At 67.5% G+C, this 54,766-nt stretch carries 54 protein-coding genes (2 of these 54 running past the window's edge); 34 read left to right on the forward strand and 20 right to left on the reverse strand.

The window, feature by feature from the left end:
• A protein-coding gene (locus ACSQ9I_RS30170; RefSeq protein ID WP_436315629.1) for an MFS transporter crosses the window boundary here: on the forward strand, positions 1-272 show its end. It extends 940 nt beyond the left edge of the window; 272 of the gene's 1,212 nt are visible here — the last part of the coding sequence; its start codon lies off the left edge, out of view; the stop codon is at positions 270-272.
• A 109-nt stretch (positions 273-381) separates the two neighbouring features.
• Positions 382-609 (forward strand): hypothetical protein, encoded by a 228-nt coding sequence (locus ACSQ9I_RS30175; RefSeq protein ID WP_093107207.1) that lies wholly within the window; start codon positions 382-384, stop codon positions 607-609.
• A gap of 10 nt (positions 610-619) precedes the next feature.
• Here the strand turns inward: ACSQ9I_RS30175 and soxR are convergent, their stop codons facing one another.
• On the reverse strand, positions 620-1,099 hold the full coding sequence (gene soxR / locus ACSQ9I_RS30180) for a redox-sensitive transcriptional activator SoxR (protein ID WP_436315630.1): 480 nt from the start codon (positions 1,097-1,099) through the stop codon (positions 620-622).
• A 99-nt stretch (positions 1,100-1,198) separates the two neighbouring features.
• On the opposite strand from soxR, the gene ACSQ9I_RS30185 reads away from it, so the two are divergent.
• Positions 1,199-1,615 carry a DUF3037 domain-containing protein gene (locus ACSQ9I_RS30185; protein WP_436315631.1) on the forward strand — a complete coding sequence of 139 codons (417 nt, stop codon included), beginning with the start codon at positions 1,199-1,201 and terminating at the stop codon, positions 1,613-1,615.
• A 104-nt stretch (positions 1,616-1,719) separates the two neighbouring features.
• On the opposite strand, the gene ACSQ9I_RS30190 is transcribed toward ACSQ9I_RS30185, so the two are convergent.
• The gene (locus ACSQ9I_RS30190; protein ID WP_436315632.1) at positions 1,720-3,225 is read right to left on the reverse strand and encodes a tripartite tricarboxylate transporter permease; all 1,506 of its coding nucleotides are present in this window, start codon (positions 3,223-3,225) and stop codon (positions 1,720-1,722) included.
• Positions 3,225-3,647, reverse strand: a complete 423-nt coding sequence (locus ACSQ9I_RS30195) for a tripartite tricarboxylate transporter TctB family protein (RefSeq protein ID WP_170855599.1) — start codon at positions 3,645-3,647, stop codon at positions 3,225-3,227. Before ACSQ9I_RS30195 ends, ACSQ9I_RS30190 begins: the two co-directional genes overlap by 1 nt.
• Before the next feature lie 223 nt (positions 3,648-3,870).
• Between ACSQ9I_RS30195 and ACSQ9I_RS30200 the strand changes: the two genes are divergently transcribed.
• From ACSQ9I_RS30200 to ACSQ9I_RS30220, 5 genes are all read left to right on the forward strand, one after another.
• Complete coding sequence (locus ACSQ9I_RS30200; protein ID WP_436315633.1) at positions 3,871-4,392, forward strand: winged helix-turn-helix domain-containing protein; 522 nt, start codon at positions 3,871-3,873, stop codon at positions 4,390-4,392.
• Positions 4,393-4,574: 182 nt separating this feature from the next.
• The gene (locus ACSQ9I_RS30205) at positions 4,575-6,812 is read left to right on the forward strand and encodes an NADP-dependent isocitrate dehydrogenase (protein ID WP_436315634.1); all 2,238 of its coding nucleotides are present in this window, start codon (positions 4,575-4,577) and stop codon (positions 6,810-6,812) included.
• Positions 6,813-6,946: 134 nt separating this feature from the next.
• Positions 6,947-7,474 carry a DedA family protein gene (locus ACSQ9I_RS30210; RefSeq protein WP_436315635.1) on the forward strand — a complete coding sequence of 176 codons (528 nt, stop codon included), beginning with the start codon at positions 6,947-6,949 and terminating at the stop codon, positions 7,472-7,474.
• Positions 7,475-7,570: 96 nt separating this feature from the next.
• A complete protein-coding gene (locus ACSQ9I_RS30215) occupies positions 7,571-8,266 on the forward strand; it encodes a Crp/Fnr family transcriptional regulator (RefSeq protein ID WP_093107193.1) in 696 nt (231 codons plus the stop codon).
• An 83-nt stretch (positions 8,267-8,349) separates the two neighbouring features.
• On the forward strand, positions 8,350-9,234 hold the full coding sequence (locus tag ACSQ9I_RS30220; protein WP_436315636.1) for a hypothetical protein: 885 nt from the start codon (positions 8,350-8,352) through the stop codon (positions 9,232-9,234).
• Between the two features lie 94 nt (positions 9,235-9,328).
• On the opposite strand, the gene ACSQ9I_RS30225 is transcribed toward ACSQ9I_RS30220, so the two are convergent.
• Positions 9,329-10,237, reverse strand: coding sequence for a LysR substrate-binding domain-containing protein (locus ACSQ9I_RS30225; protein ID WP_093107189.1), 909 nt, complete (start codon positions 10,235-10,237; stop codon positions 9,329-9,331).
• A 107-nt stretch (positions 10,238-10,344) separates the two neighbouring features.
• On the opposite strand from ACSQ9I_RS30225, the gene ACSQ9I_RS30230 reads away from it, so the two are divergent.
• The 9 genes from ACSQ9I_RS30230 to ACSQ9I_RS30270 are packed head-to-tail and all read left to right on the forward strand — an operon-like array spanning position 10,345 to position 19,822.
• Positions 10,345-11,232, forward strand: coding sequence for a dioxygenase (locus ACSQ9I_RS30230; RefSeq protein ID WP_436315637.1), 888 nt, complete (start codon positions 10,345-10,347; stop codon positions 11,230-11,232).
• Between the two features lie 34 nt (positions 11,233-11,266).
• On the forward strand, positions 11,267-12,073 hold the full coding sequence (locus ACSQ9I_RS30235) for a citryl-CoA lyase (RefSeq protein ID WP_436315638.1): 807 nt from the start codon (positions 11,267-11,269) through the stop codon (positions 12,071-12,073).
• Positions 12,070-13,206, forward strand: a complete 1,137-nt coding sequence (locus ACSQ9I_RS30240) for a CaiB/BaiF CoA transferase family protein (RefSeq protein ID WP_093107183.1) — start codon at positions 12,070-12,072, stop codon at positions 13,204-13,206. The genes ACSQ9I_RS30235 and ACSQ9I_RS30240 overlap by 4 nt, the downstream gene beginning before the upstream one ends.
• A 26-nt stretch (positions 13,207-13,232) precedes the next feature.
• Positions 13,233-14,198, forward strand: a complete 966-nt coding sequence (locus tag ACSQ9I_RS30245; RefSeq protein WP_436315639.1) for a Bug family tripartite tricarboxylate transporter substrate binding protein — start codon at positions 13,233-13,235, stop codon at positions 14,196-14,198.
• A gap of 47 nt (positions 14,199-14,245) precedes the next feature.
• Positions 14,246-15,460 carry an amino acid ABC transporter substrate-binding protein gene (locus ACSQ9I_RS30250; protein WP_436310195.1) on the forward strand — a complete coding sequence of 405 codons (1,215 nt, stop codon included), beginning with the start codon at positions 14,246-14,248 and terminating at the stop codon, positions 15,458-15,460.
• A gap of 1 nt (position 15,461) precedes the next feature.
• A complete protein-coding gene (locus ACSQ9I_RS30255) occupies positions 15,462-16,328 on the forward strand; it encodes a branched-chain amino acid ABC transporter permease (RefSeq protein WP_436315640.1) in 867 nt (288 codons plus the stop codon).
• Positions 16,328-18,076, forward strand: a complete 1,749-nt coding sequence (locus ACSQ9I_RS30260; RefSeq protein WP_436315641.1) for a branched-chain amino acid ABC transporter ATP-binding protein/permease — start codon at positions 16,328-16,330, stop codon at positions 18,074-18,076. The genes ACSQ9I_RS30255 and ACSQ9I_RS30260 overlap by 1 nt, the downstream gene beginning before the upstream one ends.
• Positions 18,069-18,773: an ABC transporter ATP-binding protein gene (locus tag ACSQ9I_RS30265; RefSeq protein ID WP_436294152.1), complete on the forward strand. Its 705-nt coding sequence runs from the start codon at positions 18,069-18,071 to the stop codon at positions 18,771-18,773. The genes ACSQ9I_RS30260 and ACSQ9I_RS30265 overlap by 8 nt, the downstream gene beginning before the upstream one ends.
• A 23-nt stretch (positions 18,774-18,796) precedes the next feature.
• Positions 18,797-19,822, forward strand: coding sequence for a uroporphyrinogen decarboxylase family protein (locus ACSQ9I_RS30270; RefSeq protein WP_436315642.1), 1,026 nt, complete (start codon positions 18,797-18,799; stop codon positions 19,820-19,822).
• A gap of 378 nt (positions 19,823-20,200) precedes the next feature.
• Here ACSQ9I_RS30270 and ACSQ9I_RS30275 read toward each other — a convergent pair whose 3' ends face one another.
• From ACSQ9I_RS30275 to ACSQ9I_RS30285, 3 genes are read right to left on the reverse strand one after another with little or no spacing between them, the layout of a single operon-like run.
• Positions 20,201-20,779 (reverse strand): molybdopterin-dependent oxidoreductase, encoded by a 579-nt coding sequence (locus tag ACSQ9I_RS30275; protein ID WP_436315643.1) that lies wholly within the window; start codon positions 20,777-20,779, stop codon positions 20,201-20,203.
• Positions 20,780-20,828: 49 nt separating this feature from the next.
• A complete protein-coding gene (locus tag ACSQ9I_RS30280) occupies positions 20,829-21,488 on the reverse strand; it encodes an NUDIX hydrolase (protein WP_436315644.1) in 660 nt (219 codons plus the stop codon).
• A gap of 3 nt (positions 21,489-21,491) precedes the next feature.
• Complete coding sequence (locus ACSQ9I_RS30285; protein WP_436315645.1) at positions 21,492-22,004, reverse strand: MarR family winged helix-turn-helix transcriptional regulator; 513 nt, start codon at positions 22,002-22,004, stop codon at positions 21,492-21,494.
• A gap of 74 nt (positions 22,005-22,078) precedes the next feature.
• Between ACSQ9I_RS30285 and ACSQ9I_RS30290 the strand changes: the two genes are divergently transcribed.
• Both ACSQ9I_RS30290 and ACSQ9I_RS30295 read left to right on the forward strand, forming a co-directional pair.
• Positions 22,079-22,996 carry an EamA family transporter gene (locus ACSQ9I_RS30290; RefSeq protein ID WP_436315646.1) on the forward strand — a complete coding sequence of 306 codons (918 nt, stop codon included), beginning with the start codon at positions 22,079-22,081 and terminating at the stop codon, positions 22,994-22,996.
• A gap of 182 nt (positions 22,997-23,178) precedes the next feature.
• On the forward strand, positions 23,179-23,553 hold the full coding sequence (locus tag ACSQ9I_RS30295; RefSeq protein WP_436315857.1) for a hypothetical protein: 375 nt from the start codon (positions 23,179-23,181) through the stop codon (positions 23,551-23,553).
• Between the two features lie 9 nt (positions 23,554-23,562).
• On the opposite strand, the gene ACSQ9I_RS30300 is transcribed toward ACSQ9I_RS30295, so the two are convergent.
• Both ACSQ9I_RS30300 and ACSQ9I_RS30305 read right to left on the reverse strand, forming a co-directional pair.
• Positions 23,563-26,607 carry an FAD-binding and (Fe-S)-binding domain-containing protein gene (locus ACSQ9I_RS30300; RefSeq protein ID WP_436315647.1) on the reverse strand — a complete coding sequence of 1,015 codons (3,045 nt, stop codon included), beginning with the start codon at positions 26,605-26,607 and terminating at the stop codon, positions 23,563-23,565.
• 14 nt (positions 26,608-26,621) lie between these two features.
• Positions 26,622-27,320 carry a GntR family transcriptional regulator gene (locus tag ACSQ9I_RS30305; RefSeq protein WP_436315648.1) on the reverse strand — a complete coding sequence of 233 codons (699 nt, stop codon included), beginning with the start codon at positions 27,318-27,320 and terminating at the stop codon, positions 26,622-26,624.
• Between the two features lie 112 nt (positions 27,321-27,432).
• On the opposite strand from ACSQ9I_RS30305, the gene ACSQ9I_RS30310 reads away from it, so the two are divergent.
• The 3 genes from ACSQ9I_RS30310 to ACSQ9I_RS30320 are packed head-to-tail and all read left to right on the forward strand — an operon-like array spanning position 27,433 to position 30,465.
• Positions 27,433-28,674 carry a pyridoxal-phosphate-dependent aminotransferase family protein gene (locus ACSQ9I_RS30310; RefSeq protein WP_436315649.1) on the forward strand — a complete coding sequence of 414 codons (1,242 nt, stop codon included), beginning with the start codon at positions 27,433-27,435 and terminating at the stop codon, positions 28,672-28,674.
• 34 nt (positions 28,675-28,708) lie between these two features.
• A complete protein-coding gene (locus ACSQ9I_RS30315) occupies positions 28,709-29,689 on the forward strand; it encodes a Bug family tripartite tricarboxylate transporter substrate binding protein (RefSeq protein WP_436294143.1) in 981 nt (326 codons plus the stop codon).
• Positions 29,686-30,465, forward strand: coding sequence for a fumarylacetoacetate hydrolase family protein (locus tag ACSQ9I_RS30320; protein ID WP_436315650.1), 780 nt, complete (start codon positions 29,686-29,688; stop codon positions 30,463-30,465). The genes ACSQ9I_RS30315 and ACSQ9I_RS30320 overlap by 4 nt, the downstream gene beginning before the upstream one ends.
• On the opposite strand, the gene ACSQ9I_RS30325 is transcribed toward ACSQ9I_RS30320, so the two are convergent.
• Together ACSQ9I_RS30325 and ACSQ9I_RS30330 are read right to left on the reverse strand one after the other, a co-directional pair.
• A complete protein-coding gene (locus tag ACSQ9I_RS30325) occupies positions 30,443-31,288 on the reverse strand; it encodes a GNAT family N-acetyltransferase (RefSeq protein ID WP_436315651.1) in 846 nt (281 codons plus the stop codon). The genes ACSQ9I_RS30320 and ACSQ9I_RS30325 overlap by 23 nt on opposite strands.
• Positions 31,289-31,305: 17 nt before the next feature.
• Entirely contained in the window at positions 31,306-31,500 is a 195-nt protein-coding gene (locus ACSQ9I_RS30330) for a hypothetical protein (protein ID WP_093107159.1), read from the reverse strand.
• 81 nt (positions 31,501-31,581) lie between these two features.
• Between ACSQ9I_RS30330 and ACSQ9I_RS30335 the strand changes: the two genes are divergently transcribed.
• The 3 genes from ACSQ9I_RS30335 (at position 31,582) to ACSQ9I_RS30345 (ending at position 37,843) form a co-directional block, all read left to right on the forward strand.
• Positions 31,582-31,908, forward strand: a complete 327-nt coding sequence (locus ACSQ9I_RS30335; RefSeq protein ID WP_436315652.1) for a DUF6172 family protein — start codon at positions 31,582-31,584, stop codon at positions 31,906-31,908.
• On the forward strand, positions 31,905-32,444 hold the full coding sequence (locus tag ACSQ9I_RS30340) for a hypothetical protein (RefSeq protein WP_436315653.1): 540 nt from the start codon (positions 31,905-31,907) through the stop codon (positions 32,442-32,444). Before ACSQ9I_RS30335 ends, ACSQ9I_RS30340 begins: the two co-directional genes overlap by 4 nt.
• A 170-nt stretch (positions 32,445-32,614) precedes the next feature.
• Positions 32,615-37,843: an amino acid adenylation domain-containing protein gene (locus tag ACSQ9I_RS30345; protein ID WP_436315654.1), complete on the forward strand. Its 5,229-nt coding sequence runs from the start codon at positions 32,615-32,617 to the stop codon at positions 37,841-37,843.
• Here the strand turns inward: ACSQ9I_RS30345 and ACSQ9I_RS30350 are convergent.
• Both ACSQ9I_RS30350 and ACSQ9I_RS30355 read right to left on the reverse strand, forming a co-directional pair.
• Positions 37,788-38,468: a DNA-3-methyladenine glycosylase gene (locus ACSQ9I_RS30350; RefSeq protein WP_436315655.1), complete on the reverse strand. Its 681-nt coding sequence runs from the start codon at positions 38,466-38,468 to the stop codon at positions 37,788-37,790. The two genes, ACSQ9I_RS30345 and ACSQ9I_RS30350, sit on opposite strands and share 56 nt — an antisense overlap.
• A 5-nt stretch (positions 38,469-38,473) precedes the next feature.
• Complete coding sequence (locus tag ACSQ9I_RS30355) at positions 38,474-39,118, reverse strand: TetR/AcrR family transcriptional regulator (RefSeq protein ID WP_436315656.1); 645 nt, start codon at positions 39,116-39,118, stop codon at positions 38,474-38,476.
• Positions 39,119-39,232: 114 nt separating this feature from the next.
• Here ACSQ9I_RS30355 and ACSQ9I_RS30360 point away from each other — a divergent pair, with 114 nt between their 5' ends.
• Both ACSQ9I_RS30360 and ACSQ9I_RS30365 read left to right on the forward strand, forming a co-directional pair.
• Positions 39,233-39,640, forward strand: coding sequence for a VOC family protein (locus tag ACSQ9I_RS30360; RefSeq protein WP_436310214.1), 408 nt, complete (start codon positions 39,233-39,235; stop codon positions 39,638-39,640).
• Positions 39,641-39,687: 47 nt separating this feature from the next.
• Positions 39,688-40,113 carry a VOC family protein gene (locus tag ACSQ9I_RS30365; RefSeq protein ID WP_436306191.1) on the forward strand — a complete coding sequence of 142 codons (426 nt, stop codon included), beginning with the start codon at positions 39,688-39,690 and terminating at the stop codon, positions 40,111-40,113.
• A gap of 12 nt (positions 40,114-40,125) precedes the next feature.
• On the opposite strand, the gene ACSQ9I_RS30370 is transcribed toward ACSQ9I_RS30365, so the two are convergent.
• Positions 40,126-40,257, reverse strand: coding sequence for a hypothetical protein (locus tag ACSQ9I_RS30370; protein WP_436306192.1), 132 nt, complete (start codon positions 40,255-40,257; stop codon positions 40,126-40,128).
• Positions 40,258-40,405: 148 nt separating this feature from the next.
• On the opposite strand from ACSQ9I_RS30370, the gene ACSQ9I_RS30375 reads away from it, so the two are divergent.
• The 4 genes from ACSQ9I_RS30375 to ACSQ9I_RS30390 all read left to right on the forward strand — a co-directional run bounded on the left by ACSQ9I_RS30375 (position 40,406) and on the right by ACSQ9I_RS30390 (position 43,133).
• Positions 40,406-41,365: a M14 family zinc carboxypeptidase gene (locus ACSQ9I_RS30375; RefSeq protein WP_436315858.1), complete on the forward strand. Its 960-nt coding sequence runs from the start codon at positions 40,406-40,408 to the stop codon at positions 41,363-41,365.
• A complete protein-coding gene (locus ACSQ9I_RS30380) occupies positions 41,362-42,120 on the forward strand; it encodes an alpha/beta fold hydrolase (protein ID WP_436315657.1) in 759 nt (252 codons plus the stop codon). Before ACSQ9I_RS30375 ends, ACSQ9I_RS30380 begins: the two co-directional genes overlap by 4 nt.
• 346 nt (positions 42,121-42,466) lie before the next feature.
• Positions 42,467-42,775 (forward strand): putative quinol monooxygenase, encoded by a 309-nt coding sequence (locus ACSQ9I_RS30385; protein WP_093107141.1) that lies wholly within the window; start codon positions 42,467-42,469, stop codon positions 42,773-42,775.
• A gap of 88 nt (positions 42,776-42,863) precedes the next feature.
• A complete protein-coding gene (locus ACSQ9I_RS30390; RefSeq protein ID WP_436294134.1) occupies positions 42,864-43,133 on the forward strand; it encodes a helix-turn-helix transcriptional regulator in 270 nt (89 codons plus the stop codon).
• A gap of 58 nt (positions 43,134-43,191) precedes the next feature.
• On the opposite strand, the gene gap is transcribed toward ACSQ9I_RS30390, so the two are convergent.
• Together gap and tkt are read right to left on the reverse strand one after the other, a co-directional pair.
• A complete protein-coding gene (gene gap / locus ACSQ9I_RS30395) occupies positions 43,192-44,193 on the reverse strand; it encodes a type I glyceraldehyde-3-phosphate dehydrogenase (RefSeq protein ID WP_093107137.1) in 1,002 nt (333 codons plus the stop codon).
• Between the two features lie 45 nt (positions 44,194-44,238).
• Positions 44,239-46,290 (reverse strand): transketolase, encoded by a 2,052-nt coding sequence (gene tkt, locus ACSQ9I_RS30400; protein WP_436315658.1) that lies wholly within the window; start codon positions 46,288-46,290, stop codon positions 44,239-44,241.
• 104 nt (positions 46,291-46,394) lie between these two features.
• Here tkt and ACSQ9I_RS30405 point away from each other — a divergent pair, with 104 nt between their 5' ends.
• Positions 46,395-46,787, forward strand: coding sequence for an S-adenosylmethionine decarboxylase family protein (locus ACSQ9I_RS30405; RefSeq protein WP_436315659.1), 393 nt, complete (start codon positions 46,395-46,397; stop codon positions 46,785-46,787).
• A gap of 11 nt (positions 46,788-46,798) precedes the next feature.
• Positions 46,799-47,515, forward strand: a complete 717-nt coding sequence (locus ACSQ9I_RS30410) for a nucleotidyltransferase family protein (RefSeq protein WP_436315859.1) — start codon at positions 46,799-46,801, stop codon at positions 47,513-47,515.
• Positions 47,516-47,540: 25 nt separating this feature from the next.
• On the opposite strand, the gene ACSQ9I_RS30415 is transcribed toward ACSQ9I_RS30410, so the two are convergent.
• Positions 47,541-49,922, reverse strand: a complete 2,382-nt coding sequence (locus tag ACSQ9I_RS30415; RefSeq protein ID WP_436315661.1) for a hypothetical protein — start codon at positions 49,920-49,922, stop codon at positions 47,541-47,543.
• A 525-nt stretch (positions 49,923-50,447) separates the two neighbouring features.
• Positions 50,448-52,310 (reverse strand): hypothetical protein, encoded by a 1,863-nt coding sequence (locus ACSQ9I_RS30420; protein WP_436315662.1) that lies wholly within the window; start codon positions 52,308-52,310, stop codon positions 50,448-50,450.
• A gap of 249 nt (positions 52,311-52,559) precedes the next feature.
• Here ACSQ9I_RS30420 and ACSQ9I_RS30425 point away from each other — a divergent pair, with 249 nt between their 5' ends.
• Positions 52,560-53,945: an aminopeptidase P N-terminal domain-containing protein gene (locus ACSQ9I_RS30425; protein WP_436315663.1), complete on the forward strand. Its 1,386-nt coding sequence runs from the start codon at positions 52,560-52,562 to the stop codon at positions 53,943-53,945.
• On the opposite strand, the gene ACSQ9I_RS30430 is transcribed toward ACSQ9I_RS30425, so the two are convergent.
• Both ACSQ9I_RS30430 and ACSQ9I_RS30435 read right to left on the reverse strand, forming a co-directional pair.
• Entirely contained in the window at positions 53,942-54,541 is a 600-nt protein-coding gene (locus ACSQ9I_RS30430; RefSeq protein WP_436315664.1) for a zeta toxin family protein, read from the reverse strand. The two genes, ACSQ9I_RS30425 and ACSQ9I_RS30430, sit on opposite strands and share 4 nt — an antisense overlap.
• Positions 54,541-54,766: the 3' portion of a TA system antitoxin ParD family protein gene (locus ACSQ9I_RS30435; protein ID WP_436306201.1), read on the reverse strand. Its footprint extends 143 nt past the window's final position; the window shows 226 of its 369 coding nt (coding positions 144-369); the start codon falls outside the window, past its right edge; it ends in the stop codon at positions 54,541-54,543. The genes ACSQ9I_RS30430 and ACSQ9I_RS30435 overlap by 1 nt, the downstream gene beginning before the upstream one ends.

Raw genomic sequence — 54,766 nt, forward strand, 5'->3', positions numbered from 1 at the left:
CGCCAACCTTCATCACGGCCTTCGGCCTGGTCGAACGGCTCGTCCCGGCCGCCAAGCTCACCGAAGGCATCACCTGGGTGATGACCGGGATCGGCATCGGCATGGCCATCGGCTCGTTCGCCTCCGGCTGGGTCATCGACGCATTCGGCCCTGGCCAGGGATTCTGGGCTTCAGTCGTGGCCGGTGGCGTCGCATTCCTCGCCGCGCTTCTCGGTCAGCGTGGCCTTACGGTTTCGCACTGCATCGGCGACCGGTGCCCGGCAGCCGCCTGAGCTCGAAGTGCGGCGGCCAGCCACCACGACGTGGCGGGCTCTGTTTTCTTGCCTCCTGATTAAATTTCCGCTTGACCTCAAGTTAGGTTGAGGGATCACAGTGCGGCGCATGAACTGTGATTCCCAACCCTCAGGCCGCGTCGCGCACGCGCTCGAAATCCATCGCAGCATTGCCGCGTGCAGTGACCATCTCACGCGGAACAACGATGTCCACGCGCTGACCGCGGCGTTGATGTTGCCTTGCTACCAGGCCCAGCTCGGCCGGCTGGCGCGCGCGATGAACTCGGTAGAGAAGAGCGAGCTGATGTCGCTGCTGCTCCCCATCGACGCGGGGTGACAGCAGGCCCTCAGCCCTCCGCGCGCTGGATGACCACCAGGCGGCGTGCGCCGGGTCCTTGCGATGCCAGCTTGTCGCCAGGGTTGCGCAGCCGGCAGCGGTCGATGGACAGGCAGCCGCAGCCGATGCAGTCGTCCAAGGTGTCGCGCAGCTTCTTGAGCTGAGCCATGCGCTCGTCCAGCTCCGCGCGCCAGCCGCCGGAAAGCCGCGCCCAGTCCGCGCGGCTGGGCGCCGCCGAGGTGGGGAGGGTCGCCAGGGCATCGGAGATGTCGGCCAACGCGATGCCCACCCGCTGCGCGACACGGATGAACGCCACACGCCGGAGCACCTCACGCGCATAGCGACGGTGGTTGCTCGGCGCCCGATGGCTCGCGATGAGGCCTTTGGATTCGTAGAAATGAAGGGTGGAGACCGGGACGCCGCTGCGTTGCGCGACCTCGCCGACGGAAAGCGTGGCGGAACGATCTATGGGTTCTGGCTTGGATTTCATCGGGACCTCTCGGCCTCAACTTTAGTTGAGGTTTTGGTCCCGTAGCTTGTCTACGTTATTCGTAGAGCAAACGCATTGGCGCTCGTCCACGATCGAGTGATGGAAGGCCCTTACACCTACAGAGTCCTTCGCTACGTGCACGACGTCGGCACGGCCGAGTTCATCAACGTCGGTGTCGTTGTCGCCTCGTGCGATGCGCCCTGCGTTGCGGCGAAGTTCAACACCGACTACCGCCGCGCCAAGGGTGCCTTTCCGTCTCTGGAAACCGAGATCTTTCTCGCCCGCATGACGCGCCTGCAGGCGTGCCTCGACGCTATCGATGCCGCCCGGTGTTCCGAGGTGCGCGCCCGCGAAGGCATGTCCATCGAGGGATTGATCCGTTGCGTGCTGCCGTTGGAAGACAGCGCACTCCACTGGTCGCCTACTGGCTCAGGCATCGGCGGTCCGCTGGCCGCGACGCTGCAGTTGCTCTACGAGCGCTTCGTCACCAGGCATGACTCTCGACGCGGGCGTTGAGTGAAATGCCTCGTCTTGCGCCTCGTTGTTGATGTGGAGGAAGCAGCAGCACGAAGACGACTGAACGCACGACATGCTTACCAGCTTTCTCGATTCAAAGTCCACTACGCAACCGGCTGCTGGAGCACACCCCGCTTGCGCGCATGGAACACAAACGCCACCACCTGCCACGCGACGAACACGCCGATCAACGCAAGCAAGGTGCCGCTGATGGGCCGGGTGAAGAACATGGTGAAACTCCCGCGGCTCAGGAGCAGCGAGCGGCGGAAGTTCTCTTCCAGCATGGGGCCGAGGATGAAGCCGAGCATGAGCGGGGCGGCATCCAGCTCCAGCCGCATGAACATGTAGCCGACGAAGCCGAACGCAGCCGTGATGAAGATGTCTTCCATGCTGTTGTTCACGCTGTAGGTGCCGATGCAGCAGAAGAACAGGATGGACGGGAACAGCACGCTGTACGGGATCTTGAACACCGACAGCCAGTAGCGCACCAGCGGCACGTTCAGCACGAGCAGGAAGACGTTGCCCACCCACATGCTGGCCACCAGGCCCCAGAACAGGTCGGGGTGGCTGGCGATCATGTTCGGCCCGGGCTGGATGCCCTTGATGACGAAGGCGGCCATCATCAGCGCCATCACCGCGTTCTCGGGGATGCCGATGCTCATCAGCGGGATGAAGCTGGTGCGCGCTGCCGCTTCGTCGGCCGCGGCCTGGCCGGCCACGCCCTCGATGCAGCCGGTGCCGATCTCGTGCTTGTACTTGCTGACCTTCTTGTCGATCGCATACGCGGCAAACTGCGCGATGGTGGGGCCGCCGCCGGGCAGGATGCCCAGGAAGGAGCCGATCGCGCCGCCGCGCAAGGCGCTGGGGATGATCCGCTTGAACTCGGCCCACGTCGGGATCAGGTTGATCTTGCCGTTGAAAGGCGAGCGCTCCTCGCGGGCGTCGAGGTTCTTGGTGATCTCGGCGATGCCGAAGCAGCCGAGCGCGATGCTCACAATGCCGACGCCGTCCATCAGGAAGGGCAGGTCCATGGTGAAGCGCGCGGTGCCGCTATTCACGTCGGTGCCGATCTGGCCGAGCAGCACGCCGATCAGGCACATGGCAAGGCCATTGAGCAGGCTGCCCGTGGTGACGAAGCTCACGCACACGAAGCCGACCATCATCATGGCGCAGTAGTCCGCAGGGCCGAAGAGGAAGGCCACTTCGCCGAGCACGGGCGCCAGCCATGCGAGCACCACGATGGCGATCGTGCCGCCGATGAAGCTGGAGACGCCGGCGGTGAACAGGGCCAGGCCGGTCTTGCCCTTGAGCGTCATCGCGTAGCCGTCGATGCAGGCCACGATGCTGCTGGCGTGCGGGATCTTCATCGTGATGGCGCTCACGCTGTCGCCGTATTGCGCGCCGTAGTAGATGCCGGCCAGCATGATGAGCGCGCCACCCGTGGGGATGGAATAGGTCAGCGGCAGCAGCAGGCTGATGGTGGCCAGCGGGCCCAGGCCGGGCAGCAGGCCGACGAGCGTGCCCACGGTGCAGCCGAGGGCGCAGAACATCAGGTTCTGGAGGGTGAGGGCGTGCGAGAAGCCGAACGCCAGGTTGTGCAGGACGTCCATCAGTAGAGCGGCAGGTTCAGGCCGAGCAGTTTCTGGAGGACCAGGGCCATCGTGACCAGGCCGGCGGCGATCTTGACGTTGCGCACCCATGAGTAGGAGGTGCCGGCCAGGGTGGAGCAGAACACCATGAAGACGATGCCCGCGATCATGTTCACGTACATCGAGATCACGGCCAGTCCGCAGAGGCTCGTGAGGATGATGGCAATGTTCTTGAGGTTGAGGTCCAGGTGCACGCGTTCGACAAAACGCGAACGGATCACCGTCGCCAGGCCGACGAGGAACAGCAGGGAGCTGACCAGGGCAGGGAAGAGGCCCGGCCCCGCGCGGCTGAAATCGCCGATCGGGTAGCGCAGGGACTGGAGCCCGAAGGCCAGCGAGATCGCGATGAGGAAGAGCCCTCGGGCGAGGTTTCGATCAATCATGGGATGTTTGTCTCCGGTGTGGCAGTTGCTGACCGGCGCGAATGGTCCTGCCTTGCCACTGATCGGAATCTGACCAGCCCGTGAGGGGAAATACGTAGCGGGCGGACGTTCGATGCGGTGATGCGAGCGTCCGCTTCGCTTCCACGGCAATGTCCGATGGCTGAGGTTTGATTGCGTTTCTGCCCGTATCAAACGGCGATGCGGGCGTCACGGAGAAACCGAGATGAGCAACGTGAGAATGTGGCCCGTCGAATCGGCCGATGCCCTCAGCCCGCTGCAACGGCGTCACGCGCCCGCCGGCACCTCTTCGGAGGATCTGATCCACTTCGGTCCGTTCAGTCTGTCGCCCACCACACACATCCTCCAGGATGCGGGGCGGCCGGTGCGACTCGGCAGCCGTGCGCTCGAGATCCTGTTGTTGTTGGTAGAGAACGCCGGCAGGTTCGCAAGCAACGCCAAGATTGTTCAAAGAGTCTGGCCGCGAAACGTCGTCGTGGACGGCAATCTCAGAGTTCATATCGCGGATCTGCGCAAGGCACTCGGGGATGGTCAGGAAGGCCGTGACGCCGCAGAATTCACCCAAGACCGGTCGGTCGGTGGCGTGCTCAAGACGAGCTATCCGCAGCGGGCCATCGTTGTTGCTCACCTCTCTGAAGTTGCGGCCGTCCTCTTGACCAAGCACCTTCACGCTATCGCCGCGGGCGCGGTCAGGCGAGTCATGCGCAGGAGTTCTTCACCACCGTGAACCTGGCCTATACACCGGCTTGAACGGCGGCGCCTCAACAGTTGCCCGGCACCGGCGAGCCACGGCCCAAGCCCCCACAATGCCGTGCGCGCCGCGCCTCAAACTTGTTAAAGTTTGGGCCCGTTCGCCACGCAGTCAATCTCGTGGCATTGCGTTGTTGTTCAGCCCGCCCGAAAGCCACCATGACCGCCGGAAACTCCCAGATCATCTACACCCTCACCGACGAGGCGCCGCGCTTGGCCACGGCCTCGCTGCTGCCCATCATCCAAGCTTTCGCCGCGCCGGCGGGCATCGACGTCGCCACCAGCGACATCTCGGTGGCGGCCCGCATCCTGGGGCAGTTTCCTGAGGTGCTGACCGAAACGCAGCGGATGCCGGACAACCTAGCAGAGCTGGGCAAGCTGACGCTGCGGCCCGCAGCGAACATCATCAAGCTGCCCAACATCAGCGCCTCGGTGGCCCAGCTGAAGGCCGCCATCAGGGAACTGCAGGACAAGGGCTACAAGGTTCCCGATTTCCCCGAGAGCCCGAAGACGGACGAGGAGAAAGAGATCCGCGCGCGCTACAACAAGTGCATCGGCAGCGCGGTGAACCCGGTGCTGCGGGAGGGCAACTCCGATCGCCGCGCGCCCAAGGCAGTGAAGGAATTTGCGCGCAAGAACCCGCATCACATGGCCGAGTGGAGTCAGGCGTCGCGCTCGCACGTCTCGCACATGCACCACGGCGACTTCTACCACGGCGAGAAGTCGATGACGCTGCACAAGGCACGCGACGTGAAATTGGAACTGATCACCAAGAGCGGCAAGGCCATCGTGCTCAAGCCGAAGGTTTCGCTGCTCGAGCGCGAGGTGATCGACTCGATGTTCATGAGCAAGAAGGCCCTGCTCGATTTCTACGAGCGGCAGATCCAGGACGCGCACAAGACAGGCGTGATGTTCTCGCTGCACGTGAAGGCCACCATGATGAAGGTGTCGCACCCCATCGTGTTCGGCCACTGCGTCAAGATCTTCTATCGCGACGCCTTCGAAAAGCACGCCAAGCTGTTCGAGGAGTTGGGCGTGAACGTCAACAACGGCATGGTCGACCTGTACAACAAGATCGCCACGCTGCCTGAAAGTACGCAGGATGAGATCAGGCGCGACTTGCACGCCTGCCACGAGCATCGCCCCGAGCTGGCGATGGTGGATTCCGCCAAGGGCATCACCAACTTCCATTCGCCCAACGACGTGATCGTGGACGCCTCCATGCCCGCGATGATCCGCAACGGCGGCAAGATGTACGGTGCCGACGGCCGGCTGAAGGACGTGAAGGCCGTGATGCCCGAGAGCACCTTTGCCCGCATTTACCAGGAGATCATCAACTTCTGCAAGTGGCACGGCGCCTTCGACCCCAAGACCATGGGCACCGTGCCCAACGTCGGCTTGATGGCGCAGCAGGCCGAGGAATACGGCTCACACGACAAGACCTTCGAGATCCCCGAGGACGGCGTGGCCAACATCACCGATCTCGATACGGGTGAGGTGCTGCTCAGCCAGAACGTGGAAGCGGGCGACATCTGGCGCATGTGCCAGGTCAAGGACGCCGCCATCCGCGACTGGGTCAAGCTCGCCGTCACGCGCGCGCGCAACTCGGGTATGCCGGTGGTGTTCTGGCTCGACGCCTACCGCCCACATGAGGCGCAGCTCATCACCAAGGTCAAGATGTACCTGCACGAGCACGACACCGCCGGACTGGACATCCAGATCATGAGCCAGGTGCGCGCCATGCGCTACACGCTGGAGCGCGTGATCCGCGGGCTGGACACCATCAGCGCCACCGGCAACATCCTGCGCGACTACCTGACCGACCTGTTCCCCATCATGGAGCTGGGCACCTCGGCCAAGATGCTGTCCATCGTCCCTCTGATGGCTGGCGGGGGCATGTACGAAACGGGCGCCGGCGGCTCGGCACCCAAGCACGTGCAGCAGCTGGTGGAGGAGAACCACCTGCGCTGGGATTCGCTGGGCGAGTTCCTCGCGCTGGCCGTGAGCCTGGAGGAACTGGGCATCAAGACCGGCAACGCCAAGGCCAAGTTGCTGGCCAAGTCACTCGACACCGCCACCGGCAAGCTGCTGGACAACAACAAGGGCCCCTCGCCCAAGACCGGTCAGCTCGACAATCGCGGCAGCCACTTCTACCTGGCGCTCTACTGGGCCCAGGCCATGACCGAGCAGACCGAAGACAAGGAACTGGCCGCCCATTTCAAGCCGCTCGCCGATGCCCTGGCCGCCAACGAGCAGAAGGTCGTGGACGAGCTCGCCGCCGTGCAAGGCAAGCCGGCCGACATCGGCGGGTACTACCTGCCGGATGTGCGCAAGACCGATGCGGTGATGCGGCCGAGCGCAACGTTCAACGCGGCGCTGGCCGCCGTGTCGGGCTGAAGGCAGGGCGCGGCCAAGACCAGACATTGAGAGGCAGAAGGAAGTCTGAGAATGGCGACGAAGAACGTCAAGCTGCGAAGCGACCAGATTGGCAAGGCATCACCGGTCGAGGTATTCGCGGTGCCGTGCGGCCAATGAGTCTTGACGAAATCACTCAGGCAACCATCGCCTTCATCCGAGTGCATGAGGCCTGGGGCGCTCCTATCGTGCTGGCCCTCGCCTTCGGGGAATCGTTGGCGTTCATTTCCCTGTTGTTGCCGGCGACCGTGATCTTGTTTGGTGTCGGCTGGCTCATCGGGGGGAGCGGCATTGCGTTCTGGCCGCTGTGGTGCGCGGCCGTCGTCGGGGCCGTCCTGGGGGACTGGTTGTCCTTCTGGATCGGCGGACGGCTGAAGAGCAATGTCGGCAACCACTGGCCCCTGTCTCGCCATCCGGACCTGATCCCGCGCGGTCATAGGCTCTTCGAGCGCTGGGGAGTGGTCGGCGTATTTTTCGGGCGCTTCCTCGGCCCCCTTCGCGCGTCTGTGCCATTGGTGGCAGGCATCTGCGAAATGCCCGCGTCTACGTTTCAGATTGCCAACATCGCTTCAGCTATCGTGTGGGCGACCGGCATCCTGGCTCCCGGCGCGTTCGGCCTCAAGTGGCTGCAGCAGTGGGTGTGAAGAGCTCGGGGTGAGTTCGGATTGCAATTGAACGTCCACCAACGCTCAGTTCGTTCATCATCACACCGTCCAGGACCGCACCGAGAGGGAAAGCTCATGTCAACGCTCGCACTGTTCGACACCGCGGTTGCCGGCTTGACCTCGGCCTTGGCCACTCCGTCCGGCATCGTTGCGCTCTGCTCGGCTGGGGCCGCCGGCACGCTGGTGATCGTGAGTTCCTTCGTAAAGACCATGATCCCCCTGCGCTGCCTTGCGATCGGCGGCAACCTGGGCTTTCTGATCTACGGCGCGCTGCATCCGTCGCTGATCCTGGTGCTCCTGCACGGCGCACTGCTGCCGATCAACATTTTCCGCGCAGCCCAGATGGTCCGCCTCACGCGCCGCGTGCAGGTCGCGGCGGCGTCGAGCGACTTTTCCGGCGTCTGGCTGCGCCCCTACATGCGCCGGCGGCGACTGAAGAAAGATGCAATCCTGTTCCGCAAAGGCGATGCGGCAAAGCGCCTGTACTTCCTCGCTGAAGGGCAGATCGAGTTTGTCGAGATCGGGCAGACCATGGAGCCTGGCCGCTTGTTCGGCGAGATTGGGTTCTTTGCGCCTGACAAGCAACGCACGCTGACCGCCCGCTGCGCCACGAACTGCACCGTGCTGCAGATGGACGAGATGACTTTCAAGTCGCTCTATTTCCAGAACCCGGCCTTTGGATTCGAGGTGGTGACCTTGGTGGCTGGACGGCTCCTGGCTGACCGGCAGCGCCTGGAAGACCGGCTCGCGGCCGAATCGCTGGTCACCTGATCATGCGATGACCCAGCGCGAACAACCTATTGCAACTCAACAACTAGCCAGGCTCCCGATGCGGGATGACAATGTGAAACATCATGAAACGCGCGACAACACTTCGCCGCCTGGCGCTGTGGGTCTGGCTCCTGATCCTGCCGGTGCTCGCCCAGGCGCAGGCACAGCTCGGAAGCGCCGCTGCCTTGCGGGCCAAATATGACGCCGTTCAGTCGCAGTTCGACCAGAACGCCTTTGCGCGACCGCTGGTGCTCGAATCGACGGAAGCCGCCGGTCAATTGAGCGGCGATATCTTCGCGGTGTTGAATCACCCGGTCGACCAGGTGAACAGTTCGTTGAGCCAGCCCGGCGTCTGGTGCGATGTGCTGATGCTGCACCTCAACACCAAGTACTGTGTGGTGCGCGGGACAGAAAGTGCCAGGACACTCGTCGTCTCGGTCGGCCGCAAATTCGACCAGCCGCTTTCGGAGGCGCAGCGCGTCAACTTCGTCTGGCAGCCGCCGACCATCACCGACGACTACCTCAGCGTGCGATTGAGCGCCGACAAGGGGCCGCTGTCCACCCGCGACTACCGCATCGAACTCGAGGCGACGCCGCTCGGCAACGGCAAGACCTTCATTCATCTCGGCTACGCCTATGCCTACGGGGTGGCAGCGCGCATCGCGATGCGGGGCTACCTCGCGACCATCGGCGCAGACAAGGTGGGATTCACCGCGATGGGCAAGGACTCGGCGGGCCAGCCGGAATACGTGGGCGGCGTGCGCGGCGTGGTGGAGCGCAACACCATGCGCTACTACCTCGCCATCGACGCCTACATGGACGCCCCCAAACAACTGGCGCCGCGCCTCGCGGCATGGTTCGACAGCACAGAGCGCTATGCGCGGCAACTGCACGAAGTGGAGCGGGACGACTATCTCGCCATGAAGCGCAACGAATACAAGCGCCTTGCAAACCCCTTGCCGGAGTAAGCGCGCCGGGGCGGAATCGCACTAGAGCCTGCCGCACGTCATCCCAATCGAGAAGCAAAGGGATTCCATCCTAGCTCGTCACCGGCAGCCTCCCTTACCCCGGCCCTTCGCGCCTGAGGCTGTTACTCAACGCCGTCTTCCTCAATATCACAGCAAACGACTGCACGGCAGCCGGCTTCGCCTCCTTCAGCCGCCACAAGATCCCTGGCGTGCGTATCGGCGTCGGGCTCTCCAGCGGAATCACCTTCAGCCCCGCCATCGCCTCCGGCACCGCGTTGATCGCCACGATCGAGCCGATCATCGTGCGCGCCACCAGCGCGAGCATCGGCGCCACGGTCGACATCTCGGCCACCACGGTCGGCTCGGCGCCGCAGGCGTGGAAGCACTCGTCGAGCATGGTGCGGGTCGAGAAGGCGGATGAGACGAGCACCAGGTCTTGCCGGTGCAGCTCCACCATACGGATGCGCTTGCGGCCGGCGAGCGGATGGTGAGTGGAGACGACCAGCACCATCTCCTCGTTGTAGAGCGGCTCGAACCACAGGCCGGCCGAGTCCTGCGGTCGGTAGGAGATGCCGAGGTCCATCTCGCCGTCCCTAAGCCGTGCGGCGATCACTTCCGCGGCGAGTTCCTCCACGCTGATGCGCACGGTCGGATGGCGCGCGAGGAACTGCGCCACGCATTCGGGGATGAGGCCGATGTTGAAGGTGTGCGTGGCGCCTATGCGCACCTTGCCCGTGAGGTTGCCGGCGCCGGGCTTGAGCAGCGCCACGCCCTGGTCCACCTCCTTCAATGCGCGCGAGGCGTAGCCGCGCAGCAGCTCGCCGGCCTCGGTGGTCACCACCTTCTTGCCGATGCGCTCGAAGAGCGGCTGGCCCAGCTCGTCCTCGAGCTGCTTGATCTGGTGCGAAAGGGTCGACTGGGTCACGTGCACGCGCTCGGCCGCGCGCGTGAAGCTCAGGCAATCGGCCAGCGCGACGAAGTAGCGCAGATGCCTCATCTCCATACAAACCCCCGCGAATGATCGATGCCATCGATCATATCCATGGAAATTCATCATTTGTCGCGGCCACCTGCGCGGCCTATCGTCCGGCCAGAACCAGGAGACAAGACATGGCGGACTACAACCAGGACAGCATCACGCAGGACGTGCTCGAGGCTTTTGCGGCGACGCCCGACCCGCGCCTGCGCGAGCTGATGAGCGCGCTGGTCAAGCACATCCACGCCTTCGCGCGCGAGGTCGACCTGAAGCCCGACGAGTGGCTGGCGGCGATGAAGTTTCTCGAAGCCACCGGGCAGATCTCGACCGACAAGCGGCCCGAGTTCATCCTGCTCTCCGACACGCTGGGCCTGTCGATGATGGTGGTGGCGCTGGATCAGGCGCGCGCCAGCGGCGGCGCGCAGGGCGCGACCGAGGCGACGGAGGCCACGGTGGAGGGACCGTTCTACTGGCCCGGCGCGCCCGACATGCCGCTGGGCGCCGACATCAGCGGCAGCGCGCGCGGCGAGCCGACCTTCTACATGGGTCGCGTGACTGATGTGCACGGCGCACCGCTGGAAGGCGCCTTGCTCGACGTGTGGTCGGGCGACGGCGAGGGCAAGTACGACGTGCAGCTCAGCAGCGAGCCGACGATGGCCGCGCGCGGGCGCTTTCGCACCGATGCGCAGGGGCGCTACTGGTTCTGGTCGATCCGCCCGGCCTACTACCCGATTCCCGACGACGGCCCGGTGGGCCAGATGATGCATGCCACCGAGCGAAGCATCTACCGCCCCGGCCACATCCACCTGCAGGTCTCGGCGCCGGGCCACGTGACGCTGACGACGCAGGTGTTCGTGGGCGGCAGCCCCTACATCGACCAGGACGCGGTCTTCGGCAAGCGCGACAGCCTGGTGGTCGACTTCGAGACGCATGCGCCGGGCAAGGCCGTGGACGGGCGCGAGATGCGCGTGCCGTACCACTCGGCGAGCTTCGACGTGCGGCTTGCGCCGGTGTCGGCCTGAACTCCACTTCTCTTCTTTTTTTGCAAGGATTCTTATGAAGATCGGCAAGGCCACCGTGCCGCGCACGTCCATCTGCACTTCGGACGCCCACACCATCGTCATTCGCGGCCATGACCTGTCGAAGGAGCTGATCGGCAAGCTCTCCTTCGTCGACCATTTCTTCCTGCTGCTCACCGGGGAGATGCCGACACCGGGCCAGGCCGCGGTGCTCAACGCCACGCTGGTCGCGATCGCCGAGCACGGGCTGGTGCCCAGCGTGCAGGCCGCGCGCATGACCTTCGCCGCGGCGCCCGATGCGATGCAGGGCGCGGTGGCGGCGGGCATCCTCGGCTGCGGCTCGGTGGTCCTGGGCTCGTCGGAGACGGCGGGGCGCATGTACGTCGAGATCGATGAGCAGGTACAGGCCGGCACCGCGCTCGACGAGGCGGCGCTTTCGGTGATGAAGGCCTGGCGCGCGGCGGGCCGTTCGATTCCCGGCTACGGCCATCCGCTGCACAAGGAGCGCGACGCGCGCGTGGGCGCGCTGTTCGACGTGGCCAAGGCGGCGGGCACCGACCTGCGCTTCGTCGAGATCGCGGAAGCATGCGAAAGGCTGCTGCCCGAGGTGCTGGGCAAGCCGCTCAAGCTCAACGTGTCGGGCGCGATCCCCTCGGTGCTGCTGGGCGCTGGCTTTCCGGTCGAAGGGCTCAAGGGCGTGCCGATGCTTGCGCGCACCGCGGGGCTGATCGCGCACATGGTCGAGGAGATCCGCCAGCCGATCGGCTTCGCGCTCTCCTACCAGGCGACGCGCGAGATGGAATACGACGGCGAGCTGCCTCCGGGCTTCGGGAAGCACGAATGATCCCTGTATTGAAAGGCCTCAAGGTCATCGAGCAGGGCACCTTCATCACGGGGCCGGCGGCCGGCATGCTGCTGGGCGACCTGGGGGCCGACGTGATCAAGGTCGAGCAGCCGAAGACGGGCGACCCCTTCCGCGCCTTCAAGAACGGCTTGTACAGCCCGCACTACCAGACCTACAACCGCAACAAGCGCAGCATCACGCTCGATACCAAGGACAGCGCCGATCGTGAAGTGCTCGACGCGCTGATTGCCGATGCCGACGTCTACATCCAGAACTTCCGGCCTGGCGTGGCGGAGAAGCTGGGCGTCGGCGCGGAGCGGCTGCAGGCGCTGAACCCGAAGCTCATCTACGTGGCGATCAGCGGCTTCGGCGCCACCGGGCCTGCGGCCAACCGGCCGGCCTACGACACGGTGGCGCAGGCGGCGAGCGGGTTTCTCAATCTGCTGGTGAACCCCGAGAACCCGCGTGTGGTCGGCCCTGCCATTGCTGATTCGCTGACCGGCTTCTACGCCGCCTACGGCGTGCTGGGCGCCTTGTACGAGCGCAGCCGCACCGGCATCGGCCGCAAGGTCGAGGTGTCGATGCTGGAGGCGATGGCGCATTTCAACCTCGATGCCTTCACGCACTTCTTCCAGGTCGACGAGGTGATGGGGCCGTACAGCCGGCCGAGCGTGTCGCAGTCCTACGTGCTGCGCTGCGCGGACGACAAGTGGATCGCGCTGCACATGTCCTCGCCGGAGAAGTTCTGGCAAGGCCTGGCGGTGGCGATCGAGCAGCCCGACATCTTCCAGGACCCGCGCTTCGCGACCCGCGACGCGCGCATCGACAACCAGGAGGCGCTGATCGCGCTGCTGGGCGAGCGCTTTCGCACGCAGACGCGCGACGAATGGTGCCGCCGCCTGCAGCGCGAGGACGTGCCCAACGCGCCGATGTACGACACCAGCGAGGCGCTGGAAGACCCGCAGGCCAAGCACCTGCAGCTGATGACCTCGGCCGAGCATCCGGTGATGGGGCTGTTTCGCACGGTGCGTTCGCCGGTCAGCTTCGACGGCGAGCGCGCGCTCGAGGTGCGGCCGCCGCCGATGCTGGGCGAGCACAGCGACGAGATACGTGCCGCGCTGAAACGCAAGTAGATAAATAGAGACAACGGAGACAAGCGATGACGATCAAGACAACGATGCGCACCCTGCTCGCCGCGGGCGTGCTGCTCATGCTGGGCACGACTCAGGCGCAAGACAAGGGGCCGATCAAGATGGTCGTTCCCTTCGGCGCCGGCACCACCACCGACACGGTGGCGCGCGTGGTCGGCGAGGGGCTGGGCAAGGCGCTGCAGCAGACGGTGATCGTCGACAACCGCGCGGGCGCGGGCGGCTCGACCGGCAGCGACATGGTCGCCAAGTCGGCGCCCGACGGCCGCACGCTGGTGATGGGCACGGTGGGCACGCACGCCATCAACGCCGCGCTCTTCAGCAAGCTGCCCTACGACCCGATGCGCGACTTCGCGCCGGTGGCCTTCATCGGCTATACGCCCACGCTCTTGGTGGTGGCGGCCGAGTCGCCGCTCAAGTCGCTGAAGGACCTGGCCCAGGCCGCCGCGCGGCCGCAGGGCGTGACCTTCGCCTCGGCCGGCAACGGCACCTCGGGGCACCTCGCGGGCGAGCTGCTGGCGCAGCGCCTGGGCGGCAAGATGCTCCACGTGCCCTTCAAGGAAGGCGCGATGGCGCTGACGGGCGTGATCTCGTCGCAGGTCGACTTCATGTTCTATCACCCGGCCGCGGTGATGCCGCAGATCAAGGCCGGCAAGCTGCGCGCGCTGGGTTCCAGCGGTGCGGTGCGCAGCGCGGCGGCGAGCGATGTGCCGACGCTGATGGAGCAGGGCATCGCCGACTTCGACCTGGTCGCCTGGTTCATGCTCTACGCGCCGGCCGCCACGCCCGCCGCCACGCTGACGCAATTGCGCACGGCCAGCGCCGCCGCGCTCGCGCAACCCGATGTGATGGCGCGCCTGCGTGACCAGGGCATCGAGTCGCGGCCGATGCGCGCCGAGGAGATGCAGCCCTTCAACAAGACCGAGCTCGGCAAATGGGCCGGGCTGGTCAAGCGCTCGGGCGCGCAAGTCGACTGACAGCTTTCGTTCGTTTCGCTCACAAGAACCTAAAGGAGACAGGAACCATGAAGACGCAGAACCTCAGAGGCATCGGGCGGCGCACCGCCGTGGGCGCCATCGCACTGGCCGCGGCCGGCTTCGCGATGGCACAGCAGCCAACGGGTGCGCCGATCCGCATCGGCAGCACGCTGGCGCTGACCGGGCCGCTCTCGGCCACGGCCCAGATCCACAAGGTGGTGGGCGACATCTACATCGAGCAGCTCAACAAGCGCGGCGGCCTGCTGGGCCGGCCGGTGGAGTGGGTGGTGAAGGACGACCAGTCCAAGCCCGACCTGGCGCGCACGCTGTACGAGCAGCTCGTCACCGCCGACAAGGTCGACCTGCTGATGGGGCCCTACGCCACCGGCGCGATCCTCTCGGCGATGGGCGTGGCGCAGCGCTACAACAAGGTGCTGGTGCACCACACGCTGGGCATTCCCTCGCTCGCCAAGTACGACATGCAGTTCCCGGCCTGGTCGATCGGCTCCGACCCCGCGACCACCGTGCCCAACACCTTGTTCGATGCGCTCGCCGCCTCGCCCAAGCCGCCGAAGACGGTGGCGGTGGTGACCAGCAAGTTCCCGTCGATCCAGTTCATGAGCGCGGGTGCGCGCGAGGTGATCAAGAAGCGCGGCCTGACCGAGGTGCTGTTCCTCGAATGGGATTTCGGCAACCGCGACTTCGGCCCGATCGCCAACCGTGTGAAGGACGCCAAGCCCGACTTCGTGTGGGTCGGCGCCATCGGCCTGGAGGGCAACCTGCTGCTCGACGCGATGAAGAAGATCGACTATTCGCCGCCGCAGCACTTCTACCTGTACCCCGCGCCCGGGCCGCTGCTCGCGTCGCCGGATGCGAAGAACGCGCTCTCGGCCACGATCTTCGAGGCGCAGCCGCCTTTCACTTCCAACTTCGGCGCGGCCGAATTCGTCAAGCTCTACGCCGAGCGAGCCGCGAAGGCCGGCTTCACCGACACCTCGGTCGAGACCCAGGCCGCTGCCTCGTACACCGCGTGGCAGATCCTCGAGGCCGGCGTGGTCGCGACCAAGAGCCTGGACGACAAGGCGATCGGCACCTGGCTGAAGGCGAACAAGGTCGACACGCTGCAAGGCAAGCTGCGCTTCGACGGCACCGGCAACTTCGGCGACGACCTGATGCGCATCAAGCAGATCCAGGGCGGCAAGTGGGTGGTGGTGTGGCCCAAGGAGGTCACCTCCGGCGGCGCCAAGCTGATCACGCACTGACATGTCGGGCTTCACGCTGCCCAGCATCTCGCTGCTGTCCCAGTCCATCCTCTCGGGCATCTTCGTCGGCGCGCTGTACGGACTGATGGGCCTGGGCCTCAGCCTGAGCTGGGGCCTGCTGCGGCTCATCAACCTCGCGCACTTCGCCTTTGCCTTCCTCGCCGCCTACCTCTGCTACCAGATGGCGACGATGGGCATGGACCCGCTGCTGACGCTCGCCGTCATCGTGCCCTTCTTCTTCGCGCTCGGCGCCGGCCTGCACTGGGTGATGGTGCGCTTCAAGGTCACGCCCTTCAATTCGCTCTTGCTGACCTTCGGGCTCACCGGCATCGCCGAGAGCGTGATCCAGTCGATCTGGACCGCCGACTTCCGCAAGCTCGAATCGAGTTACGGCGAAGAGAAGTTCAGGATCGGCGGGCTCTTCGTGCCGGTGCCCGAACTCATCACGCTGGTGCTGGCCGTGAGCCTGGCTTTCGCGGTGTGGGCGGTGCTGCGCTTCACCGACCTGGGCCGCGCAATGCGCGCCGCCGCGCAGGACGCGCCGGTGGCCGCCGCTTTCGGCGTCAACCAGAAGGCGCTGGGGCTGGTGCTGGCCGGCACCTGCGCCGCGCTGGCCAGCGTGGCCGGCGTGTGCCTGGCATTGAGCTTCACGCTCGCGCCTTCGCAGATGTACGCGTGGGTCGGCGTGGTGTTCGCGGCCGTGATGCTCGGTGGGCTGGGCAGCGCGCTCGGGCCGCTGGTCGCGGGCACGCTGATCGGCGTGAGCGAGGCCATCACGATGGCGGTGACCGCGCCCTCGTGGGCGCCGATCGTCTCGTTCACCTTGCTGATCGTGATCCTGATCTTCAGGCCGGGGAAGACAGGCTGATGAAACGCACTCCACTGATCATCCTCGCCGCGGGCGTGGCGCTGGCCTTCGTGCCGCAGCTCGGCCTGCCGGCCTTCTACGACTCGCTGCTCTACCTGATGCTGCACTGGATCGTGCTCGCGACCTCGTGGAACATCCTGTCGGGCTACTCGGGTTACTTCTCCTTCGGGCACGGTGCCTTCTTCGGCGCCGGCATCTACACCAGCGCCAACCTGATGGCGCGCTACGACTGGCCCTTTCTGTGGACGCTGCCGGCGGCCGCGCTGGTGGCCGCGGTGCTGGGCGTGGCGCTGGGTGCGGTGGTGTTCCGCGTCAAGGGCGTGCGCGGCGAGCTGTTCGCGCTGCTCACGCTGGCGATCACCTTCGTGATCGGCACCATCGTGGTCAACACGCCGCTGGACGGCGGCAACGGCGTCTCGCTCGCGGCGGTGCCGGTGCCGAAGATCGGGCCGACGCCGTCGTCGACCTTCTACCTGCTCGCGCTTGCTGCAGCGATCGGCACGCTGCTGATCGCGTGGGGCATCCAGGTGTCGAAGTTCGGCGCCGGCCTGTTCGCGATCCACGACGACGAGGACGCGGCCGAGGTGATGGGCGTGCCGACCTACCGCTACAAGCTGATGGCGCTGGCCGTCTCGTGCGCGCTGGCCGGCGTGGCGGGCGGCATCCACGCGCTGTTCCTCTCGTACGTGACGGCGGGCGAGGTGTTCACGATCACGGTGCCGCTGACGGTGGTGCTGATGAGCGTGCTCGGCGGCACGCGCCACTGGGCCGGGCCGGCAATCGGCGCGGTCGCGATCACCGGGCTGCTCTACAGCTTCACGGCCGCCGACCATGCAGTGGCCGGCAAGGCGCTGATCGGCATCATCCTGATCGCGGCGATCCTGTTCATGCCCGAGGGCATCCTGGAACGCGTGCGGCGCATCTTGGGACGCACTTTGCGGCGCGCACCAGCCGCGAAGCCGGCCTTGCCTGCAGCGGCCGAGGTGCCGGTCCGCACTTCAACCGCGGTCGCGCAGGGCGACGTGCTGCTGCGCGTGCAGGGCTTGAGCAAGGCCTTCAAGGGCGTGCGCGCGCTCGGCGGCGTCGACGTCGACGTGCGACGCGGCGAGATCCTCGGCCTGCTGGGGCCCAACGGTTCGGGCAAGTCGACTTTCATCAACGTCGTCAGCGGCCACTACGCGCCCACCGGCGGCGCGATCTGGTTCGAGGGCCGCTGCATGAACGGGCTGCCGGCACACCGCATCGCGGGCAGCGGCATCGCGCGCACCTACCAGATCCCGCGGCCCTTCGGCCACCTGAATGTGCTGCAGAACGTGGCGATCGCGACCATGTTCGGCGGCGCGGTGCGCGACCCGACGGCGGCCGCGAAGCAGGCGCGGACCTGGCTGGAATTCACCGGCCTCCAGGACAAGGCACATGCCCGGCCCGACGACCTCAACCTGCACCAGCGCAAGTTCCTCGAACTCGCCCGCGCGCTCGCCTCGCGGCCGCGGCTGGTGCTGCTCGACGAAGTGCTGTGCGGCCTGACGCCGCACGAGATCGACGGCGCGGTGGCGCTGATCCGGCGCATCCGCGAGCAGGGCTCCACCATCGTCTTCGTCGAGCACGTGATGCGCGCGGTGATGGCGCTGACCGACCGAATCGTGGTCTTCAACCACGGCGAGCTGCTGGCCGAAGGCGCGGCCACCGACGTGATGCAGCGGCCCGAGGTGATGACCGCCTACCTGGGAAAGGCCGCCCATGCTTGAGGTACGCGATCTGCAAGTGGCCTACGGCGCGGCGCAGGCGCTGTGGGGCGTGTCGCTCGAGGTGCGGCCCGGCGAGCTGCTGTGCGTGGTGGGGCCGAACGGCGCGGGCAAGACCACGCTGATCAACGCCATCGCCGGCATGCTGCGTGCGCGCAGCGGACACATCATGCTCAACGGGCAGGACATCACGCAGCTGCCCGCGCACCGCTTCTGCGAGGCCGGCATCGCGCTGGTGCCCGAGGGCCGGCGCCTCTTCACCGGCATGAGCGTGCAGGAGAACCTGGAGCTCGGCAGCTACCTGCCGCATGCCAAGGCGAAGCGGCAGGAGACGCTGGCGCAGGTGATCGAGCTGTTCCCGGTGATCCGCGAGAAGCTCGCCAGTCCGGCGGGCGAGCTCTCGGGCGGACAGCAGCAGATGGTCGCGATCGCGCGCGCGCTGATGGCGCGGCCGCGGCTACTCTTGCTCGACGAGCCCTCGCTCGGCCTGTCGCCGCGCATCGTGGGCGACATGTTCGCCGCGATCCGGCGCATCAATGCGGACGGCATGTCGGTGCTGCTGGTGGAGCAGAACGTCGCGATGGCGATGGAGGTCTCGCAGCGCGCCTACGTGCTCGAGGAAGGCCGCATCGTGGCCGAGGGCGTGCCCGACGAGCTGCTGGCGCGGCCCGAGATCCAGCGTGCCTACCTGGGCGTTTGAACCACTTTCAACTGGAGAAACCCATGCTGTTCCCCACCACCATCGTCGGCAGTTTCCCGCAGCCCGAGTGGCTGATCGACCGCGCCAAGCTGGCGGGCCGCTTTCCGCCGCGGGTGCGGGCGCGCGAGCTGTGGCGCATTCCGCCGCAGTACCTGGAGGAGGCGCAGAACGACGCCACGCTGATGGCGATCCGCGCGCAGGAAGAGGCGGGCCTCGACATCGTGAGCGACGGCGAGATCCGGCGCGAGAGCTATTCGAACCGCTTCGCGACTGCGCTCGACGGCATCGACCTCGACAACCCGGGCACGGCGCTGGACCGCTCGGGCCATCCGAACCCGGTGCCGCGCATCGTCGGCCGCATCCGCCGCCGGCATGCGGTGGAGGTCGACGACCTGAAGTTCCTGCGCGCCCACACCGACCGCCAGGTGAAGATCACCGTGCCCGGGCCGTTCACGATGCTGCAGCAGGCGCAGAACGACTTCTACGGCAGCGAGGAAGAGGCGGCGATGGACTATGCCGAGGCCGTCAACGCCGAGATCCGCGATCTCTTCGCCGCCGGCGCCGATGTGGTGCAGATCGACGAGCCCTACATGCAGGCGCGGCCCGAGAAGGCGCGCCAGTACGGCTTGAACGCGCTGAACCGCGCGCTCGACGGCATCACCGGCACGACCGCGGTGCACATCTGCTTCGGCTACGCGGCCATCATCCACGAGCGGCCGAGCGGCTATTCCTTCTTGCCCGAGCTCGCGCAGTGCAGCTGCAAGCAGGTGTCGATCGAGACCGCGCAGTCGCACCTGGACTGCTCGGCCCTGGCCGCGCTGGACGGCAAGCGCGTGATGGTGGGCTGCATCGACCTCTCGACGCCCGAGGTCGAATCGGTCGACACCATCGTCGAGCGCATCCAGCGCGCGCTGCCCTACGTGAAACCCGAGAACGTGATCCTCGCGCCCGACTGCGGCATGAAGTACCTGCCGCGCGACGCGGCCATTGGCAAGCTGCGGGCGATGGTCGAGGCCGCCAGGGTGCTGCGCAAGGAACACGCGGCCTAGCGGCCCGCGCGTGGTGCCGGCCGCTCGCCGAAGGCAGCGAGCACCTAGGTAAGCGTTTTGTCATGCCTGAAGCAGCACGAAGACAAGCGTTCTGTCCTCCTCAAACAAGGGCGCAGCGCTCATGTCCACGTTAGCCTTCACGCCTACATTGAGGCCCCAGGCAAGGCCCGCCACTCGAATTGACGCGACGGGTCTGTCAGTAGGAATCAAATTCGGAGACACGTATGCGATCTGCCGCCCTCCTTTTCAGCCCCCTTGCGACGGTGGCATTGGTCCTTGCCTTTGGCTGGCCCGCGCTGCTCGCATGCTTTGCTCTTGCATTGAGTACGCTTCTTTTCTCCACGGGCGACACCGAAGCCCACGCTCCTTCGCCAACAATCAACCGCGCGTGACCTCTATGCTGTAGAGCCCCCAGGGGCAGAGGGCGTATCGTTCCTTGAGCGGCTTGTCCTTGAACGCGGCGAGCGTATCGGCCTCATAGATCGCCCACTGCGGGCCCAGCCCTCCCAGCGCGAGCGGAGCGCCGTCGATCTCGGTGGCAACGATCATCCGATAGCTGCGCGCGTCGGCCATGCGCAGCGGTACGACGTAGCCGTCCACCGCACGAAGGGCCAGCATCGCGTCGCCGGCCACACCCGCCGCCTCCACCACGCTGGTCAACAGCGGGCCCGCGAGCGAATGCGCCTTGGCGTCGTACTCGAGCGTCGGTTTGATTCGAACGACCGGCAGGCGGCGCAATGCCTCGGAGTCGAACACATAGGCCTTGTCGAACTTGACGCCGTGCTTCGCCATCAATTGGTCGAGCGCCGGATCGACGGGGCCTCGGTTGGACTTGGCTATCGCTCCGCTGACGGTCAACAGACCCGGACTCTTGCGGGTCGGCTCCGCAGCCGATGCGTGAATCGCAGGCAACAGCCCGGCGAGCGTGGCGGTGCCAAGGAAGTGTCGTTTGTTCATCGGTCGATTGTGGGCGGTGCGCCTGCATTCGTCCATCGCTGCGCAGCCCCTACTTGCGCGCAAACAAGGGCTGCTCGAAATGCGCGACGCGCACGGTGCGCCCGGCGATGCACAGCTCGCGGAACTGATAGAGGAAGGCCGCCGTCGGCGCCGCGATCCAGGTGTCTCCGACCGGCATGCGCAGCACCGGGTGCTCGCTGTCCTCGATGGGATCGAGCAGGGGCGCATCCGCGCGCATGAACTCGGTGAGGGGAATGCGATGGATGCTGGCGACCTCGGCTTCGCTCGGCACCAGCGCGCGTGCGGCGCCTGCCCAGACGACGACCGGCGTGATCGCGAAGCCGGAGCGGGTCACGAAATCGTCGAGGCGGCCGAGGATCGCGCCCTCGTCGAGCTCAAGGCCGACTTCTTCGTGCAGTTCGCGCAGCGCGGCCTCTTCTGGCGACTCGGCGCCGTCGATGCTGCCGCCCGGCAGCGCCCATTGCCCCGGGTGGTTGCGCATGTGGGACGGGCGTCGGGTCAGGAGCACGGCGGCGTCCTGACTCCACGCCGCAGGTGTGCGAAGCCCCGGCAGCGCTGCGCCGAAGCCTTCCTCGACGAGCGCCAACGCCACGGCCGCACGCTTCGAGCCGGGGGCGCTCAGCGCCCGCCGCTCGAAGCCGCCAAGCCGGCCGGCGATCAGGGCACGCAGTGTGTCATCGAGCAGCATCGATCACTCCCGAGGCTCCAGCGCGGCCAGCAGCAAGGCCAGCCGCGCATCGAGTGCGGCGAGGTCTGCGGATTTGATCGAGGCGAGCAGCCGCTGCTCGTTCTCGACATGCGCGCCCACCGCCCGATCGATCAGCTTCAGGCCGGCGGGCGTGAGCTGCACCAGCATGCTGCGCGCGTCTTCGCGGTTGGCCACGCGCTTCACGAGGCCGCGCGACTCCAGCCCCTTGAGGCGGTGTGTCATGGTGCCCGAGCTGATCATCAATGACGAGAAGAGGGCGGTCGGCGCCAGGCAGTAGGGCGCGCCGGAGCGCCGCAGCGTGGCCAGCACGTCGAACTCCCAGCGCGTCATGCCGAAGTCCGAGAAGCATCGGTCCAGTTCGCGCTGCAGCAGCGCCGCGCAGCGCTTGATGCGGCCGATGGTGCCCATCGCGCCCACGTCGAGGTCCGGGCGCTCGCGGCGCCACTGATCGAGGATCGCGTCCACCGCATCCGCCGGCCGCTTTCTCGCACCCATCGGCAAGCCCCCATTTATCTTGAAGTCAAGATTATCTGCTAGGCTCCATTTATCTTGACGTAGAGATAAATGCGATGCGCAACACACAAGGCTCGATCGCCTGGACCGACGTCCTCCTGACCGCTTTCGCCCCCGCCATCTGGGGCTCGACCTACATCGTCGCGACCGAGCTGCTGCCGCCCGACCGGCCCTTCACCGCGGCCCTGCTGCGCGCACTGCCGGCCGGCCTGCTGCTGGCGCTGTACTGCCGGCGCCTGCCGGCGCGCGGCGAATGGGGCCGACTGATCGTGCTGTCGGCGTTGAACATCGGCTTCTTCCAGGCGCTGCTCTTCGTCGCGGCCTACCGGCTGCCCGGCGGACTGGCCGCGGTGGTCGGTGCGATCCAGCCGCTCTTGGTGATGGGCCTTGCCTGGGCGCTCGACCAGCGCCGGCCGCCGCAGCTGGCGGTCGGCGCCGCGGTGCTGGGCATCGCCGGCATGGCGGCGCTGCTGCTGTCGCCGGGTTCGGTGTGGGATCCGGTCGGCATCGCCGCGGCCCTGGCCGGCGCCGCCTGCATGGCCGCCGGCACCTACCTGACGCGGCGCTGGCAGCCCGCGATGCCGGTGCTGGCGCTCACCGGCTGGCAGTTGCTGCTGGGCGGGCTGATTCTCTTGCCCATGACCTGGGCCATCGATCCGCCGCTCCCGCAGCTGACCGGCACGCAAGTCGCGGCCTATGCCTATCTCTCGATCGTCGGCGCGCTGCTGGCCTATGCGCTGTGGTTCCGCGGCATCGCGCGCCTCTCGCCGGTGGCGGTGTCCTCGCTCGGGCTGCTGAGCCCGCTCACGGCAGTGATCCTCGGCTGGGCCTTGCTGGGCCAGGCGATGCGCGGGCTGTCGCTCGTGGGGCTGGTCGCGGTGCCGGTCAGCATCCTCGCCGTGCAATGGGCCATGAGCCGCCGGGCCGTTCCCAAGGCGAATACCGCAGCGCGCAGCGCGGAGGTTACTTACTGAGCCCGCAGGCTTCGACGACGTCCCTTCAGGGCACGCGCTGACGCCGCTCGAACAGCGGTTGCAGGAGCATCATCGTGTCCACGAAGCCTGCGGATGGAGCGTTTGGGACTGCCGCAGGCGCTTTCGCCCTTCTTTCGGAGAATCCCGTGAGCTTCAATCGCTGTGCATTTGTCAAAGGCGCCTTGTCAACCGCCGTGGTGGCCGCCGCCCTCTCGGCTTCCGCTGCGGCCCATGCCGAGGTGAGCTGGTCCATCGGGATCGACGCCCCGACTTACTACGAGCCGGAACCCGTCTACTCGAGCCCGCCGCCGGTCTACTATCAACCAGCGCCCCCCACTTACTACGAGCCGCCGCCGCCCGTTTATTACCGTCCGGCGCCGAGGTACTACGGACCGCCACCGCCGGTCTATTACGAGCCGGACTATCGGTATGGTCCACGCCCCGTGGAGCGGCCAAGGCTGAGCGACATGCAGCGACGCGCGCTGGACAACTGCGTCCTGCTGGCGCCGCGTGAACAACCCAGGTGCCGTGCCACGGTCATGTCGACCGTCCGCTAAGCCGTCGGGTCAGCCCCTCAGCGCGTCGAGCAGCCGCGCCACGTGCACCGCTTCGCGCTGCGCACCGTCGGCGATCTGGTGCCGGCAGCTGGTGCCGTCGGCGACGATGATCGCGTCGGGGTTCTTGCGCACTGCCGGCAGCAGGCTGGCCTCGGCCATCTGCATCGACACCTCGTAGTGCGAGGCTTCGTAGCCGAAGCTGCCGGCCATGCCGCAGCAGGAGCTTTCGATCAACTCCGGTTTTGCGTCGGGAATGAGCCGCAGCACATCGAGGATCGGGCTCACCGCGCCGAAGGCTTTCTGGTGGCAGTGGCCGTGCAGCAGGATCGGCTTGCCGGCAGGCTTGAGCCCCAGCTTGAAGCGGCCGGCCTTGGCTTCGCGCGCGATGAACTCCTCGAACAGCAGCGCTTCTTTCGCGACCGTCTCGGCCTTCGCGCCCAGGCCCATCACCAGCGTTTCGTCGCGCAGCGTCAGCAGACACGAAGGCTCGAGGCCCACGATCGCGATGCCGGCCTCGGCCAGCGGCAGCAGCGCATCGACGAGCGCGCCGGCGCGGGCCTTGGCTTCGTCCACCATGCCATTGGCGAGGTAGGTGCGGCCGCAGCAGTGGTGGCCGCCGTCCTTCTCGACCGTGTGCAGCATGTAGCCCGCGGCCTTGAGCACGCGCGCCGCAGCGAATGCGTTCTCGCTTTCGAAGGTGCCGTTGAAGGTGTCGACGAAAAGCACCGCGACCTTGCGTCCCACACAGGCGGCGGCGATGGCCATGTCGCGATTCACGAACATCGAGGCATCGCCGGCGCGCCAGAAGGTGTCGCTGCGCCATGCGGGCAGCGAGCGCTTGGCCGAGAGGCCCAGTAGCCGCTCGCCGAGCCAGGCCGCGCCCGGCACGCTGTTGCGCAGGTTCATGAGCCAGGGAAAGCGGCTCGCGGCGTGCGCGTAGTCGGGCAGCCGGGCGATCAGCCGGTCCTTGAGCGTGTGGCCGTGCTTCTTCTTGTAGTGGGCCAGGAACTCGATCTTCATCTTCGCCATGTCGACGCCGGTCGGGCAGTCGCGCTTGCAGCCCTTGCAGCCGACGCAGAGGTCCATGGTTTCGTACATGGCCTCGCTGGTGAAGGCCTCGGGGCCGAGCTGCCCGGAGACCGCGAGGCGCAAGGTGTTGGCGCGGCCGCGCGTGAGGTGCTTCTCGTCGCGCGTCACGCGGTAGCTCGGGCACATGGTGCCGGCGTCGAACTTGCGGCAGTGGCCGTTGTTGTTGCACATCTCGACGGCCTTGGCGAAGCCGCCGCTGACGTCGCCGCCGGTGCCGGGCGCGGTGGTCTCCTCGGTCACCGGGTCGGCCTGCACGTTCCAGGCTGACCAGTCGAGCACGGGCACGAGCGGGATGCGCTTGTAGGGCCTCGGCGCCGACGGCGGCGCGAAGCGGAACAGGGCACCGTCGTCCATCTTCGGCGCATCGATGATCTTGCCGGGGTTGAAGAGGTTGAGCGGGTCCAGCTTGTTCTTGATGGCGCGGAAGGCCTCGTTGATCGCGGGGCCGAACTGCCATTCGATCCATTCGCCGCGGCACAGGCCGTCGCCATGCTCGCCGCTGAAGGCGCCCTTGTACTTGCGCACCAGCTCGCTCGCCTCTTCGGCAATGGCGCGCATCTTCGCGGCGCCGTCGGTGCGCATGTCGAGGATCGGGCGCACGTGCAGCGTGCCGACCGACGCGTGCGCGTACCAGGTGCCGCGGGTGCCGTGCTTGGCGAACACGGCGGTGAGGCCATCGGTGTACTCGGCCAGGTGCTCGAGCGGCACCGCGCAGTCCTCGATGAAGCTCACCGGCTTGCCGTCGCCCTTGAGGCTCATCATGATGTTGAGGCCGGCCTTGCGCACTTCCCACAGGTTCTTCTGCACCGCGTCGTCGGGCATCTGGACCACGCTGCCGCGCAGGCCGAGGTCGCCCATGAGGTCGGCCAGGTCCTTCAGCTTGGGCAGCAGCCAGGCCTTCTCGCTGCCCGAGAACTCGACCAGCAGGATGGCCGCGGGCCGGCCGATCAGCGCGGTTTCGACGGTGGACTTGAACGCGGGGTTGGCGAGGCTCAGCTCGATCATCGTGCGGTCGACCAGCTCGACCGCCGTCGGCCCCAGCTTCACGATGTGCTGCGCCGCGTCCATCGCCGCATGGAAGCTCGGGAAGTTGACGATGCCGAGCACCTTGGCGCGCGGCAACTCGGCGAGCTTCAGCGTCAGGCTGCGCGTGTAGGCCAGCGTGCCCTCGGCGCCGATCAGCAGGTGCGCGAGGTTGACGCTGCCGTCGGCGGTGTAGGGCTTCTCGCTCTGGTTGTCGAAGATGTCGAGGTTGTAGCCGGCGACGCGCCGCATCACCTTGGGCCAGCGCTCGGCGATCTCGTGTCGGTGCTGCCTGGCGAGCTGCTGCACGTGCAGCGCGATGCCGGACGCGCGCGCGCCGAGCTCCGAGACCGGGCCGAAGTCGACCAGCTCGCCGTCGGACAGCCAGGCGCTAGCGCCCGCCACGTTGTGGACCATGTTGCCGTAGGCGATGGAGCGCGAGCCGCAGGAGTTGTTGCCGGCCATGCCGCCGAGCGTGGCCTGCGCGCTGGTCGACACGTCGACCGGGAACCAGAGCCCGTGCGGCTTGAGCCGCGCGTTGAGGTGGTCGAGCACGATGCCCGGCTCCACCGTGGCGCGGCGCGCCTCGACGTCGAGATCGAGCACGCGCCGGAAATGCTTGCTGTTGTCGATGACGAGCGCCGCGCCCGTGGTCTGGCCGCACTGGCTGGTGCCGCCGCCGCGCGCGAGCACCGGCACATTGAGGTCGCGCGCGATGTCGATGGCGGTCGCGATGTCGCGCTCGGTCTTCGGCACCAGCACGCCGGCCGGCATGATCTGGTAGATCGAAGCGTCGGTCGCATAGCGGCCGCGCGAGGCGGCGTCGAACAGCACCTCGCCCTCGGTCTCGGCGGCGAGGCGCCGTGCCAGCGCTTCGCAGGTTTCGTTGGGCGGCAGGACGGTACCGGCTGGCTGGAGATGGCTCGCGGGCTCGATGCGCATGGGTTCTCGTCGATTCAGCTCTTGGCCGCCTGGGCCTTGGCGGGATAGATCTCGCCGGCGCGCAGCAGCTCCAGCACGGTGTCGCGCTTGCGGTTGAGATGCTCGATCATCAGTGTGCGCATCGCGGCCGCGTCGTGTGCGGCCAGGGCCTCGACCATGCGCTCGTGCTCGGCCACCGCGCTCTTCCACTTGGCCTCGTTCTGGTTGGTGCGAAAGCGCAGCGACTGCACGCGGGCATTGATCGAGCGGTAGGTGCTCGCGAGCACGGGGTTCCTGGCCGCGTCGTTGATCGCGGTGTGGATGCGCGCGTTGATGCGGTAGTAGCCCGAGAGATCGCGGCGCGCGAAGCAGGCCATCATTTCGTAGTGCAGCGCGCGCAGCTCGGCGAGCTCCTCGTCGGTGATGCGCTGGGCCGCGAGTTCGCCCGACATGCCTTCGAGCGCGGCGAGCAGCTCGAAGGTGTTGACCACGTCCGCCTCGGTGAGCTTGACGGCCACCGCGCCGCGGTTCGGCAGCAGGTCCACCAGGCCTTCGGCCGCCAGCAGCTTGATGGCCTCGCGCAGCGGCGTGCGCGAGACGCGCAGCTGCGCGCTGAGCTCGCGCTCGTTGAGCTTGGCGCCGGGTGCGATCTGGCCTTCGACCAGCATGGTGCGCAAGCGCGAGGCCACCTGGTCGTGCAGCGCGAGGCGCGAGATTTCAATGATTTCCGCCATGGAATGCATTTTGAATGCAAATATTGGCCCGCTCAATCGAGGAGACTAGGGGTTAACGAGCACGACATATCGAATTTTGCATGCAAAACTGAAAAAGAAAGGACGGTCCCGAATGCTTCAACTCGACTTCCATCCCACCGGCAGGCACTTCCTGCAGATCCCCGGCCCGAGCCCGGTGCCGGACCGCATCCTGCGGGCCATGAGCCTGCCCACCATCGACCACCGCGGCCCCGAGTTCGGCGCCCTCGGGCTGCAGGTGCTGGCGGGCATCAAGAAGATCTTCAAGACGAAGCATCCGGTCGTCATCTACCCGTCCTCGGGCACCGGCGCCTGGGAAGCGGCGCTTGCCAACACGCTGAGCCCCGGCGACCACGTGCTGATGTATGAAACCGGCCACTTCGCCGCGCTGTGGCAGAAGATGGCCCAGCGCCTGGGCCTGTCGACCGAGTTCCTGGCCTGGTCGGGCAGCGACGAGCAGCTGCCGCATGCGCCGAGCTGGCGCCGCGGCGTGCAGGCCGACCTGATCGAGGCGCGCCTCGCCAAGGACACGGAGAAGAAGATCAAAGCCGTGTGCGTGGTGCACAACGAGACCTCGACCGGCGTCACCTCCGACATCGCCGCGGTCCGCAAGGCCATCGATGCGGCAGGCCATCCGGCGCTCTTGATGGTGGACAGCATCTCGGGCCTCGCGAGCGCCGACTTGCGCCACGACGAGTGGGGCGTGGACGTGACCATCAGCGGCTCGCAGAAGGGCCTGATGCTGCCGCCGGGCATCAGCTTCAACGCGCTCTCGCCGCGCGCGCTGGAAGCATCGAAGAGCGCGAAGCTGCCGCGCGCCTTCTGGGCCTGGGACGAGATCGTCGAGATGAACAAGGACGGCTACTGGCCCTACACGCCCAACACCAACCTGCTCTACGGCCTGGCCGAATCGCTGGACATGCTGCTCGGCGAGGGCCTGGACAAGGTGTTCGCGCGGCATCAGCGCTGGGCCGCCGGCGTGCGCGCCGCGGTCGAGGCCTGGGGCCTGCCGATCCAGTGCGCCGACCCGGCCGTCTACTCGCCGGTACTGACCGGCGTGATCACGCCCGAGGGCGTCGATGCGGATGCGGTGCGGCGCCTCATTCACCAGCGCTTCGATCTCTCGCTCGGCACCGGCCTCGGCAAGCTCAAGGGCCGCATGTTCCGCATGGGCCACCTGGGCGACAGCAACGACCTCACGCTGGTCGCGATGGTGGCCGGCGTCGAGATGGGGCTCAAGCTCTCGGGCGTGAAGCTCGCAGCGAGCGGCGCGCAGGCCACGATGGACCACTTCGCGAGCCACGCGGCGCCGGCGGCACTGCAGAAGGCCGCCTGAGCCCATTCATTCACCAACAAGGAGACCGCGACTCATGCAACGACGTTCCCTCATCCAGGCCGCGGGCGCGGCGGCGGCAGTCACGCTCGGCGTGCCGCGCGTGTTCGCGCAGGAATGGCCCAACGGGCCGGTGCGCATCGTGGTCGGCTTTCCGCCGGGCGGCGGCACCGATGCGCTGGCGCGCGTGGTGGCGCAGAAGCTGTCGACGATGTGGAACCAGTCGGTGATCGTCGAGAACAAGGGCGGCGTGGCGGGTGTGCTCGCGGCCGAGTACGTGTCGACGCAGCCGAGCGACGGCAGCACGCTCTTGATGGCGCACATCAATAGCCACGCGCTCGCGCCCAGCCTGCAGCCCAAGCTGCGCTACAGCGTGGAGCGCGACTTCGTGCCCATCGTGCTGGTCGGCGTGACGCCCAACCTGCTGATCGCGAGCCCGACGCAGAAGGCGGTGACGGTGAAGGACATCGTGGCCTTGTGCGCCGCGGAGCCCGGCAAGGTGAGCTTCGGCTCGGCCGGCGCCGGCTCGGCGCAGCACCTGGCGCTGGAGATGTTCAAGCTGCAGGCCAAGGTCGATGCGCTGCACGTGCCCTACAAGGGCAGCGGGCCGCTCCTGGCCGACCTCATGGGCAGCCAGATCCAGTACAGCTTCGAGACCATGACCGCGGCCACGCCGCACGTGAAGAGCGGCAAGGTGATCGGCGTGGCGCAGACCCGCATGAAGCGCGCCAAGGGCCACCCGGCCATACCGACGATGCAGGAGCAGGGCTTCGACGGCTTCGAGGCCACCACCTGGTACGGCCTCGCGGGCCCCGGCAAGCTGCCGGCCGGCATTGCCGACAAGATCAACCGCGACGTCAACACGGTGCTCGCGATGCCCGACGTGCAGGAACGGCTCGACACCTACGGCGCCGAGGACGGCGGCGGCTCGCGCGAGAAGTTCAGGCAATTCATCGCCAGCGAAATCACGAAGTGGGCCAAGGTCGTCAAGGACGGCAAGGTGAAGGTCGACGCATGACGGACGTGACGCAGGCGCTGGCCTCGGCCTGGCGCGAGGGCCGCGCGCTCGACGCCGCCGCATGGCAAGACAAGGTGGGCGACGCGGCAGAGGCCTACCGGGTGCAGGAGCGCGTGGCGGCAGCGATGGGATGGTTCGAAGGCACGCCCGTACCCAAGCACTGGAAGTCCGGCGGCCCGTCGCGCGAGGCGGTGCTGACCCATGCGCCGCTGCCGCCGGCCGGCGTGCGGGCGAGCCCCGCGGACTTCGGCGACGTCCGCTTCAACGCACCGGGCATCGAGGCCGAGATCGCGCTGCGGCTGGGCCAAAGCGTGACGCCGGCGCAGGCCGCCGCACTGACGCCGGAGACCGCCGGCAAGCTGGTCGATGCCATGGCCGTCTCCATCGAGATCGTCGATTCGCGCTGGAAAGACGCGGCGCTTGCGTCGGCCTGGTTGCGCCTCGCCGACCAGCAGTCGCACGGCGCGCTGGTGCTGGGCGCATGGGTGCCCTATGCCGCGCGCGACTGGGCCTCGCAGCGCTGCGAGACGCGCATCGGTTCGCGCGAGCCCGTGCTGCGCACCGGCACGCATCCGCTGGGCGACCCGGCCTGGCTGCTGCCGACCTGGCTGCGGCATGCGACGCGCAACGGCGCCGTCGTGCCGGCCGGCACCGTGGTCACGACCGGTTCCTGGGTCGGCGTGCTGCCGGTCGCGCGCGGGGAGGCCGTGGTCGTCGAGTTTCCCGGCATCGGTCGCGCCGAGGCCGCATTGTTCAGCCCAGCTCGAAGCTCGTGATGCCGTAGAGGCGCTGAAGTTCGCAGGCCGGTGCCGTGCCCGCGTACATGCGCGCGGTCTCGAACACGCTGCGCAAGCCCAGCGCCCGCGCCAGCGCCAATGCGTCGGCGTTAGGCATGGGAACGTCGAGGTAGACGGGGTCGCCTTCGGGGACGCTGTCGCACAGCGCGGCGTAGAGAGTACTCGCTACCTCCGGGCGGTCCGCCACCAGCGGGCCGATCTTGTGGCCCTCGCGGCAGCGCCGGATCAGGCCCCAGCCGGCGAGCCGGCCCTGATCCATCCAGGCCAGACCCGTCGCCTCCGGCATCGCGATCCAGGCGCGCAGAAAGGCCTCGCGCGGCGCGGGAAAGATGCGGCGCTCGTCGGCGCAAAGCGCCGCGAAGTCGACGTCGCGAAGCGGCACGATCGGCGCGTCGCCGGTGCGCCCGCTGCGCCGGGCCGTACCGGCAAAGCGGATGTTCTGCCATGCCAGGGAGAAGCCGCTCTTGCGATAGTTGTCCTGTTGCGCCGGCACGCCGTCGAGCCCGACCACATGGCCCGCCAGTCGCGCCATGCCTTTGGCCCAGAGCCGGCGCCCGATGCCGCGCCCGCGCCAGTCCGGCGCCACGATGTACAGGCCGATGAAGCCGAAGCGCCCCGCATAGGAGACGGCGCCGATGCAGCCTACCGCCTGCCCCTGATGCTCCGCGACCAGGAAGCCGCCGGGGTCCGCCGCGTGGAAGGGGTCGGCGTCATGCAGCCCGGGGTTCCAGCCTTCGCGCGCCGCGAATTCGATGACGACGGGCATCTCGCCGCGCCGCAGGGTGCGAATCCTGATGTCCATTCAGTGCGCGCCGCGCATCAATCGGGAGGCGCTTCGTTCCAGGTCGCCGGGTCCACCGCCTTGGGCTCGTTCCACAGGCAGGGGCCGCACATGGTGGCGAGATAGACCAGCCTCTCGGCCTTCATGCCGGCCACCACCGGCGTGGTACCGCACACCTCGCAGGCGTGCGCGTAGTCGGGTACGTAGCGATCGATGGAGGTGATGGGATCCATGGCGCGAATGATCGCGCATTTCGCGCCGCGATGTCACTGCGTCGGAGGGCGTACGGCACCGCCGGCGCGTTAGGATCGCCCATGAAAAAGACATTCCAGCTCCATATCGAAGGCAAGAACCCCGACCGGATTCTGGAGGCCGTCAAGCACGAGCTTCGCAAATACGTCAAGCGCGAACGGCGGCGCGATCTGCCCGAAGGCGCGGACTTCTGGGACTTCGATTGCAAGTTCGGCCCGACGCCCGAAGCGGCCGAACCGGTTCACCTGTCCGCGCTCACGGCGCTGGTCGACGGCGTGGCGAAGGAGGGCGGCGCGCAGTTCTATGCCGAGATCCTGGCCAAGCCCGGCCATCGCCGCAGCCGGCCCGCGGACGCGCCGGCCGCCGGCCCCGATCCGGCCGCGCCATGACGACCATCCAGGCACGGCGCAGGTTGATCGTGATCGTGCTGCTGTGCGTGGCCGTCGGCGGCGCGCTGCTGCGGCACTTCGCGGCGCCGGGATCGACCGCGCGCGACGTCGGCACGCTGCTGATGGTGCTGTGGCTGCCGGTCATCGGCAGCGTCGTCGCCTGGCTCTTCGCGAAGCTGCGGCGTACGGCGCCCGGGGCCGCCGATTCGTCGGGTTTCGAGGCCCGAAGCGCATTCCATCCCCACGCCCTGGTCGAACTCACGATGCGCGCCTCGCAACTGCCTTCGCAGGACGTGCCCATTGCGGAAGGCGAGTACCGCTGCGCGCTGGTGGTGGACAACGAAGGCTTCTCGGCTCGATGGTTGGTGGCGCCGGGCCGCGCGTTCCGGCGCGGAACGGCGCAGGCGCTCGAAGTCGAGTTCCTGGCACCGGCGCTCGCGCTGCCGCGCTTCCCGCGGGACGCCGTGTTCCGGATGCTGGTCGACGAGTCCTTCGTCGGCGACGGCCGTGTGCTGCGGGTGCTCGATCGCGCTTGACCCGCACCCGGGACCCCGTGTCGGATAGGCGTTGGCCTACACCGCGACGGGATCGCAAGGAAAGACATTCCGCTGCACCGCAACATAATGGCGAAGGCTTTGGTTCTAACCGGCGTGATGTCTTCCCAGGGGCAAGTCCATCCATGTTTCATTCTTCGACCGAGACCGTCTTGTCCACCGCTGCTCCCCGCGTGTTGCCCGACACCCTGGCATCGCTGTTCGACGTGCAGTGCGAAGCGCATGCGAACAAGCTGGCCTACGGCTTTCTCAGGGATGACCTGAGCGTCGCGCAGGAGAGCAGCTATGGCCGGCTCCAGGCCGATGTCCACGGCATCGCCGCCTGGCTGTCGACCCAGACCCACGCGGGCGACCGCGTGCTGCTCGCCTTCGGGCCCGGGCTGGACTTCGTGCGCGTGTTCTGGGCCTGCGTGCTCTCGGGCCGGGTGGCGGTGCCGGTTCCCGCGCCCGATCCGGTGCGGCTGCACCATGCGGCGCCGCGCCTGCGCAGCCTGATCGCCGATTCGCGCGCCGCGCTGGTGCTGACCAGCGCATCGCTGCTCGATGCGGCGGCCGCCACGCTGGACCCGGCCACCTTCGCGATGGCGCGCTGGATGGCGCTACCCGATTCGGCGTCGCTGGACAGCGCCGAGACGCCAGCCTTCGCGCCGCCGGCGCTCGTGCCCGCCAGCCTCGCCTACCTGCAATACACCTCCGGCTCCACCTCGGCGCCACGCGGCGTGCGGCTGACGCATGCCAACGTGATTGCCAACATCCGCGCGGTGGTCGCGTCAAATCATGGAAACAACGCCAGCCGGGCGCTCTGCTGGCTGCCGCACTTCCACGACTACGGGCTGGTGTTCGGCGTGCTGGCGCCCGTGATCGCAGGCGCGACCAGCTACCTGATGTCGCCCGTGGCTTTTCTGCGCCGGCCGCTGCGCTGGCTGGAAGCCATCGCGGCCTATCGCATCACGCACAGCGGCGCACCCGAGTCGGCCTACGCCGCCTGCCTGCAGGCACTGGGCGACAAGGCGCTCGGCATGCGCCTCGACAGCCTGGTGTCGCTGACCTGCGGTGCCGAGCCGATCCGCGCCGCCACGGTGGAGCGCGTGCTGGCGGTCTTCGGCGCCGCCGGCCTGCGCCCCGATGCGTTCGCGCCGTCCTATGGCCTCGCCGAGGCCGTGCTGGGCGTGAGTTCGACGACGCCGGGCACGCCGCCTCGCATCGTTTCGGCGGATGCGGCCGCATTGCTGGCCCATCGCTTCGAACCCGCCGCGGACACATCGCGCGACGCGCGCCGACTGGTCGGTTGCGGGCGGGCGATGCCCGACACCGAGCTCCTGGTCGTCGAAGCCGGGCGCCCGTGTGCCGACGGCGAGGTCGGCGAGATATGGGTCGGTTCGCCGAGCGTGGGCGAAGGCTACTGGATGCAGCCCGAGGCCAGCGAAGCCGTCTTCGGCGGCCACCTGGCCAATGGCGCCGGGCCTTTCCTGCGCACCGGCGACCTGGGCTTTCTCGACCGCGGCGAGCTGTTCGTTACCGGGCGACTGAAAGACCTGGTCATCGTCCACGGCGAGAACCACTATCCGCAAGACCTGGAATGGAGCGCCGAGCGCGCCCATCCCGACCTGCGCGTGGGCCACGGCGCCGCCTTCCCGGTCGATACGCCGGGCGGAGAAGCGGTGGTGCTGGCACTGGAACTCCAGCGGCGCCCGGTCCCCACCGACACCGAGGCGGTCTTCAGCGCGGTGCGCCGCGCCATCGCGGTGGAGCACGGGCTGCCGGTGCACGCAGTGGCACTGGTGCGCGCCGGCGCCTTGCCGCGCACCTCGAGCGGCAAGATCCAGCGGCACCGCTGCCGCGAGGCCTTTCTTGCGAACGAGCTGCCGCTGGCGGCGCCGCTCGATACCGGCGGCGACGAGGCGATGGCCCTGGACGAGGAGGCACTGGCCACCCCCGAGGAGCGGCCCGGCGCCGTGCTGCCGCGCGACGCGCGCGAACAGGCCGTCTGGGACATCTGGCGCGAAGTGCTGGGCACGCGCGCCTTCGGCGTGCACGAGAGCTTCTTCGAGCTCGGCGGCAACTCGCTGCGGATGACGCAGGTGCTCTCGCGCATCCGGCAGCGCTTCGACGTCGAGCTGCCGCTCGCCGAGCTGTTCGAGCATGCGAGCGTCGCCGCGATGGCGGCGCAGGTGGCGCGGCAGGCCGCATCGGGCGGCGGGGCAGCCGCCGCGCATGACGGCGACATCGAGCGTGTGCCGCGCAGCGGGCCGCTGCCGGCCTCGCTCTCGCAGCGCCGCATGTGGGTGATCCAGCACTTCGACCCGGCATCGACGGCCTACAACGTGCCAATCGCGATCCGGCTGCGCGGCGCGCTCGACCCGGCGCTGTGCCAGCAGGCGCTCGACCTCATGGTCGAGCGGCACGAAGGCCTGCGCACGGCCTTCGTGATGGGCGAGGACGAGCCCATGCAATCCATCGCGCCGAAGCTCGCGGTGCCGATCGAGTTCATCGACCTGAGCGATCTGCCCGGCCGCGAGGGCAACGAGCAGGCGCGCGCGCTGCTGGCGGATCGCATTGCGCAACCCTTCGATCTCTCGCAGGCGCCGCTGCACCGGCCGACCCTGATCCGGCTCGGCGAACGCGAGCATGTGCTGTTCTGGCTGCTGCACCACGCGATCACCGACAACTGGGCCGGCGCGCTGCTGATGCGCGAAGCGCTGGCCGCGTACGGCGCCCTGGCGGCCGGTCGCAGGCCGGAATCGGCGCCGCCCGCGATTGCCTATGCCGACTACGCCGCCTGGCAGCGCCGGCCCGAATCGGTCGAGGCGCGGCGCCCGCACCTGGCGTACTGGCTCGAACGCCTGCGCGACTTGCCGGAGCTCGACCTGCCCACCGATTTCCCGCGTCCGGCCAAGGCCAGCGCCAAGGGCGCGCGCGTCTCGGCCGAGCTGCCGCTGCGGCTGCGCGAGGCGATGCGCGAATTCGGTGGCCGCGAGGCCGTCACGCCTTTCGTGATCTACCTGTCGGCCTTCGTGCTGATGCTGTCGCGGCAGGCCAAGAGCGACGACGTCGCGATCGGCATGCCGATCGCGAACCGGCATCGCTTCTCCGCGGAGCAGCTGGTCGGCACGCTGGTCAACACGCTGGTGATGCGCACCGACCTCGCGGGCGACCCGAGCTTCACGCAACTCGTGCACCGCGTGCGCAGGAACGCGCTCGAGGCCTATACGCACCAGGAGGCGCCCTTCGACGAGCTGATCGATGCGCTGGGACACGACCGCGCGCTGCGTCCCGAAGGCCCGGTGCGCGTGCTCTTCAACGTGCTGAATGCGCCGGTGGGCAAGCCGGAGCTGTTCGGCCTGGAGGTCGACGAGTTCGATTTCGAGCGCACGGCCGCGCAGTTCGATCTGTCGATGCACATCGACACTGAGTTCGCGCATCGCATCCACCTCGAATACGCGACCGACCTCTACAGCGCGGCCAGCGCCGCGCGCATGCTCGAGAACTACCTGTCGCTGGTCGAGCGGCTGCTCGCGCAGCCCGAGCGCCACCTGTCCGAGCACGAGATGCTCTCGCCGGCGCAGATGAGCCTGCTGCGCCACGGCTGGAACGGCGCCAGGGCGCCGCTGCCCGCGCAGCAGCTGGTGCACCGCTACCTGGACCTGGGCGCGCCCGAGATTCGCACGCGCGTGGCCGTCATCGACGCCGATGGCCACACGCTCGGCTACGGCGAGATCGAAGCGCAGTCGAACATGCTGGCGCGCGTGCTGCGCGCGCGCGGCATCGCGCGCGGCCAGCGCGTCGGCCTGTGCATCGAGCGCAGCCCCGCGATGCTGATCGCGCAGCTGGCGGTGATGAAGGCCGGCGCGGCCTACGTGCCGCTGGACCCCGACTATCCGGTGGAACGGCTGCGCTTCATGGCGGCCGACGCGGACCTGTCTGCCATCCTCACGCAGCGCAGCGCGAGCGCCATCCTCGACGGGCTGAACGTGCCGATGCTGCGGGTCGACGACGAGCGGCTGACGGCCGGCAGCTCAGGCGACGCGCTCGAGCCGCAGCCCGAGCTCGATGCCACGCCGGCCGACGAGGCCTACCTGATCTACACCTCGGGCTCCACCGGCCAGCCCAAGGGCGTGCGCGTGCCGCACCGCGGCGTGGTCAATTTCCTGGCCGGCATGGTGAAGATGCCGGGGCTCGCGGCCGATGACTGCGTCCTGGCGATCACCAGCCCGTCCTTCGACCCCTCGGTGCTCGACCTGCTGCTGCCGCTGGTCGTGCGCGCGAAGGTGGTCATCGCCTCGCAGCAGCAGGTGCACGAGCCGGCTGCGCTGCGCGCATTGCTCGAACGGCATGGCGTCACGCTGCTGCAGGCCACGCCCTCGGGGTGGCGCGGGCTGATCGAAACCGGCTGGGCCGGATCGCCCGGCTTCCGCGCGCTGATCGGCGGCGAATCGCTGCCGCCGATCCTGGCGGAGCGGCTGATGGAGCGCAGCGCCGAGCTCTGGAACATCTACGGACCGACCGAAACCACCGTCTGGACCACGGCCTGGAAGGTGGAGTCGCCGCGCGATGGCATCGCCATCGGGCGGCCGATCGACAACACCACGGTCTGGGTGCTCGACGAGCATGGCCATTGCTGCCCGATCGGCGTGCCGGGCGAGCTGTACGTCGGCGGCGCCGGCGTCACCCTCGGCTACTACCACCGCGACGCACTGACGGCCGAGCGCTTCGTGCCCGACCCCTTCAGCGAAGACGCGGAGGCACGGCTCTACCGCACCGGCGACCTCGGCCGCTGGCGCCATGACGGCGTGCTCGAGCACCTGGGCCGCGCCGATCACCAGGTCAAGCTGCGCGGCTACCGCATCGAGATGGGCGAGATCGAGTCCGCGCTGCTGGACTATCCGGATCTTGCGCATTGCGTCACCGTGACGCACGCGCAGAGCGAAGAAGACGTGCGGCTGGTGGCCTACAGCGTGGCGCGCATCGGCACGGCGCCGACGCCCTTCTTGCTCAGAGAGCACCTGCGCACGCGCCTGCCGCACTACATGATCCCGCAGCATTTCGTCGCGCTCGCCGCGATGCCGATGCTGCCGAACGGCAAGGTCGACCGCGCTTCGCTGCCGGCGCCGGTCATCGACATCGTGCTGGCCGACGGGCGCAGCTACGTGCCGCCGGTCACCCACAGCGAGCAGGTCATCGCCGGCATCTGGTCGGAGTTGCTGGGGGTCGAGAAGATCGGCCGCACCGACAACTTTTTCGATCTCGGCGGGCACTCGCTCATGGCCATGCGCTCGGTGGCGGCCATCGAGGCGCTGCTGGGGTGGAAGGTCGCGCCGCGCCGGCTCATCTACGAGAGCCTGCAGCAGGTCGCCCGCGAGGAGAACCTGGGGGCGCACTGATCGCGCCGCGCGCTGCCGCACGGAAGGGCTTGCTGAGAAAGCGCGAGCCGCGCTCGCCGAAGCGCCATGGCACGTCGGGCGCCTTGGAGATGCCGATGCGCGGCCCGGTCTCGACCATCACGGCCGGATGGTCGTGCGCCGCGGCCAGCAGCACGAAGGGCGGGCGGTCCAGCGCACGGCCGTTGAAGGCGCCGTCGATGCCCAGCGCCTGCGCGACGCGGCCGGGGCCGGCGCAGAGCAGGCGGATGTCCTCCAGCCCGCGGCGCTCGCGCATGCGCTCGAGCCCCATCGCCGGCGCCAGCGCGCGGATCAGCACCCCGGCGCCATGCCCTTCCTCGCGGCAGACGAAGTTGAGGCACCAGTGGATGCCGTAGGAGCGATAGACGTAGGCGCGCCCCGGCGGCCCGAACATCGCGGCGTTGCGCTGGGTCGGGCCGCCGAAGCTGTGCGAGGCCGGGTCGTCGCGGTCGTAGGCCTCGGTCTCGACGATGCGGCCGCCGACGCCGTCGACCAGCAGCGTGACGCCGATCAACAGGCGCGCGACCTCATGCGAGGGCGCGGCGAAGTCGATGGCGGCAGCCGCGGCAAGCGGGCGATGGGGCTTCACGCGGCGCAGCCCGGTCATGGTCGCTAGAGACCTTTTTCGACCATGTCCAGCAGCTGCTGACCCAGCGCGTCCGTCTGCTCGCGCGGCATGCCGCGCAGCGGCCCGTCGATGATGAGCAGCGCGAGGCCGTGCACCGCGGACCAGGCCAGGAATTCGGCGCCGGGGCGGCGCTCGGGCGGCAGCGCGCCGGCCGCGACCAGCTGATCGAGCGCGGCGCCCAGCAGCTCGAAGGGATTCAGCCCGCTCTGGCCGCTCTTGGCCTCGGGCGGCGCGTCTTCCACATCCACCGGCGCACAGAAGGCGGTGCGGAACAGCCCGGTCTCGGTCTGCGCGAAGCGCAGGTAGCCGGCGCCGATGGCGCGCACCGCAGCGCGGGCGGCTTCGGCAGGGTCGCCATCGGTGCGCTGCGCCGCGAGCTCGGCCTCCATCGCGGTCGCGACCGCCGCCAGCGCGGCGGCGCGCACCGCCTGCAAGAGCGCCTGGCGGCTCGCGAAGTGCCGGTAGGCCGCATTGGGAACCACGCCGGCGCGCCGCGTGGCCTCGCGCAGCACCACCGCTTCGGGCCCGCCGCTGCGCGCCAACTCGACCCCCGCCTCCAGCAGCGCACGCCGCAGATCGCCATGGCGATAGGTGCTGCGTGCAGGCGGGACGGGGCTGGGAACACTCATTTTCAATTCCATGTGGACAGCGTCCATTATGTCTGCTATCTTTCTTGTGGACGTTGTACACAACGTGTGACTTTTTTCCCCCCGACCCCACCGCACTTTCCAAAGGAGACACGCATGGCGACCCAGATCTACGTGAACCTGCCGGTCAAGAACCTCGACAAATCGGTCGCGTTCTTCACAGCGCTCGGTTTCAAGTTCAACCCGCAGTTCACCGACGAGAACGCCACCTGCATGATCGTCAGCGAGAACATCTTCGTGATGCTCTTGGTCGAGAGCTACTTCAAGACCTTCACGCCCAAGGCCATCGCCGACGCCAAGAAGAGCACCGAGGTGCTGCTGTGCCTCTCGTGCGACAGCCGCGCCGAGGTCGATGCGCAGGTCGCCAAGGCGGTGGCCGCCGGCGGCAGCACGCCCAACAAGGCGCAGGACCACGGCTTCATGTACCAGCACGGCTTCGAGGACCTGGACGGCCACCTCTGGGAGCTGGCGTACATGGACATGAGCGCTTTTCCCAAGAGCTGAAGCCGGAATCGGCGATATCCCCCCACCCACCCCCAAGGAGATCCGAAATGAAAGTCCAGTCCTATCTGTTCTTCGACGGCCGCTGCGAAGAGGCGCTCGAGTTCTACAGCAGCAAGCTAGGCGCCAAGGTGAAAGATCTGATGCGCTTCAAGGACAACCCCGACCCGGCCGGCGCCGAAGGATGCGGCAACGGCTCCGGCGCGCCCATCTCGCCGGACAAGGTGATGCACGCGTCCTTCCAGATCGGCGAGACCGAGCTGCTGGCCTCCGACGGCATGGCCGCGGGACAACCCAAGTTCGAGGGCATTTCGCTCGCGCTCACCGCAAAGGACGAAGCCGAAGCCCGGCGCCTCTTCGCGGCCCTGAGCGAAGGCGGCCAGGTGCAGATGCCGATGGCCAAGACCTTCTTCTCGCCGGCCTTCGGCATGGTGGCCGACCGCTTCGGCGTGTCGTGGATGGTGCTGGCGGACTAGGGCAATCCGGCGCTAGTGGCTGGTGTGCCTGCGGGCGCTCCAGCGCGAGCGCGCCAGAGCGACCACTTCGACCACGCCCCAGACGAGGGCGCCGCCGAGTGCGCGGATGGAATGAGTCGTGGTGGGCCAGAGCATGTGAGGCATGGTCCCACCCTAAGAGCGTCATATGACACGTTGATGGCATGCAATGCCGCTATCCTGGGTTCACCCGACTTCCATTTGACGAGTGAATCCGACGGATCTGCCTGAACTGCTGGAGCTGCAGAGGCTCGCCCAGCTGGCGGGCCCGCTGATGGAGCAGCGCGTGCTGTGTGAGGTCGTGGCCGGCGAGCAGCGCTTTCCGGTCCACGCCTTCGTGCTCGGCAGCGCGCGAGCGGATGCGCCGGCGGTCGGCTTCTTCGGCGGCGTGCACGGCCTGGAGCGCATCGGCGCAGAGGTGACGATCGCCTACCTGCGCAGCATCGTGATGCGGCTCGCGTGGGACGAGACGCTGCACCGGCAACTGGAGGCCATGCGCCTGGTGTTCATGCCGCTGGTCAATCCGGGCGGGCTGTGGCTCGGCACGCGCGCCAATCCCAACGGCGTCGACCTGATGCGCAATGCGCCGGTCGAGTCGAAGGAGCGGGTGCCCTACCTGGTCGGCGGCCAGCGCATCAGCGCCGGCCTGCCGTGGTACCGCGGCCGGCAGGGCCAGCCGATGGAATGCGAGAGCGCCGCGCTGTGCGCGCTGGTCGAGACCGAGCTGCTGGGCCGGCCCTTGAGCGTCGCGGTGGATTGCCACTCCGGCTTCGGCCTGACCGACCGCATCTGGTTTCCCTACGCGCACACCTCCCGCCCGATCGCGCATCTTCCCGAGATGCATGCCCTGTGCGAAATCCTCGATCAGACGCTGCTGCATCACCGCTACGTGCTGGAACCGCAGAGCCGCCAGTACCTGGCCCACGGCGACCTGTGGGACCACCTGTACCTCGGCGCCACCAACCGGCCGGACACGGTGTTCCTGCCGGTGACGCTGGAAATGGGCTCGTGGCTGTGGATCAAGAAGAACCCGCGCCAGATCTTCTCGCGCCACGGCATCTTCAATCCGATGATCGAGCACCGGCAGCAGCGCGTGCTGCGCCGGCACATCGGCTGGCTGGACTTCATCACCCGGGCCGTGTGCAGCTACGAACGATGGCTGCCTGCCGGCGAACAGAGAGCGCATCACCGGCAGCAGGCGATGGCCAGGTGGTACGGACGACAGCCCTTATGAGCACCTGGGTCCTGCTGCGCGGGTTGACGCGTGAAAGCGGCCATTGGGGGCACTTCCCCGAGCTTCTGCGGGAGCGGCTGCCGGGGGCTCGGATCGTGGCGCTCGACCTCCCCGGCAACGGGCGCCTGAACCAGGCACGCAGCCCGGCGCGGATCGAGGCGACGATGGAAGACTGCCGTCGGCAGCTGCTAGCCCTTGGGGTCGAGCCGCCCTGGCATCTGCTCGCGATGTCGCTCGGTGCGATGGTCGCGGTGGACTGGGCCGCGATGCATCCCCAGGAGCTCGCCGGCTGCGTGCTGATCAACACCAGCCTGCGCCCTTTCAGCCCTTGGTATAGGCGCCTGCGTCCGGCGAATTACGGTACCTTGCTCGGTCTTCTGTTCGCGCGCCAGGCCGCGCGCGGACGCGAGCAAACGATCCTGCGCCTGACCAGCCGCCACCTGCAGCCGGACGCGGCCGTGATCGAGGACTGGACGGCGCTGCGCGAAGCCCGGCCGGTGTCGCCATCCAACGCCTTGCGGCAGCTGCTGGCCGCGGCGCGCTACCGTGCGCCGGTGCAGGCGCCGGCCGTGCCCTTGCTGATGCTCGGCAGCGCGCGCGACGCCCTGGTGGACGTGCGCTGCTCGCGGCGCCTGGCGCGGCAGTGGGGCGTGGAGCTGGTCGAACATCCCACGGCCGGCCATGACCTGCCGCTGGACGACGGGCCCTGGCTGGCCGAGCAGGTCGGCCGCTGGGCGGCGCGGGCCGGCGCGTAGGGCGTCATGCGGCGGAGCGTGCCCAACCAGGGCAGGCCCGACAACCTCTCGAGCCGTGTGCTGGATCGGATCGTGGGGAGAGCGCCAGCCCCGCGACCAGCGCGGCTACACGAAGTCCGCCTTCATTTCCGCGGGCCGCGACACGACGCCCTTCGGCGCCGCGGCGTCATGAGCTTCGTGACGCAAGGCATGCAACTCCACCACGCCCACGACATGCCCGAGCGCGGGTGGCGCCCGGCCGGGCCGGTGGGCGCCAGGGCTTGACGAGGGCCGCTCCCGACGCGACAGGCGCGAACGGCTTCTTGGCTCTAAATTCGACGCTCCATTCCAAGAGGAGCACCTGCCCATGATTCACGTCGTCGCCGTCATCACGGCCAAGCCCGGCCAACGCGATCGGATCCTCGAAGCCTTCCGCGCCAACCGACCCGCGGTGCTGGCCGAGCAGGGCTGCATCGAATACAACGCCACGGTGGACGCAGCCGGCATGCCGCCCTCACGCGGCTCCTTCGGCCCGGACACCTTCGTCGTCATCGAGAAGTGGGAAACGCTGGCCGCGCTGCAGGCCCATGCCGCCGCACCGCACATGGCGGCCTACGGCGCCCAAGTGAAGGAGTGGACCGAGAACCGGGTCATCCACGTGTTGGAGCCGGTGTGATACCTTGAATTACCGAGCGGTCATTATTTCTTGGCTTTCTACAGGCTCAAGACACAAAATTACCGAAAGGTAATTAAACGGAAGATCCATGACCGAATCAGCCTCGAACTTACCTGTCGGTAATTTGAACGGCACCGTCGTGCATTCCACCACCGAACTGGGCGAGCTGATCCGCCAACGTCGCCGCGCTCTGCAACTGAATCAGCTGGATATCGCCGGGTTGGGCAACACGGGGAACCGCTTCATCGTGGATCTGGAGGCAGGCAAGCCGACTGTGCAATTGCAGAAGGCACTCGACGTGCTGCAACTGCTCGGCCTCGAGGTGGTGGTGCGGCCGCGCGGCACGACGGGTCGGTGATGGGGCTTGATAACAAAAACGCGCCCGAAGGCGCGCCATTGCTTGAGGTTGAAGCGATTTACTTCGCCACCACCCGCACCATTTCCAGGCACTTGTTCGAGTAACCCCACTCGTTGTCGTACCAGCTCACGAGCTTGATGAAGGTGCCGTCCAGCGCGATGCCGGCCTCGGCGTCGAAGATCGAGGTGCGCGGGTCGCCGCGGAAGTCGGTGGCGACCACCTTGTCCTCGGTGTAGCCGAGCACGCCCTTGAGCGCGCCTTCGCTTTGCGCCTTCATTTCGGCGCAGATTTCCTTGTAGGTGGCTTCCTTGACCAGTTCCACCGTGAGGTCGACCACCGACACGTCGGAGGTCGGCACGCGGAAGCTCATGCCGGTGAGCTTCTTGTTGAGCTCGGGAATCACCACGCCCACCGCCTTGGCAGCGCCGGTGCTGGAGGGAATGATGTTCTCCAGGATGCCGCGGCCGCCGCGCCAGTCCTTGTTGCTCGGGCCGTCGACGGTCTTCTGCGTCGCGGTGGCGGCGTGCACGGTGGTCATCAGGCCGCGCTTGATGCCCCACTTGTCGTTCAGCACCTTGGCCAGCGGCGCCAGGCAGTTGGTGGTGCAGCTGGCGTTGCTGATGATGGCCTCGCCGGCGTACTTCTTGTCGTTCACGCCGTAGACGAACATCGGCGTGTCGTCCTTGCTGGGCGCGGACAGGATCACCTTCTTGGCGCCCGCGTCGATGTGCTTCTGCGCAGTTTCCTTGGTCAGGAAGAGGCCGGTGGATTCGAGCACGATGTCGGCGCCGACGTCGCTCCACTTGAGTTGCGCGGGATCGCGTTCCTGCGTCAGGCGGATCTTCTTGCCGTTGACGATGAGGGTGTTGCCCTCGACGTTGATCTCGCCCTGGAAGCGGCCGTGCACCGAGTCGTACTGGAGCATGTAAGCCAGGTAGTCGGGCTCGAGCAGGTCGTTGATGGCAACGATCTCGATGTCGTTCTTGAAGTTCTGCACCGCCGCGCGGAGAACGTTGCGACCGATGCGACCGAAGCCATTGATGCCGAGTTTGATAGCCATGTGCCTTGCTCCTGGAGGGTTGAAAACTGGGTGATGCAGTCGATGTCAGCGCTTGAGCGCCGCTTCGACCGTGGCAGCGACGTTCTCTGCCGTGAATCCGAAATGCTTGAACAGCACGCCCGCGGGTGCCGATTCGCCGTAGGTGTCGATCCCGACGACGGCTGCGACGCCGTACTTCCACCAGCCGTCGGTGGCGCCCATTTCGACCGCGATGCGCGGCGTTCCCTTGGGCAGCACGCTCTTTTTATACGCCACATCCTGGCGGTCGAAGGTGGTGGTGGACGGCATGGAGACCACGCGCACGCCGATGCTCTTTGCCGCCAGCAGCTCCTGGGCCTTCAGCGCAAGCTGCACTTCGGAGCCGGTGGCGATGATGACGGCCTTGAGCTTCTTGTTCTTGAGGCCGACGGCCTCGGGCTCGGCCAGCACGTAGGCGCCCTTGCTGATGTCGCTCAGGTCCTTCTTGGGCGAGTAGGGCAGGTTCTGGCGCGACAGCAGCAGCGCGGTGGGGCGGTCGGCGTTCTGCAGCGCGACGGCCCAGGCCACCGCGGTCTCGGCGGTGTCGCCGGGGCGCCAGACGTCGAGGTTCGGGATCAGGCGCAGCGAGGCGGCATGCTCGATCGACTGGTGCGTCGGGCCGTCTTCGCCCAGGCCGATGGAGTCGTGCGTGAAGACGTGGATCACGCGCTGCTTCATCAGCGCCGCCATGCGGATCGCGTTGCGGCTGTAGTCGCTGAAGGTGAGGAAGGTGCCGCCGTAGGGAATGAAGCCGCCGTGCAGCGCCACGCCGTTCATGATGGCCGCCATGCCGAACTCGCGCACGCCGTAGTTGATGTGGCGGCCCGGCAGGCCGTCGGGGACCTGTTCGTTGCCTTCGGTGCGGACCACGGCGCCGTCCTTGTCGAAGCGCAGGGCGGGCGTGCTCTTGGTGTTGGTGAGGTTCGAGCCGGTCAGGTCGGCGCTGCCACCCAGCAGTTCGGGCAGGGCGGCGGTGAAGGCTTCGAGCGCGAGCTGCGAGGCCTTGCGCGAAGCCACGGTCTCGCCCTTGGTGTGGGCGGCGACCACGGTGTCGAAAGCGGTCTGATGGAAGTTCTTCGGCAGCTCGCCCTTCATGCGGCGCGTGAACTCGGCTGCCAGGTCGGGGTACTGCTTCGCGTAGGCGGCGAACTTGTCGTTCCACGCGGCTTCGCGCTGGGCGCCGGCGGCCTTGGCATCCCACTCTTCGTACACGGCGTGCGGCAGTTCGAAGGGCTCGTGCGCCCATTGCAGCGCGGTGCGCGTGAGGCCGATCTCGTCGGCGCCCAGCGGTTCGCCGTGCGCCTTGGCGGTGTTGGCGCGGTTCGGGCTGCCCTTGCCGATCTGCGTCTTGCAGATGATCAGCGTCGGGCGGTCGGTGTGCTTCTTCGCCTTCTCGATGGCCTTGGACACATCCTTCACATCATGGCCGTCGATCGGGCCGATCACGTTCCAGCCGTAGGCCTTGAAGCGTTCTTCGGTGTTGTCGATGAACCAGGGCAAGACCCGCCCGTCGATCGAGATGCCGTTGTCGTCGTACAGCGCGATCAGCTTGCCCAGCTTCCAGGCGCCGGCCAGCGCCGCGGCCTCGTGGCTGATGCCTTCCATCAGGCAACCGTCGCCAAGGAAGGCGTAGGTGTAGTGATCGACGATCGCGTGATCCTTGCGGTTGAACTCGGAGGCCAGCAGCTTCTCGGCCAGCGCGAAGCCGACCGCGTTGGTGATGCCCTGGCCCAGCGGACCGGTGGTGGTTTCGACGCCGGGCGTCACGCCCGTTTCGGGATGGCCGGCGGTCTTGCTGTGCAGTTGGCGGAAGCGCTTGAGCTCCTCGACCGGCAACGCATAGCCCGTGAGGTGCAGCACGGCGTAGATGAGCATCGAGGCATGGCCGTTGGACAGCACGAAGCGGTCGCGGTCGAACCAGTGCGGATTGACGGGGTTGTGCTGGAGGTGCTCGCCCCACAGCGCAACCGCCATGTCGGCCATGCCCATCGGCGCGCCCGGATGCCCCGAGTTTGCAAGTTGTACGGCATCCATTGCCAGCGCGCGAATCGCGTTGGCCATCAAGGCTTGGTTGGCCATCTGATCGGCTTTCTGGGGGGCAGGTTAGGGGGAACCCGGTATTTTAACGGGCGCGCTTCGGGGGGGCCGTCCGGGGCAGAGGTCGGGCTGCTAGAGTGCCGCCCATGCATGGCTTGCATCTCACCGCCGACCTCCACGACTGCCGCTGCGGGACGCATTGGCTGGTGGACGCCCAGGCCGTCGGCGCGGCTTGCGTCAAGGCCGTGGAGGCTGCCGGGCTGCAGGCGGTCGGCACGCTGTTCCACACCTTTCCGGCCACGCCGCTGGGTCCGGGCGGCGTGACAGCGACCGTGCTCCTGGCGGAGTCGCACCTGTGCGTCCACACCTGGCCCGAACAGCGCGGCGTGACGCTCGATGTCTACGTGTGCAACTTTGGCGCCGACCACTCGGCCAAGGCGAGGGCGGTGATGGAGGCCCTGGAGGCGCTGTTCGTGCCGGGCCACGCGGAAAGGCACGCATTGAAGCGCGGCGCGATCGAGAAGGCCGAGGCAGCGTGAGCATCAAGGCAATGATCCTCGCCGCCGGGCGCGGCGTGCGCATGCGGCCGCTGACCGATGTCACGCCCAAGCCCCTGCTCGAGGTTCAAGGCAAGCCGCTGATGCAGTGGCCGATCGAGGCGCTGGCGGCGGGCGGCTTCACCGAGCTCGTGGTCAATACCGACTGGCTGGGCGAGCAGATCCCGCTTCGCTTCGGGCACCGCTATGCGGCTTCCGCCATTTCTTACTCGCACGAGGGCCGCGACTTCGGCGGCGCACTCGAGACGGCGGGCGGCATCGTGCGGGCGCTGCCGCTCCTCGGGGACATCTTCTGGGTGCTGGCGGGCGACGTGTTCGCGCCGGAGTTCGCGTTCACGCGGGAAGCGGTCGACCGCTTCGCGGCCAGCGGACGGCTTGCCCACCTGTGGCTGGTGCCGAATCCGCCGCACAACCTGCGCGGGGACTTCGGGATTTCGCCGGCCGGGCTGGCCTTGAACGACGCGCCGCTGAAGCACACCTTCTCGACCATCGGCCTGTACCGCGCGGCGCTGTTCGCGCCGCCGTACTGCACCATTGCCGCCGGCAATGCCCAGGGCGCCAAGGCGCCGCTCGCGCCCATCCTGCGCGCGGCGATGGAGGAAGGCCGGGTCGGCGCCGAGCTCTACGCCGGCGACTGGACCGACGTCGGCACGCCCGAGCGACTGGCGGCGCTGAATCAAAAAAAACGGCCCGCACAAGGCGGGCCGTAGACAGGCTAGATCACGGTCTGGGCGATCAGGGCACGTTGGCCGACCTGAGCGTGAAGGGCCGGCCCTCCATCGTGAAGCTGCCGCCGAACTCCATGTTCATGCCACCGGTGCCCTGCACCGGGCAGCCGCCCGATGACGCCGAGCAGGCCCCGCCGCCCGCGAAGACCACGGAACCGTAGCGGTAGTTCGACACCGCCTTGCCGGCGTAGTCCGCAATGCTCAGCACCATGTTGTCGCTTGCGAAGTTGTCGGCGTCCTCGACCGCGATCGGGTCGACGATGCGCGAGTCCTGCAGGGTGCGAACCACACTGCCGCTGTTGCCGTCGCCTGCGAACCTCACCCACTGGATCTTGCGATCGCCGCGGGAAGCCACGAGCACCTGCTGGTTCAGCGGTTCGATGGTCTTGTTCTCCGGATCGATCTTCGAGATCGCCAGCGAGGTCGCGTTCTTCCCGATCGCGACACGGCTCTTCTCGACGACGTCCGTGACCGTGGTGCCGGTGGGCACGTTGCCGAGGCCGTAGATGCGCAGCGAGCCTTCTTCGGTGGCGATCCAGGCACGGTGCACGTTGCCGAAGATGGTCGTCTTCACCGCGGTCGGCTTGCTGTCCAGCGCCACCGTGGTGATCACCGTCGGCGTCTGCTGCGGCTTGTTGGCGAAGGTGTACGGCCACTGGTTGTCGGCCTGACCCAGGTTCGTGAACTCCGTCGGACCGGTGCCGAAGTAGACGCTGTTGACGTAGCTGAACAATGGCTTCAGGTCGATGAAGGCGGCCTTCTTCTCCGACTTGGAGATGACGACTGCCACACCAGACTTGGCGTACCGGTTGGCGTTCTTGCCGGTACCCGAGAACGTCGCGCGCTTGGCCGGGTCGGTCAACGGGGAGTAGGTCCGGCCCATGAACTCGCCGTACTGCTCCGGCAGCGCCGTCTGGAACTGGTCGAAGCCCGTGGTCACGGCGATCTCGGTCGGCGCATTCATGCCCGGCAGGTCGATGTAGCCCAGCACCTTCATGAAGGCGATGTTGCCCATGTTCGGCAGGCCCGGGTACACGCCGTTCCACTCATGCCACCAGTCGTACCAAGCGCTGTACTTCGTATCGCGAATGCCGGTCGCGGTTCCGCCATTGGGGTTGTAGGGGTCGCAGTTGTTGCACAGCCCCGCCAGCGAGATCACCGCCACCTGGCCTTTGAGCGCCGTCGTGTCCCACACCGTCACCAGCGCGTATTCGCTGGTGTTGGTGATGGCGATGCCGGTCGGCACCTTGTTGGCGGGCAGTTTCACCGAGCCCCGGTTGTTCGCCGTGTTGCTGCCGGCGGTGCCGATCAGGCCGTTGTTGAAGGCCACCAGCGAGGTCGCGCAGAAGCCCGTGCGCCCGCCGCAACGCGCCACCGCCACCGGCTCGCCGGTCGTGAGGCCGGCGTCCTTGTAGGTGCTGACGTTGTAGTTGGTGCGTCCGGCGCTGCCGTCCCACGCGGCCGCTTCCTGCCAGGGCAGTTGCGGCGCTTGCGCGAAGGTGTTGTGGTCGATCGCGGAGACCTGAAGGTCGCCCACGCCCATGCGCAACGTCGTGTTGTCGGCGACGAAGCCCACGTGGGCCTGGTTGGTCGAGTACAGGCCTGCGTCCGCCAGGACCGGGCCACCGACCTGCCAGGTGCCGGCGTGGTAGCTCATCGTCTGGTCCGCGCGCTTGAACAGCGTCGGGATGCCGGTGTTGTTCACGGCCGGGGCGTTGCCATAGCGGTAGGCGATGCCTTCTGCCTTGGCGAGAACCGGTGCCATGGCGCGGTACGCGCTGGCTTGCACGTTGCCGGCGCTGTCGACGACGTCGCCGGAGACGGGTGCCGGAGCCGGAGCCGGTGCCGGCGCGGGGGCCGGGGCGGGCGCCGGAGCGGGTGCAGGGGCCGGTGCCGGGGCCGGTGCCGGGGCGGGCGCCGGAGCCGGAGCTGGCGCAGGAGCCGGCGCAGTTGCTGCACCGAGGGAATAGCAAGCCTTCACGACGAACGGCACGGGATCCTTGCCGAAGTATTCGTTCGTGCAGTTGGCGGTGCCGGTGACCGTCTTTTGAACCCACGATGATCCGGCCCCGTACTGGACCAGGGTGGCAGAGGCGACACTGAATGACGAACCCTCACCGGCGAGCCGCGTTCCCGCTGCAGGCGCGGGTGCGGGTGCAGGCGCGGGTGCGGGTGCGGGTGCGGGTGCAGGCGCGGGTGCGGGTGCGGGGGCGGGGGCGGGTGCGGGTGCGGGTGCCGGCGCCGTCGCGGTCTGCACGTAGCACGCTTTCGCCACGTATTGCAGCGGGTCGCCAAAGGTCGCATTGCTGCAGGCAACCGTGCCCGACAGCGACTTGTTCGTGTAGGTGTCGTTCGCGCCGTACTGCACGACCTGCGCCGAGCTCAGCACGAAGCTTTGATTTTCGTCCGCGACCTTGGTCCAGCTCGAATCGAGCTTGCTGATCGGCGCTGCTTCCTTGGTCGCGGTAGTTTCTGCCGGCGCGGCAGCAGCCGGAGCCGATGTTTCAGCGCCCAGGGCAGCGAAGCCTCCCCCGCCACTGCTGCCACTTCCCCCACCTCCACAACCAGCGAGCGCTCCTGCCGCAACAAACAGCAGAAGCGCGCTTTTATCTGTGACTTTCACGCAAATCCCTCCAAATTGGTTAAGTTGGGGTTTTTACGGGGGTTGCCCGGTGCGAGCAACCTCTCTTGCACTTCCTTTCCTGTGTGTTTCCGGCTCCCTAGGGCGGTGTTACCAAGGTTGTGCTTGGTGACGACTTCAACGCAAATCCAGGCACTCCGATGTTGTCTTACTTCTTACTGTCATATGGGCGATCGAAAAGGACCTGGACGCTACGGCCGCCAGACTTGGGCGCAAAAAAAAGCGGCCCGCATGGAGCGGGCCGCAGTTCAATTGAGCGCAGTTCTCAGCCGATCAAGGCACGTTGGCAGTCTTAAGCTGGAAGGGTTTGCCTTCCATCGTGTAGCTGCCGCCGAACTCGATCTTGACGTCACCAGTCGCTTGGACCGGGCATCCGCCCGGCGGCTGGCAGGTCCAGGAGCCACCACGATCAGAGAAGAACACCGGGCCATAGCGGTAGTTGGATACCTTTTTGCCGGTGTAGTCCGCAATCGTCAGCACGTGCCCCACGTTCGAGAAGTTGTCGGCGTCTTCAACCGCGATAGGGTCGACGATACGGCTGTCCGCCAATTCGCGAACCACGCTGCCGCTGTTGCCATCGGCCGCGAACCTTACCCACTGGACCTTGCGATCGCCGCGCGAAGCCACGAGCACCTGACGGTTCAGCGGTTCGAAGCTGGTGTCGTCCGGATCGATCTTGGATATGGCGAGCGAAGTCGGATTCTTGCCGATGGCCACGCGGCTCTTCTCGGTGATATCCGCGGCCGTGGTGCCGGTGGGCACGTTGCCCAGCCCGAAGATGCGCAGCGAGCCTGCTTCGGTGGCGATCCAGGCGCGGTGCACACTGCCGAACAGCGTGGTCCTGACCGCTGTCGGCCGGTCATCCAGCGCCACCGTCGAGATCACCGTCGGCGTCTGCTGCGGCTTGTTGGCGAAGGTGTACGGCCACTGGTTGTCGGCCTGACCCAGGTTCGTGAACTCCGTCGGACCGGTACCGAAGTACACGCTGTTGACGTAGCTGAACAATGGCTTCAGGTCGATGAAGGCGGCCTTCTTCTCCGACTTGGAGATGACGACTGCCACACCCGCCTTGGCGTACCGGTTGGCATTGCTGCCCGAGCCGCTGAAGCTGGCGCGCTTGGCCGCGTCCGTCAGCGGCGAATAGGTCTGCCCCATGAACTCGCCGTTCTTCTCCGGCAAGGAAGTCTGGAACTGATCGAAGCCGGTCGTGACGGCGATTTCCGTCGGGGCGTTCATGCCCGGCAGGTCGATGTAGCCCAGCACCTTCATGAAGGCGGTGTTGCCCATGTTCGGCAGGCCCGGGTACACGCCCATCCACTCATGCCACCAGTCGTACCAAGCGCTGTACTTCGTATCGCGAATGCCGGTCGCGGTTCCGCCATTGGGGTTGTAGGGGTCGCAGTTGTTGCACAGACCCGCCAGCGAGATCACCGCCACCTGGCCCTTCAGCGCCGTCGTGTCCCACACCGTCACCAGCGCGTATTCGCTGGTGTTGGTGACGGCCATGCCGGTGGGCACCTTGTTGGCGGGCAGCTTCACCGAGACGCGATTGTTGGCGGTGTTGGTGCCGGCGGTGCCGATCAAGCCGTTCTGGAAAGCCACCAGGGAAGTCGCGCAGAAGCCCGTGCGACCACCGCAACGCGCCACCGCCACCGGTTCGCCCGTCACCTGCCCGGCAGCTTTGTAGGTGCTGATGTTGTAGTTGTCGCGTCCGGCGCTGCCATCCCAGGCTGCCGCTTCCTGCCAGGGCAGCTGCGGCGCTTGCGCGAAGGTGTTGTGGTCGATGGCGGAAATCTGCAGATCGCCCACCCCAACGCGCGCAGCCGTGTTGTCGGCGACGAAGCCGACGTGCGCCTGGTTGGTCGAATACAGGCCAGCCTCGCTGAGAACCGGGCCACCAACCTGCCAAGTACCGGCGTGATAGCTCATCGTCTGGTCCGGCCGGGTCGCCAGGGTCGGGATGCCGGTGTTGTTCACGGCCGGCGCGTTGCCATAGCGATAAGCAATGCCTGCATCCTTCGCAAACTGGGCGGCAGTCGCCTTGTAGGCGTCGGCAGCCAGATTGCCGGAGCTGTCGACCACGTCATTCGGAATCGGCGTGCTGCCGGTCGTCGTGCCCGTACCCGGGTCACTCACGGCGGCGAGGCCCGCAAAGCCACCACCGCCACCACCACCCCCACCTCCACAAGCTGATAACGCGCCTGCGGCAACAACCAGGAGAAGCGCGCTTTTATGGATAAATTTCAACAAAAACACCTCCAATATGACAAAGATGTGCGTTTGTACGTGGGTGCAGTCCTACCGGGCAACCCTTCTTGCAAATCTTTTCCTTATGTGTTTCCACTCTCCCCTAGTGAAGTTACAAAGGTATTGCATAGTGACGTTATGACCGCAAATCATCAAGCCGCCCGCCGATTACATCTTTCTACTTATTTGGGCGCCGATGGCATCGCCATCATTCCCACCGCGCCCGAGCGGCCACGCAATCGGGACACCGACTTCCTGTACCGCCACGACAGCTATTTCTATTACCTGACGGGCTTCCCCGAGCCGAATGCCTGGCTGGTACTCACAAGCGAAGGTCGTGCCACGCTGTTCTGCGCGCCCAAGGATCTGGAACGGGAGATCTGGGACGGCTACCGGCTGGGGCCGGAGGCAGCGCCGGCCGCGCTCGGCGTCGACGAGGCCTTTGCGATCGACGAACTCGACGCCCGTTTACCGCGGCTGCTGGAGAACAGGTCGACCGTCTGGTACCCCTTCGCGACGCACAAGGGGCTGGAATCGCGCATCGACGGCTGGCTGTCGGCAGTGCGCGCCCGGGTGCGCTACGGCGCGCTGTGCCCCGAAGAGCAGCGCGACCTGTGCGGGCCGCTCGACGAGATGCGGCTCGTCAAGGATGCGCACGAACAGGACACCATGCGCGGCGCCGCGCAGATCAGCGCCCGGGCCCACATCCGCGCCATGCAGCTGTCGGCGCGCATGCTGCGCGAGGGCAAGGACGTGCGCGAGTACCACCTCGACGCCGAGCTGCTGCACGAATTCCGCCTCGGCGGCTCCCAATACCCGGCCTACAGCTCGATCGTGGCCGCGGGCGCCAATGCCTGTGTGCTGCACTACCGTGCCGACGCAGCACCGGTACGCGACGGCGAACTGGTGCTGATCGACGCCGGCTGCGAGCTCGACGGCTACGCCAGCGACATCACGCGGACCTTTCCGGCCAACGGCAAGTTCACCGGCCCGCAGCGCGCCTTGTACGACCTGGTGCTGGCGAGCCAGGACGCGGCAGTCGCGGCCACCCGGGCCGGGCAGCGCTTCAACGATCCGCACGAGGCCACCGTGAAGGTGCTATCGCAGGGCATGCTGGACCTGGGCCTGCTGGACGCCAACAAGGTGGGCAGCGTCGACGACGTGATCGAGCAGCGCGCCTACTTCCCTTTCTATATGCACCGCACCGGCCACTGGCTGGGCATGGACGTGCACGACTGCGGCAGCTACGTCGAGCCGACCCAGGTGGGCGAGGTGAGCGAACGCAAGGACCCGCTGTCGAACGAAGTCATCAAGAACCGGCCCAGCCGCATCCTGAAGCCGGGCATGGTGCTGACCATCGAGCCGGGCATCTACGTGCGTCCGGGCGAGGGCGTGCCGGAGCAGTTCCACAACATCGGCATTCGCATCGAGGACGACGCAATCGTCACCGAGACCGGCTGCGAGCTGATCTCACGCGGCGTGCCGGTCAAGGCCGACGAGATCGAGGCGCTGATGCGGCCCTAAGCCGCATCGCCCAGCGGGCTCAGCACCTTGCGCGCCCAGCCGGGCAGCCACGGCCCATGCGGCTGGAGTTGGCCCGCGACCACCGAGGCCACCAGGTGCGGGCCGCCCGCGTCGGTGTCCGTCGCATCGAACAGCATCGCGAGCTGCACCTCGCGCACGGCCAGGCGCAGGTTCTCGAGCGTTCGCGGATAGCGCGCCAGGATCTTGTCCGCGGGCACGCTGTGGCCGCCTTCGTGAATGCGCTGCCGCACGCGTTCCAGCAGCCGGCGCGGCTCGTCGAGGCACACGATGTACAGCACCACCTCGAAGCCGAGCGCACGCGCATCGGCGATGAGCTGCAGCTTGGAAAGATGCGAAAAGACGGTTTCGCTGACGAAGGACTGCCCGGCGCGCAGATGCGCCACGCGTTGCGCATCGGCCCAGGCCCGGGCGGCCTCGGATCGCCGGACCGCATGGCGGACATGGCCGAGCTGCTCGCGCTCGTACAGATCGGCGTTGATGAAGGGCAGCTGCGGATAGCGCGGCTGGATCAGATAACGGTAGAGCGTCGACTTGCCGGCGCCGTTGGGGCCGGCGATCAGGTGAAGAACCGGCATCAGGCCGCGTTGCGGCCACGCGCACGAGGCGCTGCCTTGGCGCGGTTCTCGGCCACCGCCACCTTGGCGCGCTCAGCCAACGCGCCGGACTGCGCCAAAGCCAGCACGTGGCCGTGCAAGGCGTCGAGTTCGGGTGAGAGGGCGGGCTGCACGTTGACCTCGACGGCGTAGGCCGCCGATTCCTCGCGCGCAATCAGCGCTTGGCTGTCCTGCGTGGACAGGCCC

The organism is Variovorax sp. LjRoot84 (assembly GCF_964254305.1).
Classification (GTDB): Bacteria; Pseudomonadota; Gammaproteobacteria; order Burkholderiales; family Burkholderiaceae_C; genus Variovorax.

Bases quoted from the DNA above. Each gene is read 5' to 3' on its own strand.
- ACSQ9I_RS30385 (WP_093107141.1), top strand. From the start codon at position 42,467: ATGATTCACGTCGTCGCCGTCATCACGGCCAAGCCCGGCCAACGCGAT.
- ACSQ9I_RS30200 (WP_436315633.1), top strand. From the start codon at position 3,871: ATGAGCAACGTGAGAATGTGGCCCGTCGAATCGGCCGATGCCCTCAGC.
- ACSQ9I_RS30185 (WP_436315631.1), top strand. From the start codon at position 1,199: ATGGAAGGCCCTTACACCTACAGAGTCCTTCGCTACGTGCACGACGTC.
- ACSQ9I_RS30250 (WP_436310195.1), top strand. From the start codon at position 14,246: ATGAAGACGCAGAACCTCAGAGGCATCGGGCGGCGCACCGCCGTGGGC.
- ACSQ9I_RS30300 (WP_436315647.1), bottom strand. From the start codon at position 26,607: ATGCGCATCGAGCCCGCGAGCCATCTCCAGCCAGCCGGTACCGTCCTG.
- ACSQ9I_RS30240 (WP_093107183.1), top strand. From the start codon at position 12,070: ATGATCCCTGTATTGAAAGGCCTCAAGGTCATCGAGCAGGGCACCTTC.
- ACSQ9I_RS30305 (WP_436315648.1), bottom strand. From the start codon at position 27,320: ATGGCGGAAATCATTGAAATCTCGCGCCTCGCGCTGCACGACCAGGTG.
- ACSQ9I_RS30375 (WP_436315858.1), top strand. From the start codon at position 40,406: ATGGAGCAGCGCGTGCTGTGTGAGGTCGTGGCCGGCGAGCAGCGCTTT.
- ACSQ9I_RS30360 (WP_436310214.1), top strand. From the start codon at position 39,233: ATGGCGACCCAGATCTACGTGAACCTGCCGGTCAAGAACCTCGACAAA.
- ACSQ9I_RS30225 (WP_093107189.1), bottom strand. From the start codon at position 10,237: ATGGAGATGAGGCATCTGCGCTACTTCGTCGCGCTGGCCGATTGCCTG.
- ACSQ9I_RS30220 (WP_436315636.1), top strand. From the start codon at position 8,350: ATGAAACGCGCGACAACACTTCGCCGCCTGGCGCTGTGGGTCTGGCTC.
- ACSQ9I_RS30280 (WP_436315644.1), bottom strand. From the start codon at position 21,488: ATGCTGCTCGATGACACACTGCGTGCCCTGATCGCCGGCCGGCTTGGC.
- ACSQ9I_RS30315 (WP_436294143.1), top strand. From the start codon at position 28,709: ATGCAACGACGTTCCCTCATCCAGGCCGCGGGCGCGGCGGCGGCAGTC.
- ACSQ9I_RS30215 (WP_093107193.1), top strand. From the start codon at position 7,571: ATGTCAACGCTCGCACTGTTCGACACCGCGGTTGCCGGCTTGACCTCG.
- ACSQ9I_RS30275 (WP_436315643.1), bottom strand. From the start codon at position 20,779: ATGAACAAACGACACTTCCTTGGCACCGCCACGCTCGCCGGGCTGTTG.
- ACSQ9I_RS30425 (WP_436315663.1), top strand. From the start codon at position 52,560: ATGACCGCAAATCATCAAGCCGCCCGCCGATTACATCTTTCTACTTAT.
- ACSQ9I_RS30285 (WP_436315645.1), bottom strand. From the start codon at position 22,004: ATGGGTGCGAGAAAGCGGCCGGCGGATGCGGTGGACGCGATCCTCGAT.
- ACSQ9I_RS30270 (WP_436315642.1), top strand. From the start codon at position 18,797: ATGCTGTTCCCCACCACCATCGTCGGCAGTTTCCCGCAGCCCGAGTGG.
- ACSQ9I_RS30205 (WP_436315634.1), top strand. From the start codon at position 4,575: ATGACCGCCGGAAACTCCCAGATCATCTACACCCTCACCGACGAGGCG.
- ACSQ9I_RS30190 (WP_436315632.1), bottom strand. From the start codon at position 3,225: ATGGACGTCCTGCACAACCTGGCGTTCGGCTTCTCGCACGCCCTCACC.
- ACSQ9I_RS30210 (WP_436315635.1), top strand. From the start codon at position 6,947: ATGAGTCTTGACGAAATCACTCAGGCAACCATCGCCTTCATCCGAGTG.
- soxR (WP_436315630.1), bottom strand. From the start codon at position 1,099: ATGAAATCCAAGCCAGAACCCATAGATCGTTCCGCCACGCTTTCCGTC.
- ACSQ9I_RS30335 (WP_436315652.1), top strand. From the start codon at position 31,582: ATGAAAAAGACATTCCAGCTCCATATCGAAGGCAAGAACCCCGACCGG.
- ACSQ9I_RS30290 (WP_436315646.1), top strand. From the start codon at position 22,079: ATGCGCAACACACAAGGCTCGATCGCCTGGACCGACGTCCTCCTGACC.
- ACSQ9I_RS30325 (WP_436315651.1), bottom strand. From the start codon at position 31,288: ATGGACATCAGGATTCGCACCCTGCGGCGCGGCGAGATGCCCGTCGTC.
- ACSQ9I_RS30380 (WP_436315657.1), top strand. From the start codon at position 41,362: ATGAGCACCTGGGTCCTGCTGCGCGGGTTGACGCGTGAAAGCGGCCAT.
- gap (WP_093107137.1), bottom strand. From the start codon at position 44,193: ATGGCTATCAAACTCGGCATCAATGGCTTCGGTCGCATCGGTCGCAAC.
- ACSQ9I_RS30330 (WP_093107159.1), bottom strand. From the start codon at position 31,500: ATGGATCCCATCACCTCCATCGATCGCTACGTACCCGACTACGCGCAC.
- ACSQ9I_RS30355 (WP_436315656.1), bottom strand. From the start codon at position 39,118: ATGAGTGTTCCCAGCCCCGTCCCGCCTGCACGCAGCACCTATCGCCAT.
- ACSQ9I_RS30430 (WP_436315664.1), bottom strand. From the start codon at position 54,541: ATGCCGGTTCTTCACCTGATCGCCGGCCCCAACGGCGCCGGCAAGTCG.
- ACSQ9I_RS30310 (WP_436315649.1), top strand. From the start codon at position 27,433: ATGCTTCAACTCGACTTCCATCCCACCGGCAGGCACTTCCTGCAGATC.
- tkt (WP_436315658.1), bottom strand. From the start codon at position 46,290: ATGGCCAACCAAGCCTTGATGGCCAACGCGATTCGCGCGCTGGCAATG.
- ACSQ9I_RS30320 (WP_436315650.1), top strand. From the start codon at position 29,686: ATGACGGACGTGACGCAGGCGCTGGCCTCGGCCTGGCGCGAGGGCCGC.
- ACSQ9I_RS30265 (WP_436294152.1), top strand. From the start codon at position 18,069: ATGCTTGAGGTACGCGATCTGCAAGTGGCCTACGGCGCGGCGCAGGCG.
- ACSQ9I_RS30255 (WP_436315640.1), top strand. From the start codon at position 15,462: ATGTCGGGCTTCACGCTGCCCAGCATCTCGCTGCTGTCCCAGTCCATC.
- ACSQ9I_RS30230 (WP_436315637.1), top strand. From the start codon at position 10,345: ATGGCGGACTACAACCAGGACAGCATCACGCAGGACGTGCTCGAGGCT.
- ACSQ9I_RS30370 (WP_436306192.1), bottom strand. From the start codon at position 40,257: ATGCCTCACATGCTCTGGCCCACCACGACTCATTCCATCCGCGCACTC.
- ACSQ9I_RS30340 (WP_436315653.1), top strand. From the start codon at position 31,905: ATGACGACCATCCAGGCACGGCGCAGGTTGATCGTGATCGTGCTGCTG.
- ACSQ9I_RS30350 (WP_436315655.1), bottom strand. From the start codon at position 38,468: ATGACCGGGCTGCGCCGCGTGAAGCCCCATCGCCCGCTTGCCGCGGCT.
- ACSQ9I_RS30235 (WP_436315638.1), top strand. From the start codon at position 11,267: ATGAAGATCGGCAAGGCCACCGTGCCGCGCACGTCCATCTGCACTTCG.
- ACSQ9I_RS30365 (WP_436306191.1), top strand. From the start codon at position 39,688: ATGAAAGTCCAGTCCTATCTGTTCTTCGACGGCCGCTGCGAAGAGGCG.
- ACSQ9I_RS30260 (WP_436315641.1), top strand. From the start codon at position 16,328: ATGAAACGCACTCCACTGATCATCCTCGCCGCGGGCGTGGCGCTGGCC.
- ACSQ9I_RS30245 (WP_436315639.1), top strand. From the start codon at position 13,233: ATGACGATCAAGACAACGATGCGCACCCTGCTCGCCGCGGGCGTGCTG.
- ACSQ9I_RS30175 (WP_093107207.1), top strand. From the start codon at position 382: ATGAACTGTGATTCCCAACCCTCAGGCCGCGTCGCGCACGCGCTCGAA.
- ACSQ9I_RS30390 (WP_436294134.1), top strand. From the start codon at position 42,864: ATGACCGAATCAGCCTCGAACTTACCTGTCGGTAATTTGAACGGCACC.
- ACSQ9I_RS30195 (WP_170855599.1), bottom strand. From the start codon at position 3,647: ATGATTGATCGAAACCTCGCCCGAGGGCTCTTCCTCATCGCGATCTCG.
- ACSQ9I_RS30405 (WP_436315659.1), top strand. From the start codon at position 46,395: ATGCATGGCTTGCATCTCACCGCCGACCTCCACGACTGCCGCTGCGGG.
- ACSQ9I_RS30410 (WP_436315859.1), top strand. From the start codon at position 46,799: ATGATCCTCGCCGCCGGGCGCGGCGTGCGCATGCGGCCGCTGACCGAT.